Here is a 49,933-nt window from a genome sequence, read left to right on the forward strand (position 1 = left end):
CGGGGAGAACTCGCCCCACTGGTACGAGCGCCACGGCGACGCCGTGGTGTCCGACCGCGGCGAGTTCACCCGCAGCGCCATCATGTACGGTCCGTGCGGCGCCGACGGCGACGCTCAGCTCTACCGCGGCGAACTGGCCGGCCGCCCCTACCGCACAGACCGCAACAGCCGGCGGGACTGGCCGAGCGCCGCGACGTTCATGTGCGCCTGCTGCGCGACCGAACGAGCTCAGGTGTGGGACCACTGCCACACGCACGGGCTCGTGCGGGCACCGCTGTGCAGCCCGTGCAACACGCGGCACTGGCACGGCTGGCAGGCCGCGCATGGGCGGGCGAGCCGCAGCCGGAACGTGGACGAGAGCTATTACAGGTGGTGCGGACGCCACGGCGTCGAGGGGGAGCAGCGGCCGTGTAGCAGGTGAGGTGTGCGGCGGCACGTCCTATCCCCTATGCCCTACCAACGCCCAACCGTCCCTCTGCGCCCGTTTCGATTCTGTCGGTTCAGCACGGCAAGCTATACCCGTGACCTTCACCCCCCTTTTCTGGGAATACGACCTCCTCTCCGTGTTGAGGTCTACCGAGCAGAAGATGCTGAATCGCCTTGAGTCGTGGGACCAAGACGCGCTGCTCAGTGCCTCCGAGCATGACGTCGTAGAGACGTTGACCGACCTGGGAAGTGTGGAATGCCCGCGTCTCCGACGTGACGAGGCGGAGATGGAGAGGCCGAAGGAAACGACCCAGCAGTTCATGGAGTTCGGGCGCCAGATTGAGCGGCGCGTTCCTGCCCTCACCCTGGTCGTCCCCTTCGACGGCGAAAGCGATGTCTTCCGCACGAAGCCGTCCACCGTCTCCAGCAGCCCGCCGCTCGTAGAGCGTCTGGCCCCTGGCCAGCTACATATCACTGTGGAGGGCCAGCTGGTCGACGGCGACCAGGTCCGGGCGAACTTCGACCAGCAGTTGGACCGGATCGAGCAGTGGCTGGGATGGGCACGCGAGGACATCGACCGTCACAACGCCAAGATCAGGGACACGGTGCCCGGCGTGGTTGCGCGCCGGCGCGCCGAACTGCTGACCATCCGTGACGTGCAGGCCGCAGTCGGGTACCCGATTCGCAAACGCGCTGATGCCGCTGCCTACAGCGTTCCCGTCAAGCGGCGTACGCTCCGCCCTGCGTCCAGCGCACCCCCCGCCAAGAGCACGCGGTTCGTTCCTGAACCTGTCCTGACTGAGCAGGACTACGAGGCCGCCCTTGAGGTCCTGCGACACTCCCGGAACGCCTTGGAGCGCACACCGTCCCTGGCGGCCGGGATGGACGAGGAGACGTTCCGGAACCTCCTGCTGGTCTTCCTGAATGCCCAGTTCGAGGGGACGGCCAGCGGTGAGGTGTTCAACTGCGACGGCAAGACCGACATCTTGATCCGCGAGCGCGACGGGAACGTCTTCATCGGCGAGTGCAAGATCTGGGCAGGGCCCAAGACCGTCTCAGGGGCCCTAGACCAGGTGCTGCGCTACATGGCGTGGCGCGACACCAAGGCAGCACTCCTGGTCTTCATCAGGAACAAGGACGTCAGCGCCGCCATCCGCTCTGCTGTCGAGGCGGTCGAGGCACACCCGAACTACAAGCGCCGGGGACGGCACGACAGTGTGGAGCGAGCCGACTTCGTCCTGCACGCCAACGGAGATGTGGACCGGGAGATTCATCTCGCCCTGCTGCCCTTCGCGCTACCCGGCGACGCCACCAGCCGTTTCAGTCGCTAAGGTCAACCAGCACAGCTCCCCGCGCGGCTGCGGCCGTGCCGATAGCGTGACGCGGGTGAAGGCTCGACAAGGCACAGAGACCTGGACGCACCGCCTCTGCTTCGCCTGGGACGACTCCGAGCTGCCTGCCGCGCTGCGTGAGTCGTTGACCACCGGTGGCGGGTTGAAGGATCGAGGGCTCGGCGAGTACGCCTGGACGGTCAGCGTCACCGGCGACGTCGGCGCCGGGACCGCCAAGGAGCGCGCCGACCGCGCGGCCTGGCTGGCTGCGGACACGCTCGCAGCCCACGTCGCCGAGCTCGGCGAGCACGCGGCGCTGGTCCGGCTTCTGGCGACGGAAGCGGTGCGCGGTGACGTCTGACGAGCTGGCCACCCCCGGGCCGGAGCCGCTGAGTGGCCGCCTGGTCGACGGCGAGATGCCGCCGCTGCCCGGCGGCGCGGTCGAGGTGTGGCACTGCGGGCTGCGGATGGCCCACCAGATGAGCGGGATGCGGTGGACGGTGAATCGCGGCTCGGCGCGGCCGGGCGCGGGAACCGGCGGCCAGCTGCTGACGTGCACGCGGTGCGGCGCGCGTGCGCTGGTCCAGCTGGAGGTGCCGGTCGCCGACTGGACACCGCCCCAGCACGCCCCGGGCGCTGGCAAGACCGGCTTGCCGCCGCAGTGGCGCGCGGCGGCACGGCGCGCCGCGGTGGCAGAGGTGCGCCGGCGCGTGGCCGGGCAGGTGGCGGCCACGGCCGACGAGCATGCGGTAGCACTGGCGGACGCGGCGCTCGGCGCACTCGCAGATCTTCCCTGGTAGATCCCTGCCGCATGGGTGCCTCACCGGCCCCCGGCCGAGGGAGCCGCCGAATGTTCCCGAACGTTCCCGAGAGATGTCGAAGGACGTCGAACACTGCCGGAGGGTCCCGGCCGTCTGCGAATGCATGACCTGCCCAGGTGCCGGTGCCTATGCTGGCGAGGCGACTACTTCCCCCGCAGGAATCACCATGGCCGACCAGCCTTCAGAGGCCACCTCTCCGCCGCGTCGCCTCACCGTCGTACCGGCCCCACCCGAAGACGCAATGCCCCCTTCACGCCAGCGAACCCAGGGAACGAGGTCGCCCTCGTGCACGCCGCATACGCCGCCGGCGACCTGACCGCCGAGCAGGCCACCGAGATGCTCGCCGCCCTCCCCGGCCGAGAGGAGACGACGGCCGAACATGGCTGGCGTGCCGACCTGGTCCTGGCGGGGCTGGTGACGTGTGGCGGCTGTGGCGGCGACCTGGCCCCGGACATGACCGCCGGCGTCGTCACCTTCGCGTGCCCGGCGCAGAACTGCGGCCTGGTGCGCATCGCGCTGCCCGGCGACGCCACGAACCGCTTCCACCGCTAAGTCAGCAGAAAGGCCGCAGGGCCCGAGGTCGCATCTCAATCGGGCCCGGCGGCCTCTGTGAACTGCAGCATCAGGTTGGAAGATGGCTCAGTAGTCGGTCAGACCTCTGCACCGGAGGGGTCGATAGTCCGGATTATGTGAGGCTTGGTGGCATCGATTACAACGACCCATCGATCTCGATTTCCGGCCGCGCTTCCGTCTAGCGTCAAACCAATGGCCCATACCGGCGTCCATTCGCCAGCGATCTGTTCGGCCAGAAGTTCGACGGATCCGATCTTGTGCGTTGGAATTTTCGACGATGCGAGCGATTTGGCCTCGTCGATAGACACGGCCACCGAGGGAAGCTTCCCAGTAATCTCGACGGGAGCACCATCAAACCCTTGAATTTCACCAGATGAGCTAATCGTGACGTCCAACCTAAAGGGCAGAAGGATGCCCCTGTCTCGCTTCCTCCAGCTCGCCACAAAATTCCGACTCGAATCGCCGCCAATCACGGCGGGTAGACCTGCTATCGAAGCCCATTTGAGTTTCTTAGCAAAATCCCTGGCACGACTCTCTGCAGTGTTTTTGTCAATCTGAAGGCCACCCGAAACGGGAGCCAAAGACGTGATGGGACGCTGCCCAATGGACGACCCAAACTGCCCATAGAACGGGTTTCCCGCGCTCCACTCGATGTACAGAAGGCCGCCGTCGAATCGGACCGCCGCAATCGGCTTGAGGCCAAGACCCGGGAGGTTATCCTCAGCAAGCTGAATCTGAGTTATCTTTACGTCGTCCCCGAGCAACCCCTTGGCGATACGCTCTCCGCGTTCCTGTTCTTCCTGGCTTGCCGGCCTCCAGGGCGATGTCGAGGAGCCCGATGTCGCTTGCCACTCAAGTCCGATCCCCGCGAGAAGGCTGACAGTACAAGCGACGCCGATCACCATCGACCATATTCTCCACTGAAACCCATCAGGCCGATCAGTTTTGAAGTAGCGCATCACCCCAGCGGCGACGCTTGCGCCAACGATGCCACCGAGGGAATTGGCGATCAGGTCCGAGGTGTCACACTGGCGAGCAAGCACCGAGACTGCCCCCTGGAGGAGTTCTATCGCACCTGAGAGAGCAGCGGCGCTGGCCATGGCGAGGAATGGTCGACGCGAGAGCAATGCAAGAAAAAAACCAAACGGGACAAATAGTCCGATATTGAGCATCCCCGAGACGCCCAGAACGCCTTCAGATATGGGCGTGATCGTACAGAAGCCCGCGGTTTGAGCCGAATCACCTACCGGAGCAAGCGTCACGGAGACGATTGCCGCCACCGAGATGGATAGAAGGACCGCAAGAGGGGCGGGAATAGCCTTCCTCTTCGCCCACGACGCACCTCCAAGCGCGAAAAGTACCCCAAGTAGCAGGCTGCCTACCAAGAGCTCCACATTGCCCCGAAGGACGGCTTGCAGCATTTCTCTTCCTCGCGATGAAACGGCGGTGGCGCCGAGCGGCACATAAGTCGCACGGCGCCACCTTGGTCAATCAGCAGCTTGCCGCTGAGGGTGTCTGGAAGCGACCCTGACCATCAGTGTAGAGGAAGCCGTAGACGGAGGGGCAGCCCGGAAGGTAGTTGTTATTCCAGCTGTCCGACTCGTAATTTCCGGCAGTGAGGTAGAAGTACCCCCCAACAACTTCTGTGCCGCCAGAGTTCCACCCCATGTAGGAGTGGATCTGAGAGCCGCTCGTCTTCTCGTAGGTGACGTTGATGTTCTTGTAGCTCGACCCCGACGATCCCTGCCTTATGGTAATGCAGAGGCCCCCGTTGGAGAGCGATGTGCACTTCTGGGACGGTAGAGACAGGGTGCTGAGGGGTCGCGAAGAGTTCGGCCCTGTCTCGACCTGAGAGGGCTCCTGGTAGCGCGGATTGTCGTCAGCGTACGCCGCCGCGCCCGCTAATCCGGTACCCACGACGGCCATCGAGACGCAGAGCGCGGCCTTTAGGGCCAACTTGGAAATCGAGAACACCAGGTCTCCAACCATGCTCGATTTTGACATCCGGCATATTCCGACTATCGAGGCCGGGCCGGAAAGAACATGATCACCTTGACACTTCTTTAGAACTTGGGTCAATTGTGACATGTATCACATCGTGTACGCTCTAGTGACATAATGCATCGGCACACTCACGGAAATCACATTTCTCGCCTCCGAACTGGCCTCAGGTGTCGTAAAGCAACCCCAACTTGCCGTCCACGCAAAGTGGATGACTGACCCGTAACAGCACATTCGGTCCTCCGAATGACACCAAAGCTGCACAGTCACTGAACTTGCACCACACGGGATATTGACTTTTTGACCAAGCTGGGGTTCCAGCTTGGTCGGCAGGCCCTCTGAAGGGCTGAGGGTTCTCATCGCGTTTCGCAGCCCTGAAGGACGAGAACGGCCTTGACGAGTTGACAGGTGCGAAGAGCGCAGCAACGGAGCTTGCTGAGGAACTTCCATGCCTTCAGTTGTGCGTTGGCCCGCTCGCCGGGCGCGCGGAGCTTGGCGTGCGCCGGAGTTGCCAAATGTTGCCGAGCGATGTCGAAGAACTTTTAACGCCGCCGGACGGTCCCGGCCACTTCCCAACGCGTGACGCGCCCAGGTGCCGGTGCCTACGCTGGGGCGCACTACTTCCCCCAGGAGTCACCATGGCCGACCAGCCCCCAGGCGACGCCACTCCCCCGCGCCGCTTCACCGTCGTACCGGCCCCACCCGAAGACGCACCGCCGCAGCTCGCGCCTGGGGATGCCGGGAACGAGGTCGCTCTCATGCATGCCGCGTACGCCGCTGGCGACGTGACCGCCGAGCAGGCCGTCGAGATGATCGCCGCGCTCCCCGGCCGCGAGGAGACGACGGCCGAGTACGGCTGGCGGGCCGACCTGGTCCTCGCCGGGCTGATGACCTGCGGCGGGTGCGGCGGCGACATGACTCCCGATATGACTGCTGGCGTCGTCACCTTTGCGTGCCCGGCCGACGACTGCGGTCTGGTGCGCGTGGCGGCGCGCGTGCTGGTGCCTGCCGTGGTGCAGCAGGTGCTGGAGCCGTTGCGGACCGGCGCGGCGCCTGATCTGCTGCTGGCGCTCGCGCACCGCCGCGGCGCCGAGTTGGTGCCGCCGGACAAGACGACCGTGGAGAGCTGGTGGGCGAGCGCGGACCCCGATGCGCAGAAGGAGTTGCTTGCTCTGCTTGTTGACCACGTCGTCGTCAAGCCTGCCGATGGACCGGGATTCGACGTCGCGGGTCGGCTGTCGCTGGCGTGGCGTTCGGGCTGACGTGGAGGGGGCCGGGGTTCGCGACGCTTCCCCACGCGCGAACCCCGACTCGAACACAATACCGAGACAGGGCAAAGTGCTACCAGCTCAGGGCCGGTGATCGGTAGCTCGGGTGCCTGGCCCCAGGTGCCACCCCGACTCCCACTACGGGGGGACGCTCAGGGATGGGAGGGTCCAGCCCACCGTGGCGGTAGAGCTGGCGAGCGCCCGCAGCTCAGAGAGCGGGTCCCTGTCTCCCCGGCTTCACAACACACCACGGGTAGACCCGGCGCCCGGCCACGGCGGGCGCCGGCCCCGGTGTTCGCTGAACGGGCCTGTGACGCCCGGGATGTCGACCCAGCCGGATAGCGTGGCCATGTCATCCTCCCCCCCAGGGAGATTCCCATGCCCGATCAGGACCAGGCCGAGTCGAGCTTCGATGCCTATATCAGGCTGGCGCGCGAAGCCCTTGAGCGCCTGGAGCGCGAAGAACAGGCCCAGAGGGGGAAGGTGAGCCGGCAGCGGACGCAGAGGCTGGCGGCCGAGACCGGCCCGGACGATCAACCAGCCTGATCAGATTCCGAGGCCGTGAGAGGCCATGCGCCCGTCCAGCCAGCTCTGCGCCAGCCATTCGTTCAGTTCACGCTGGACGGGCGCATGTGCGTGATCTCCCGCTCGAAGCCGGGGTCGAACGCCCAGAACCCGTGAGGGCGCATCCGCTCGTCGGCCCGCTCCAGCGCGTCGAGGGCGGGCATGGCGATGGGCATCCGTTCCGGCTTCACCAGTCCGGATTCTGCCAGAGCACGGCCGAATCGGCGGCCGGCCCGTTGTTCGTCTCCACCAGGTGCGGCTTATCGCTGCTGTCAAGACTGAACCAGAGGTTGACGTACTGCCAGGCGCCGACGCGGCGGATGCTGAGCACGTTCCGCTCGGCGTCCCTCAGGATCTGGTCGAACTCGCCGGTGCTTCCCGCAAGCGTCTCCAGCGCGTGGCGCACGGCATCACGCTCGCACGCCAGCGGCGGAATTTCGGATGTGGGCCGGACCCAGAGCTGGGCGGCCCGGTCCCACCGGAGGGTGCCAGCTTCTGCCTCGCGGACGACGCGGGCGACGTTCGGTCTGGCGCCGGGGGCGTCCCACGCGCACTCGGCCCACCCCTGGTCGGCGTCCGGGCGGTGCCACCAGCCTTCGCGGCTGGCCTCGATGAGGCCAGGGAACAGGCCGGTCCAGATCGCGGGGCTGGTGGAGGTGTGTTGTGCGCAGTCCAGGCGCTGGCGTCCGCAGTCGGGACATTGGGCTACGTCGCAACCGGCCGCGTGGGGCTGCCCAGGGTTGACGTGGCAGTCCGAACAGATGGTGAAGGCAAGGCCCATAAGAGTCTCCTGGCGCTCGTTGTGCGTCCCTGGCGGTGGAGCGGCCCAGAGCCAGCCTCCACGGCGGGGCGCAGAGCGGCCCGAAGCCAGCCTCTACACAGCGGCCACGCTAGCACGCGGCGGTGTGCTCGTTCAGGGGATCTTGACGGCGGGCATGAGGCCGCCGACTGTAGGGTGCGAGCACACCCAGTCGAGCAGGCTGCTGAACGCCTCGTGTGTGCCTGCGATGGCCGGGATGGGGCCGCCGGCGAACACGTAGACCTGGCGCTCGCGCCTGATGGCGTCGATCCACTCATTCGGCGCCTTGGTACTGGCGACCTCGACCAGGCACTGCCCGCGGCCGGCGACGACCAGGCGGCGTGCCTGCGACAGACCCAGCCGCCAGCCGGGCCGGGCCTGCTGCATCTGGTAGCCGGGGGCGCCGTCATCGCCGGTGTAGGTCTCGGTGCGGGGGACCCCCACCGGTGCATCGCCTCGACGAAGACGTCGACGCGGCGGTCCAGCAACGGCAGCGACACGTACAGCACTGCGGTGGGCCAGCCGGCGGGGGGCGCGGAGAACACGAACGCCCGGGCGTCGACGTCGTCGCGGGCGACCGGCCACAGGGCCGAGTGAGTCAGGGTACTCATGGGGCCAATCGTGCTGCGCTCGGCGCCGTGGCGCCGGGCAATCCGGAGGATCGGCGGTCATGAGGCACGGCGCGAAGTCGTCGGGCGCACCTGCCGGCGGCAGGACGCGTACGTCACGGTGGGGCGGGCGCGGCCCAGCTCGGCGCTGGCGCTCGAGAGCGTGGCGGCTGACGTCCAACACCAGCAGTCTCGCAACCGGACACGATCTCGGCGCTGGTCATTGCCATGAGAGGTCGGCTGGCCGCTGCGGTGGTGAGGTAGCTGTCACCGCACTGAGAGCGCCGTCCCTCTGCCTTGCTGTTACGTTCCGTTAAGACTGGTGACGCAACGTGACAGGAGTGCCGCATGCTTTTCCCCGTCCGCCGCATGCTCCTCACCGCCGCCGCGATGGCCCTGCTTGTCAGCGCGCCGGCCATCCCGGCCTCCGCGCTCCCCCAACGGGCGCAGACGATCCACCTCCACCAGGCCGTGGCCTTGCTGCGGGACGCCCACGAAGGCAGCAGAGCGGGCTACAGCCGCGACCGGTTCCAGCACTGGATCGACGCAAACCACAACGGCTGCGACACCCGAAAGGAAGTACTGATCGAGGAGGCGGTCCAGAAACCGGAGATCGGCTCGCGCTGCCGCCTCGCAGGCGGAGCCTGGTACTCCTACTACGACGATGCCACCGTGACAGACACCAGCCGGCTCGATATCGACCACATGGTTCCCCTCGCCGAGGCGTGGGACAGCGGAGCGTCGGCCTGGACCGACGAGCGCCGCAAGCGCTACGCCAACGACCTGGACGAGCCAGTCGCACTGGTGGCGGTGACCGACGCGACCAACCAGTCCAAGGCCGATCGAGACCCCGCCGAATGGCTCCCGCCCCACCAGGGGGCGCACTGCCGCTACCTGGGCGAATGGCTGACGGTGAAACTCCGGTGGGACCTTGCCGCCGACCTTGCAGAACAGCACACGATCACCGACCTCGCCGCCGACTGCCCGGACGTCGAGTTGACGTTCACCCGCGTAGACGACGTCTAGCCGCTTCTCAGCGGTGGCTGCCGCGGCCTGGCTCTCCGGCGGTGGTGCTGCGGCCATAGCGGGCGGCGGCGGCAGACCTCTTGCCAGGCTGCCGCCCCGCAGCTGGGTTACGGATGCTGGAGGTGGCCAGTCGTTCGGCCCAGAACGCCATCACCACGGCGTCGCCGGCGTCCGGGGAGCGGCCGAGCCGGGCGACGACGTCGTCCTTCGGCTCGACCTGGATCTTCGGCGGCAGGCCGGTCGTGATCCGCCAGGTCGGCGTGGTCAGGTCCGAGACGAGCAGGTCGTCCGGCGGCAGCATGATGGCGCTGTCGAAGGCGGGGTCGAGGAGCTCGCGCAGCTGCCAGTAGGCGGCCGAACGGACGTTGTTGAAGCCGAACTCGCCATCGCGGGTGCGTGCGCGGGTGCCGGCGGCGCCGGTGTAGGCCAGGACGGGGACGCGGAGCTCGCGCAACCGGTCGACCACTCCCCCTCCGACGCCCACGGAGTCGACGACGGGCACGGGCTTGTGCTCGGCGCGGCCGCTGCCGCGGGCGGCCTGGACGCGGGCGGTGACGGCCATGGTGTCCTTGTCGTCGTGCCGGTCGAGCCGCAGGACCGCGGGGCCGTGGCGGTGGGCGAAGGCGGTGGAGTCGCCGCCGGTGCGGGCGACGTCGACGCCCAGCACGCGGCGGCCGGCCAGCTGGGGACGCTCGGCGTCGGGCAGGGCGTGCCAGGCGTGCCAGCGCTCGATGGCGGCCTCGACCCAGGCCAGCGGGATGACGGCGTCCTCGTCGGAGGCGTGGAACTCCCCCAGGACCCGGTTGGCGTACAGGGCGGATTCGGCGCCCCACTGGCGTTTACGCTGCTCGGCCCAGTCCGGGGAAATGCGGCCGGCGGCGATGGCCTCGGCGAGGGTGACGTGGCGGACGTGCCAGTCCTCCAGGCCGGGGGCGCGACGGTGGATGTCGTAGAAGCGGCCCGCGGGCGGGCCGGGGGTGGAGATGGCGAGGGCGAAGGCTTCGGGCAGGCCCTCCATGCGGCCGCCGGAGAACGCGCCTTCGATGGCGTCCCAGGTGGCGTCCGGGACGATCTTCGCTTCGTCGATCAGGTACAGCAGGGAGTCGGCGTGGGCGCCCTCGATCAGCTCCGCCTTGTTCGACGCCACGGCCGAGGCGGCGCCGTGGGCGAGCTTGAGGTTCAGCGCCAGCAGCTCGGTGCGGTCGCTGAACGGCGGGAAGCCGAGCACGTCCCAGCGGATGCGGCGCGCCCACTTGTGGATCTCGGGCCACAGGTAGACCGCCAGGTGCCGCCAGGCGCTCGCGGTGGTGAGGACCTTCCAGTCGATACCGGCAGCTTCACGGGTCGTGGCGAACCACAGCACGACGATCGAGGCCACGGCCGTCTTCCCGAGCCCATGCGGACCCCGAACGGCGACGCGGCGGCGCCGGGGCAGCGCGCCGACCACGTCGTCCTGATACGGCGTCAGCGCCTGCCCGTCGGGCCAGTCGATGCAGTCGCGCGCCCACCCTGCCGGGTCGTACAGGTAGCGGGCGGCCTGGTCGCTGACCCGGCGGCGGGCCAAGCGCTCGGTGAGCTGGTCGCGTAGCGCGCGCAGCCGGCGGACGTCGCCGGCGCGCACCAGTTCATCCAGCTGGCCGCGGATGCGGTCCAGGTCAGGTTCCGGTGTCGTCACGGCGGGTGTGGACGGCCTGGTCGAGTAGGGCGGCGATCTCCTCGCCGAGTTGCTGGGCCTCGACATTGACGCGGGTGGGCGCTTCGGCGCCTTCGATGCGGGCGCGGCCTGCCAGGCACTTCAGGACGACCTCGGCGGCCTTGGTGTCGCCGCCGAGTGCGGCGGGCCAGAACGCGGCCTGCAGGCGGTCGTAGCGCATGACCGTGATCTGGCGGAGCGCCGCGGCCTCGTTGTCCTGCTCTTTGCGGATGGCTTCCAGTGCGCGGCGGACGTCCCTGCAGGCGGTGTGCCGGTCTTTGTAGCCGAGCTGGTCGGTGATGGTCTGCCAGTCGACTCCGGCGAGCTTCATCTTGATGGCCTTGGCGCGGCGTTCGGCTGTGGCGGCCTGCTGGGCCTTGGATGCGGGCACGGTCACCTCCTGTCCGGGACACGTTGTGTGGCGTTCGGGGCCACGTTCTTCATGGGGCCACGTTCACTGGTCATCCGCCTCCGCGGGGGCGGGGTCGGCGGCTACGGCACGGCGGCCCCGTACGTGGCGCGGCGCGAGGTCCGGGCGCGGGCGAGCGCGGGGTCTGCGACGTAGCGCAGTCCCCCGGCCGGGCCCGGCGGCGGGAGCTCGGCGAGCTCGGGGCGGTGCAGCCGCGGCCGCTGCCATGAGGGCTCCCAGGTGGCGCACGCCTCGTCCTGCGGGACGTAGGCCACGGTGCCGGCGTCGATGTCGGCCAGGACGCGGGCCAGCAGGTGCAGGCCGAGCGGGAACAGGTGCTCGCGCCACAGGGTACGCGGGGTGGAGCCGGGCGGCACGAGCACGTAGTCCTGGGCGGCGAGCGGTCCGCCGTCGACGGCGTCGGTGAGGTGGTAGACGCTGCCGCCGGTGACGCGGTCGCCGTCGCGGATGGTCCACCGTACGGCGTCGCGGCCGCGGTGGAGCGGCAGGAGGCTCGGGTGGTAGCCGATGGCGGCCAGGCGGGCGCGGGCGCGGGTGCGGCGGCCGAGGAAGGTGTGGGAGTGGGCGGCCACGATGACGTCGGTGCTGTCGGGGATGTGGGTGGCGTTGAGCCGGGCGGCCTCGGTCCAGGGGGCGTGGTGGCGGTAGGCGGCCTGGCGGAGCAGGTCGTGCCGCATGTCGGGGTGGCCGAAGGCGTCGGCTACGGGGTGGTCGGGTGGGGCGTAGGCGGGTGAAGCTGCGCCGACGAGGTGGTGGCCTTCGTTGATGACGAGGTCGGCGACGGCGGCGCCGAACGCGCGCTGGCCGCTGACGTAGACGTTCAGGCTCACGATGCGGCTCCTTGCTGGAGGCCCACGTATCGGAAGCCCTGGACGGCGCGCAGGTGGCCGCCGTAGCCGGTGGCCTGGGTGACGATGGAGCCGCCGGGCCGGTGCTCGGCGACCCTGATGCTCTTGGCCGACTTGGCCTTGCTGGCGCCGTGGAGGGCTGCTGATACCTGCCGCCAGCGCGGGTCGCGGCGGAGCGCGGCGGCGAGCTGGGGGTGGGAGGTGTGGAAGATGGTCGTCATGCGGCGGCCGGGCAGGCGGCCGCGGCCGGTGCGCTGGAGTTCGCAGACGTGGTTGAGGAAGCGCATGCCGACGCCTGCGCCCTGCCATTCGGGGAGGACGACCAGGCGGCAGGCGCGGGCCTCGACGGCGGTGCCGGCCTTGGTGATGACGCTCTTGGTGCTGACGCCGACGTGGACGATGGGGGCGCCGTCGATGAAGCCTACGTAGCAGCGGGCGGCCACCATGGGGGGTGCGTCTAGATAGTGATGTGGCTTGAAGATCGGCCATAGTTCCCAGCCGCCTTCGCGTATCTCGAGCTGGAGGCGAGGGCGGCGGTGTTGAACCGACCCCCTGGCGAACTGGCCGGTGAGGGTGTCGTAGATCCAGTCGGGTTCGAGCCAGTCGAGCACGTCGTAGTGGCAGGTGAGCAGGACGGCCTGGCCGCTGGTGCGGCGCCAGGCTTTGGCGAACGCTCCGGCGCCGATCTGGGCGATCTGGCGGTCGACCACGCTCGTGAACTCGTCGATCACCACGCGCGGGGGCGCTTCGGCGATGATGCGCGCGAGGTCTGCGCGGAAGCGTTCGCCGTTGGACAGGACCTGGTAGGGGCGTAGCCAGGTGGGGACGTCGCCGAGGCCGACGGCGCCGAGGGCGGCGCAGACGTCGTCGAAGCTGCCGGCGGGGTTGATGCCGTCGACGATGGGGGCGTCGGTGGGCCAGCCGTCGGGGTTGTAGAAGGCGGTGCCGTCCCACAGGGCGCGGCCGATGCTGGTCTTGCCGGACCCTGAGGGGCCGACGATGACGCCGATGCGCCAGTCGTGGTCGTCGATGTCGAGGTCGGCGGTGTGGGTGAAGCGGCTGCCGTCAGCGCAGTTGAACAGGCTCTTGACGCGGGCGGCGCGGTAGCTGGTGGCGTTGATGGTGTGCTGGTCGATGGTGATGCGCATCAGGTCGTCACCACTTTGCAGTCGAAGCCGAGGTCTTGGAGCTGGGCGTAGACGGATCCTTGTTCGCCTTCGCTGCCGCACAGGACCATGACGGCGTACTGCTCGCGGTAGGAGTCGCCGGTGCCTGCAAGGAGGTCTGCGGTGTGCAGCGGTTCGCTGTCGCCGGCGGCCAGGATGGCGTCGAGGTCGGTGTGGGTGTAGCCGGTGCCTTCGAGGTCGCCGTCGAGGGCGGTGAGGAGGTCGGCCAGGGCCTCGGTGTCGTAGCCGCCGAGTTCGGCGGTCTTGTTGTCGGCGAGGTTGATGCGGCGAGCGGTGGCGTCGTCGCAGGTGATGATTTCGACGCGGGCGGCGGGTTCCCAGGGCTGGTTGCGGCAGATGCCGCAGGACTGGCGGCCGCCGTCTGGGGTGGTGGTGGTCTGGCCGCAGTCGCCGGGGCCGTGGGCGGCCAGGGCCTGCATGGTGTGGTTGCCGGCTAGGACGATGAGTGGTCCGTGCTCGAGCTCGCGGACGACGAGGGACCGGTACTGGCTGTTGCGGCGCAGGCTGGCAAGGATGGCGTCCACGTTGCCGCGCTTGGCGTTGCCGGGGTACGGGGTGAGTTCGTCGAGCGGGATGAGGGCGGTGCGCAGATAGCCGACCTCGGCAGTTGTCATGCTTCCCCCTGGTTGCGGATCTTCTGCCAGAAGGATATGGCGACGCTCGGTAATGATTCGGTAACCGTACGGCGCGGGCGGGTGTGGTGCGGGCGACCCGGCTCGGAGGGGTGAGCCGGGGGGAAGGTTATGGCGTGGCGCGGGGCAGGTCGGCGACGAGGGCGGACGCGTTGTCGGCGTAGTCGTCGGTGTGGGCAACAGCGGCGGCGGTGAGGGCGTGGGCGGCGGTGCGGGGGCTGCCGGAGAGGTAGGCGGCCAGGTCGATGCCGGAGTCTTCGAGGGGTTCGTAGGCGCCGTCGGAGACGAGCAGGAGCCGTCCGCTGGGGGCCTGCACGGTGTGGGTGCCGATCTGGGGGGTGGGGCGGCGGCCGAGGCAGGAGGTGACCAGGTTGCGGGCGTCGATGCTGGGCTCCTGTTCCTGGTCGAGGAGGACTTGGCGCATGTTGTGGTCGCGGGTGAGCCGGCGCAGGGGGCCGCCGAAGGGCTGGAGGTAGGCGCGGCAGTCGCCGCACCAGGCGATCTGCAGGGGGCCGCCGGGGGCGGTGACGGCGACGACGGCGCAGGCGAGGGGCAGCACGTCGTCACAGTCGTAGCGGAGGTTTTCGGCGGCGGTGACGGCGGCGGTGGCTCGGAGGCCGTCCTCGGCGCTGGCGCGGATGGCGGCGACGCGGGCGAGGCGGCGGGCGGCGGAGCGGGTCCATGTCTGGACCAGGGCGTTGCTGCCGATGCCGTCGAGCAGGACGTAGGCGCGGGCGCCGGTGGTGGGGTCGGTGTAGGTGGCGGTGGCGTCGCACTGGTGCGTGCGGTCGCCGATGAGCTGGGCTGCGGCCTGGTGGCGCATGGAAGGTTCCCCCGGGTCTGTGCGGTGTTGCCCGTCTGTTGAGTCGTGCTGGGCGGCCCTGGGTGGGGCCGCCGCGCGCGGTCAGCGGTCGTAGAGGTGGTGGAGGACGAGTTCGGCGGCCTGGTTCCTGTCGCCGATGATGGCGGTGACCTGCTCGACGGTGTCGAGGTAGGCGCGCAGGAAGTCGGCGGCGAGTCCGGTGGGCGGCGTGATGACGTTCATGGGGCGGCCTTTCGGCGGCGGTGGGGCGGGACGGTGGAGGGCGGGGCGGCCCGCCTGGGCGGGCCGGGCGTCGGGTCATCGGGGGTGCTGCTGCTCCATGTCGGAGGCCATGCGGGTCAGGATGGTCAGGACGGTGCCGGCGTCGGCGCCTTCGCAGGCGAATGCGGCGGCCGAGGTGATGGCGTGCAGCAGCACGTCGACGGGCTCGGGGGTGGGGCCGAGGTCGGTGTCGCGGCGCTGGCGGACGGCGGCCACGTAGGTGTCGATCAGCTGGGATGCCTGGGGGTTCTCGGCGTCCATGCGGCGGCGGCTTTCGCGGGCGATGTCGAGGATGCGCTGGCGGTCGTAGTGGTGGAGGGCGACGGCGCCGCGGGTGGCGTAGTAGGTGGTGGCCTCGTCGTGGTGGCTCATGGTTGTCCTTCCGGTTGTGGCGGGGCTGTTGGGGCGGGGTGCCCCGGCCGGGTGGCCGGGGCGGCGGAGGGGTCAGTAGCCGCGGCGGCACTCGCGCAGGTCTGCGGCGGTGTCGGTGTGGGTGTGGACGAACTCGGTGTCGCAGTGGTCGCACATGGCCATGAGGAGGATGCCGATGTTCTGGGAGGCGAGCAGGAGGAGGCGGCGGGTGGTGGCGCAGGTGGGGCAGTGGCCGTGGGTGGTGCCGTCGTCGCCGTACATGTGACCCCCTAAAATCATCGCCGTGTTGAACACTACTAAGTATGCTCGACGGGAGGTCGGTAGTCAAGCCGAGCACTACAAAGTTTCGACCTGACGGGCCCTTCCCGGCCGGTCGCCGCCGATCAGGCCTCGTCGCCCCGGATCACGCGCAATACGCGCGCGCGGCCCTCGCCGGTCTCCACCAGCTGCCGCCCCTCTCTCCCGCCCTGCCCGGGGTCGCCGCCCCCCGCGGGGCCGTCCGCCGCGCCGGCGGGACCGTCGGCCTGGCCGCCGTCCGGACAGGTGGCGCGGTGGGCGTGAGCGGTTTTCTCGATGGAGTCCAAGGGGGCGTCCTCGCCGAATCCGAGCCAGAACGTGCAGGTCTGGCCGGTGCAGGACAGCCGGATGTAGGGCTGGCGGGTGATGGGGCTGAGGCCGACGCAGTCCACGATAAGCCGGGGGGCGGGGCCGTGCTTGGCCTTCAGGGTGGCGATCTCCCCCTCGTGGGATGCGGCGAGCAGGCCCAGGACGGCCATGTCGGCGAGCGAGTTGAGCATGTGGTGGCGCCTTTCGCGAGTGCCGCCGGAGCGGCCGTGATCGGGATGGAGGCCGGCAGGCCCCGTGCCGGAGGGGGGAGGGGTGAGGGGCGGGGCCGGGGGGTGAGTCCGGCCCCGGCGTGCGGGCTCTAGCGGGGGGTGAGGGCGACGAGTTCGGCGGCCCATTCGGCGCCGATGCGGGTGATGGTCTCGCCGAGCAGCAGGCACAGGCGGGCGTCGTGTCCGTTGTCGCGGGCCACGCGGGTGAACGTGGCGGCGCACTGGATGGTCGCCTCGCGCAGGGACAGGTCGCGCTTCGTCATCCAGCGGGCGATCTGGTACCTGACCTGGTCGACGTCGAGCTTGGCGTCCATCGCCACCTCCACAATCTTTGTCGTGCCGAACACGTCTAAGTATGACGACCGGACCCGTCTTAGTCAACTTCAATACTACAAGGTTAGGTCGGTTTCCGCCCTGGGGAACCGGTCAGAGCGAGGGGGCCGGGGCGATCAGCGACGCCCGGCGGCCGGACGGGGAAGCGCTAGGAGGCCAGGCACAGGGAGCGGAGTTCGTCCAGCAGGCGGGGCGCGTCCGGGCCGATCGGCAGGCCGTGCGAGCCGCAGGCGTCCACCAGGGCGCGCATCATCCCCCAGGTGATCGCGGGGACGGCCTCACCGTCCCGCACCCCCTGGACCGCGCCGGCCAGCCGCCCGGCCACGTGCTGCGGAGTGAGTTCCGTCCGGCTGCGCACCTCGACGACCCGCTCGTCATCGTGCGTGAGGTAGGAGAAGACGATCAGATTGCTGCTGCTCACAGTGGGCTCCCTATCGGGTCGAAGAGTGGGGCATGGGTGCTGCGGTGCTGGGCAGAGGGGCGGCCGCCGCGCGGGCGGCCGGGCAGGGCGGGTCAGTCCTCGTAGTCGTCGCACTCGTCCCTGTAGGCGGCTTCGCTGGCCAGGTCGAGGGGTTCGCCCTCACGCCAGGGGATGCGGCGCTCGTCGGGGGTGGTGAGGTAGGGCATGATCTGTCTCCGTTTTGGGTGGCGGGGTGGCCTGGGCGGGCGACCCAGGCCGGTCGTGAGGGTCAGGCGGCGCGGCGAGCGGGCGCGGCGGCGGTGAGGATCTCGACGGCGGCACGGTGGTAGCAGCGGCGGCCCCGGACTCCGGCGGGGCAGGTGCAGCCGCAGGAGTGGACGAGGTAGGTGACGGTGCCGTCGGAGCTGACGGCGGTGTAGAGGCCGGGGCGGCGGGTGGGGACGATCGCGGCCTGCTCGATGAGGTCGGCGGCCTTGGCCAGAGCCTCGGGCTTGTAGCCGGGCAGGTCAACGGTGCGGGCGGCGGCGACGACGCGGGCGTGGCAGGTGCGGCCGCGGCCGCGGGCGATGGAGGCGGCGGAGCGGAGGGTGCGGCCGCAGCTGAGGCAGCTGGTGGGGGTGGCGTGCTGGGTGGCGGCGGCCATCTCGGCTCCTAACATTGTAGTGCTGAACACCTCTAAGTATGCTCGCACCGCACCACCCAGTCAAGCTGAGTACTACAAAGTTTTGGGAGGTCTCCCACGCCACACGACGAAGGGCGGGGCGCCGATCACTCGACACCCCGCCCCGGCGGAATCACACTCGCGGGCACCGGCCCGCCCGCACCGGCCCTGCCGTCAGGACCTGGCCCGGCCAACCGGCCTGCCACCGCCGGCCCCCTGCCCCGGGCGCGGCCAGCGGATGATCGTCTGCGGCTTCCACACCGGGGTACGGCCCAGCATCTTGTCCTCCTTGGGCAGGCCCACGGCAAGCTGCTCCTCGGTCAGCTCCTCCCCCGCCTCGGCGCGCTCACGCAGTTGCTGGCCACGCAGCCGATAGGTGTGCACCGTGCGCTGCTTGACGTCCAGATAGGACGCGATGTCCGCCATGGTCCAGTAGTCGGCGTTCATGTCCACGTCAGCCTCAGCCATACAAGGATTATGGCGCGGCGAGATCTCGCCTAACACCTTCTCGGCCGTGAACCCGCTCACGAGGCCCCTCCCTCCGCTACGGCGCCAGGCGCGATCGGGCCGCCCTCGGCCAGACGCTCGGCCAGCAGCCGCAGGGCCAGGCGGGCGTCGCGGACGTGCGCGGCGACGCCGGCGCGCTCGGCAGGGCCGGCGGCCACGGGCGAGGCGATGTGCGTCAGCCGGTCGGCGAGCTCGGCGATCTGCGCGGCGACCGCGACCGGGCCTCCGTCGGGTCCGGCGGCGTCGGCCTGGCGGACCAGGCGGCGCACCGTGGCGGGGATGTCGTGGGGATGGACGTCGGCGGAGGCCAGCAGGCGGCAGCGCTCATCGGCGGCGTACAGGCCAACCTCGGCGCGCTTGGGGGCGACGCGGTCAACGACGAGGCGGTAGCGGCCCCCCGCGAAGGCGGGCAGCTGGTAGCGGGCGAGCATCGAGCGGGCCTTCCTGTCAGCACGGACGGGCGATGGGGGCGGGGCCGGCCGGACCGGGCCCGTGGCGGGCCGGCCTGGCCGGCTGGGGGGTGGCAGGGGAGGTCAGGGCGCAGTGTCGGGGCCGGCCGCCTGTTCGGCGTCGCGGGCGGCGACCATGGTGGCGGTCCAGCTGGCCACCTCCACGCCGGGGGCGAGTGTGCGGGCGAGCTCCAGCGCGGTGTCGTGGGGGAAGTAGTGCTCGGCAGCCCACGCCTTCCGGGCTTCCTCGGCCGCGCGCTCCTCCTCCTCGGTCTCCGGCTCCTTGTCGTCGCCGGGCCAGCTCGGCCCCCAGGAGGGCACTCCGTCGCGGTCGAGGTGGGTGCCGCGGTGGATGAGTGCCCAGCCGTCGTAGTGGGGGACGTACTTGACGACGATGGTGAAGGCGGAGGCCATCTTGTGGGTGTCGGGCAGGCAGCTCACCCAGTACTTGGCGGGGCGGACGCGAGCCTCGGGTGTGGTCATGGTCTTCCTTTCGGGCGTTGGGCGGACAGGAGGGGTCAGTCCTCGTCGGGGCGCATGATGGTGAGTACCAGCTCGCCGTGGTCGCCGGGGCCTGCGACGATGTCGAGCCAGACCTGGCGGGGGGCGCGGGCCGAGCCGGGGCGGGGAACGCGGTAGAGGGAGAAGCGGACGCGGGAGGCGTCGCCGGATGCTCGACGGACGGCCATGCGGGCCATCCACAGGACGTCCCAGAGGCGGCCGGTCTCGTCGTTGCAGATGCCCTTGCGGGCGTTGTCGTCGCAGGTCCAGGCGACGCAGTCCTCCCAGGCGGCGCAGGTGATGGCGACGGGGGCGCGGAAGGCGACCTCGCGGACCAGGTGGGCGGGGACCTCGATGAGGAGGCCGTCGGCGATCATGTCGGCGCGGGTGTAGGCGCTGATGACGGTGAGGCCGGCGAAGGGGTTGCCGTCGGAGGCGACCGGTTGGGGGGCGCAGCGCATGGCGACGGGGCTGACCGTGTCGTCGTGGTCGACGAACCCGCCGATGAGGCTGTCGATCTTGCTGATCAGCTGCTCGCTGTTGCTGGTCATCCAGCCCCCATTTCCTTGACGTATTGAACACTACTAAGTATCGGCATCCATCCTCACGATGTCAACCTGAACACTACGAAGTTTCGGCACGCCTGCAGCAGCCGTTCTCCCCGGCGCCCTCCCCCAGCCGGTGGACACCGGCCGGACAGATGGCGGCCGCGCGGATGGCGGCCAGGCGCGACATCTGCTCGCCGATGCCGCGTGTCCCGGCCAGAGGCAGGCAAGCGTCCGGCCAGACCAGCCGGGCCAGCTCGGCGTAGGCGCGACCGGCGAGCACCACGGCGTGCGCCCCGGTCACGCCGAGCGCGTCGGCCTGGGCGCACAGCGCGACGGCGCCCACGGTCCCCGCCCGGCCGGCGCGCAGGTCGTACGTGGCGACGGGGTGATGCAGCTCCAGCAGGCCGTGGCGGGCCGACAGGATCAGCACGCGTCCGCCAGCCCCGAGGGCTCCGGTGAGGGCGTCGGCGGCGCGGCGGCAGGCCCGGTGATAGGAGCCGGCGTAGAGGTCACCGGCAGGGACGGGGACGGGCGTGTCCCTCTTGCGGCTCCCGCACGGCACGACGACGAGCCGCGAGTGCTGCGGCCGATCCGGCGCCGACAGGTCCTGGGCGCCGCGCCGGCCCTCGGTCACGAGCGGTCCGCCTTGAGGGCGCGCGCGATGTCGCGCAGGGCCTGGCGTGCCACGTCGGCGGCGATCGCCATGGCTTCGCCGTGGAGGGGGTCGGCGGGGCCGGTCGCCTGGCCGGAGAGGGCGTCGGCGGCGGCCAGGCGGTCACGGAGGCTGTCGCTCATGAGATTGCGCTCCTTCGGGGGGCAGCTGAGGGGGGTGGTGGGATCGACATGGCGCCTGTCCGGACACCAGCAATCTTGATGTGTTGAACACTACCAAGTATTGCGAGGCTCGACGCTCGAAGTCAAGTTGAGTACGACAAAGTTTCCGAGCCTCGTCCTGCCGTCCACACGCCAGCCGGCCCCGCCATCGGCGGCCGGGACGCACATGTGAGCGCCCCCGTCGGCGGCGGTCCGGCTGGCGGGGGCGCGAGTCCGATCGAGATGCCGTCCCCTCCATCAGGCATCTCGATCGGATGTACGGGTAGCCCGAGCGCCTAACGCGGTGGGACCTGGGGGTCAGAGGACTCCCCGCACAGCCCATAGAATGGCACAGGTTGCCGTGAAATGCCACAACTATGGGTCCTTAAAGGCTGCCCGAGGCCCCAGCAATGACCCAGAACGGGACAGCCTTCCTGAGTTCTGTCAGACTGGCGCCGTGGAGCCTTTGGCAGCCCTCGCCGACCGCGTGCAGAGCCGCCGCCTCGAGCTGGGCCTGAGCATCGACCGCGCAGCGGAGGCAGCCGGCATGTCCGCGACGACTTGGTCGCGCGTAGAGCAGGCCAAGACCGTGCAGAAACTCACCTACGCAGGTGTCGAGCGAGTACTCGGCTGGGCACCGGGAGGCTGCCGGCTCCTCCTGAGTGGCCAGGAGCCCACCACCACCCCTGCCACCGACGCGCACGCCACCACACCCTCCCCCGCCCGCTACCCGGACGACGCGATAGCGCAGCACTTGTGGGACACGCCGGACCCCGCCCTCACCGACGAGGACCGTGAAGCACTCATCCAGGTCTACCGCGCCCTGAAGCGAACCCGGAGACCGGCCTCAACCCCCGCAAGGCAACTTCCTGCAGCCAACCGCTATACGTAATGTAACCATTTGATTACAGTAGGCTGGCATGACTGTTCAACATTCACATTCCTGGCGAGCCTAGGCGATGCCCCTCCTGACCCCCCGAGGTGCTGTCACCTATGCCAGGCAACGAATCACTCCGCGAGATTTTCAAGGCAGCGATCCAACGGCTCCAGGCCATCCACGCCGACGCCAACACCGTGACCGATCTGACCACGAGGCTGCGCCTTCAACAGCAGATCGAGGCGTTGGAACGTGCGCTTGACGCCGCCATGGCGCTGCGCGAAGCTCCCCAGGAGATCAGCCAGGCCCTGCGCGCGCCCGCTGAGGAGATACAGACGATCCAGGTCGACGTCGACAAGCAAGCCGTTCGCGTAGTTCTGCGACCGCTCGGCCACGCCGACGCCGAGCACGAGCTGCAGGCGTGGAACGACATCTGCGCAGCGGCCACCGAGTGCGACACCCCCGGCCAGACGTTGCGTCCGATGGCCTCCTCCATCGGCGCCGTCCAGGTCGCTTCCACGCTGGTCATCAACAGCCGCCAGACCCGCAGCCAGATGCGCGCCGCCAAGGCCCTCCTGCAGGGGCTGGCAGCCCCGGCCCCTTTGGCCTGGGTATGGCACAAGGCCCGCGAGGCCCCCAAACAGGCGGCCACCGGCGCCGCCGTGGTGGTCATCACCGTGGCGACGGTGGCGTTAGCCCTGACCGGAAGCCTGAGCAACCTCTACGCCAAGCCCGAGGAGCACCCCCGGACCGAAGCTGCCGCGAGCCCTGTCCCGGACCCGCTGGGTTCCAGCCCCACATCTGCGACCGGGCCACCGACACCTGACTCCAGCCCCGATCCGGACGACAAGCCCCCCGACCGGGACGACCGCCATCCGCCGGCCACCACGGAACCGGACAGCGACCAGATGACCTCGGCGGGAAAGCCATCAGCCTCCCGGCCGGTCCGCTCCACAACCCCCTCGGCCGAGCAGGAGCCGCCAGGCCAAGACGACAAGGACGAGCGCAGCCCGTCCGACAGTCCCCGGCCGGGCCGCTCCTCCGCACCGCCCTCCCCCAGCACGCCGCCGTCGAAGGACTCCACCAGCTCGCAGCAGACGGCCCAGCCCTCCACCGCGCCCACGACCCCGCCCGCCTCGCCGACCACTCCACCCGCCCAACCGGCAGGGCAGGACTGCGACGGGCTGTTGAGTGTGGAGCTACCGCCACTGCTGGAGGTCTGCCTCTAACAGGTGACGGTCCACGACGACGGGGGTGCGGCCCCGTAACCCCCCGCCACGGGGCCGCACACAGATGGCCAGCCTGGCCAGGATGGCGTGTCCTGATCGGCTTCGGATCGGCCATCCCGTCTGGCAGCGTAGCGGCTCACACACGACCGGCACCAAACGCCACACGCGGCACCCCGCCGGGCCCCGCACGGTAGACGGGGCCCCTGAGGGGTGCCGGGTTGAGGGGCGGGGGCAACAGGGAGTGATCAGTTCCTAGGCGGCGGCACAACGTTCCTACCGTTCCTTGCCGGCGTCCGCAGCCGAACGCCCGCACCCGTCATCGGCCCAGAGATGGCGGAGTCTGGCGGCGCACCATCGCCCGCTCGATGGCCGAGGCCAGCCTCACAGCGGCCGGCGCAGGCTCCGGCGGCGGGCTCGGGAGCGTCTCTCCCTCACCCCGCCGGCGGTCGCGCAGGACGTGGACCGCTCCAGCGCCGATGCTCTTGACCCGGGCAAGGTCGGCGTCACTGGCCGCGTGCACCGCGGCGGCGGTGGTGTAGCCGCCGCGCACGAGCGCCTTGAAGATCCGCCGCCCCCACGGATCGTCACCGATCATGTCCCGCAGATCGGTATGCGGGGTACACGTCCAGCACAGCTCATCCCGGCAGGGGCCGCGCCGGGGATGCCATGGGGCCATGACCACGATGATGTCGCCCCTCGACCGGCCAGGCCATAGGAAGCAGCGAAATCCCCCCTCCCACGCGCGAGGCCCGGCCGGTGTTCAGCGCGCGGGGGTGGCCATCGCGTGCAGCACGGCGTGGCCGTCCTGGGCATCGCCCAGCGCCCGGTGCGCTCCGCCGAGCGGCAGCCGGTAGCCGATCCTGGCCCATGTCGAGCGGGCCTGCATCAGGCACGCCCACCGGTCCTGCCCGGGCAGATGGGCGCGGTCCAGGCCGGCGTGGGCGTGGGTGGCGGCGATCCGGCCGCGGTCGAACGGCGCGTTGTAGGCCAGGATCTGGCGGCCTTCCACCGCGGCCGCCAGCAGCGGCCACACCTCCTCCCACCGCGGCGCGCCCGCCAGGTCCTCGTCACAGATGCCGTGCACGGCCCGCGCCCCCGGCTCGACCGGCACCCCGGCCGGGTTGACGAGCGTGTGCAGCAGGACCGATCCGTCGTAGGCGTCCACGCAGCCGATCTCGATCACGAGTCCGTCGAGGCCTGTCGTCTCGGTGTCGAGCACCACCGCGGCGCCCGGCTGGAGCATCCGGCGTGCCCAGTTGATGACGTCCCCGACCGCCGTCGACAGCACCACCTGGCCGGCGTGCCGGCGGGCGGCCCGGTGCGCGTGCAGGGCGGTGTGGACCTCGGCCTTGGTCGGGTGGCCGTCGGGCCGTTGCTCCCAGTCGATGTGCCAGACGTCGTCGCGGTTGGCCCAGCGTGGCCACACCTCCACCGACCACGTGCTGCTCAGGTCCCCGCAGAAGGCGCGGACGGCGTCGGCGCGGGCGATCGGCAGCCGGGTGTGCTCCCGCAGCGGCGAGGGCGCACCGGGCTTGACCGCGCGCACCTCCTCCCAGTCCACCCCCGGCGTCGCCAAGGCGTCCTCCAGGTCCCCGACCTGGTAGAGAGGCACGCGGATGGTCTTGAAGGGCCTGGAACGGTCACCGAGCTCCCGTTCGACGAACGTGGACGGCGCCACCCAGCCGGCGGCCACCACGTAGTCGAAGTCCCGCCGGCGGATCTCCATGTGCTGGGCGGCCTGCTCGGGGCCGAGCAGCCGCTCGCGGCGTACGCGTTCGACCAGGTCCTCGTCGTCGGCCAGGGCGGCGACGTCGGTGCGGGCGTAGCGGTCGAACCGGCCCGGCCGGATGTCGCGCTGGGCGGCCACGCGTACGAAGTCCTCCTCGCTCCAGCCCAGGTAATGCGCTGCGTCCCTGGCGGGCATGGATCCGGCGAGCCATGCCTGCCGTTCTGCCACGACGTCGATGACGAGCCGCCGCCCCTCGCCGGTGGAGACGAGCTGGTGGAGGCGGCCGACGTCGTACAGGTTCCACTTCTTGTAGGAGGAGACGGCCTCGGTGTGGCCGGCCTTCACCAGGGTCCGGAAGTCGTCGAGGTCGACCTCGACGCCGACGGCCTCGCTCAGCAGCTGGGCGCAGCGCGCGGCGCCGAGCGGCTGCGGCGGGGTCTGCTCGCGCAGCTCGTCTGCGCGGGCGATCAGTTCGTCGGCGACCGGCCGGGTCCAGAACTCGCCGCGGTCCGGCGCGGGCAGCAGGCCGGCCTCCTCGGCGCGCCGCCATTGCCCGTAGGTCATGCCGAGCGCCTGCATCAGCTGGTCCTGCGACAGGTCGTCCGGGAGAGCGTCGAGGATCTCCTGCCTGCGGGCGACGAGCTGGTCGACGAGCGGACCCGACCAGCGCGGTGTCTTCATGTCGTGGTCGGGGATGAGGCCGGCGGCTTGGGCGCGGGCCAGTTGCTCGGCGGTGATGTCCATGGCCTTTTGCAGCTGGGAGGCGTTGTGCGCCGTCGTGCGGCCCTTACTGGTCGTCATGGGGGATGACACCTTGTCGGTCGGCAGGCGGCGCCGCTTGCGCGCCTGCGGGGGGCAAGGAACGGTGTCCAGCATGACGTGTGACAGTGACAGTTCGTCTGTCTTATAGGTCTTGCGCCCCGTGGTGGTCTGCGTACGGTGTGCTGTGCACCTTCGCCTGCCCCATCCCCGCCGTGGTGGCAGCCTGCCCCCCCATTCACCTTGCAGGAGACCGCAGATGCCGGACTGGGACGCCGAGACCTACATCGCGCTCGGCAGCGCGGCTGTCGCCCTGGCCGGCGTCGTCTACAACGTCGGCATGAAGAAGATCTCCCGCCGGTCCGCGGTCGCCAGCGAGAAGTCGGCCGACGCCGGAGCCACATCGGCGAGCGCGGCGAAGCTGTCCGCGGACGCCGCCGAGCGGGCGGCCGCGGCCGCCGAACGTTCCGCGGACGAGGCGGCGAAGGTCGCCCGGGTGGAGCTGGATCGCTGGCACCAGGAGATGGCGCCACCGCATCCGGGCATCCTGAAGCCCCGGCTGCACAAGCCGGACAACGGCCGCGGGAGGGCCTGGTTCGCCGGGACGATCGACCTTCCCAGGAGCTACCGGGTGCTGGGCGAAGCCCACTTCACCGGCGGCAACGGCTACCAGAGCCTCCCCATCGGGCTGTTCGAGGCAGGCCCGAAGCAGCTGCAGTTCTTCCTGGCAGACGCTCCCCAGAATCCGGAGACTGCGCCGTTCGGCACGGTCGTGCTGCGTTTTTGGCCCCCGCTGCCCGGCGATGAGCCACACCCGTGGTCGTGTACGTGCGGCAGGCCCGACGGTGCGACCGGCGAGGGCGCGGGCCACTGGGAGCTACGCATCCCGATCGACTGGCACCGCCAAGTCAGCAAGGGCTTCTGACAGCCGCGGTCGCGGCTATCGCCCCCAGGAAAAGGCTGTGCCCCGGCTGCGTGCAATGCAGAGGCAAGACCGGGGCTTATGACTCGACGGTATCACCCCGTGTGCTGGCAGGGAACTACAGGAAACCGGGAGGCGGGCCAGGATGGATAACGCCGAGGCCAGGCGGCTGTGCGACCTTCTCTCCCCCTTACGCCTGGCCGACTACGAGTTGCGCTGCGGCGGCGATCCGGTCGCCGCACTGCGGCTGCACTGCTGGAACACCGAGATCAGCGAAGCGTTCTTCGGGCCCCTGCAGTACCTGGAGGTCGCCATGCGCAGCGCCATGACGCGCGAGCTCGTCCACCGGTTCGGCCGCGACGACTGGTGGAACGATCCGCGCCCCCAGCTCACCTACGGCGGCCGCCAGCGGGTCAACGAGGCCGAGCAGCAACTCCTGCGGGTCGGCCTGACCCCCACCCCGCACATGATCACCGAGGAACTGTCGTTCGGCTTCTACGTGTCCCTGCTGGGGCCCGGCAACGGCTATGACCAGCGGCTGTGGCGCACCGCCCTGTTCCGGGCCTTTCCCGGCTTTCGAGGGCGCAGGCAGGCGCTGCACCGGAAGGTCGACCACCTGAGGATCTTCCGCAACAAGATCGCCCACCATGGTGCGATCCACCACCGCCACCTGGTCGCCGACCACGACGCGATCCTCACCTGCCTGGGCTACATCGACCGCGACCTGGCCGCCATGGTGGCGCGTCACAGCCGGGTGCCTCAGGTCCTGGCCGCGCGTCCCTGACCGCTCACGCGGTCTGCAGGCCACCCACGGTGGACGCCTTCCGTCCGGCGGCGCTGCCACGGGGCGTCATGGCGATCATGTCTGCGGCCGCCGGAGGCGGGGCCTGCCAGTGGTGGCCGGTCTGGAGAGAGACGAGGAAGGCGTCGGCGTTCCGGCCGGCGGGAACAGCCGGCCTGCGGCGGGAGACCGGGCGAGCGGGCGCGTGCGAGGCGGCGGTGGTACGCCGCGGCGGCTGGCGGGCACTGGCGGGGGCCACGATCTGCAGCGGCATGGTGGGGCAGGCGTCATCGGCGAGCTGGCTGCGCAGGTGCTCGCAGGCGGCGGCGATCGCGTGCTCGCTCGCCCGGGTGCGCCGCCGTCGCTCGCACAGGCGCACGACGGCGGCGACGAGGCAGGCGGCAGCCGCGATCAGCAGGGGCGTCAGGTCGGCGAGCGTGGCAGTCACGGGCACAGATCGTAGGCCGCGGCCGGCGAGGGGGTTGCCAGGAACTCGCCGCACAGCCCGACCGCCTTTACTTTATAGATCACAATGTCCGGTATTGGTGGTGCTGGCGAGGCCGGCTTCCGGAACCTCGACCGGGACCTCCTGGACGAACAAGCCGTCGGCCGCTTCGACCAGCACCGTCACACCGAGCGGCCCCACCAGCCCCGCGGCAGGCCAGTACTGGCTGCCGTAGACCGGATAGACCCACAGCCGGTCGACCACGCGATACACGCCGCCACCGAGCGCGACCAGGTCCCCGACGGCAGGCGGGTGCGTGGTCGGCAGCGCCCCGCTGCCGTCCAGGCCGTCACCGAGCCCGGTGTAGGTGTAGCCGCCTGACGCGCTCTGGCGCAGGTAGAACCTGCACGAGACGTCGGTGAAGCACCTCATGCGGCACCGCCGGCGTGGTTCATTCCGTCCCCCGGGTAAGCGTGTGGGATACGACGCGACCCCCGGGCGTCCTGCTGCTCCGGGGGTCGTGCGTGGCGCGGTCTGCGGGGCTCAGCCGTGGCCTGGGCCCGCCGTAGACCCTACCGACACCGGCGGGGCCGGGAGAGGCGAAACCGTGATCCGGGCGAGGACTTCAGCCTCGACCTGAGGCAGCAGCGGGTGCAGGCCGAGCGTCCCCCGGTACGGCATCGGCTCGGCCAGCGGCCGCACGTTGGCCAGCTGCCAGTGCACCTTGCCCGCGATCGCCCAGGGCGAGCACAGGCCGCGCTCGCGATCCAGGCAGCGCGGCATGCTCAGCAGGCCGTCCTGGCCGGGATCGCTGTGGTGGCTGTCCACCAGGTCGGCGACCGCGATGATCGCGCCGCGCGCGAGCAACGGCGGGCCCGGCTCGTCGACGCCGGCCCGCCACAGCCGGTCGAGGCCTCCCGCGGCCTCCAGCGCGGCGGCCGCCGCGGGCACGGGGATCCGCGCCATGGTGTCGGCCTTCAGCCCGGCGTGGATCGCAACGGGGCCGCGGTGGTAGGCGTGCTGGCTGCGGTTCTCCACAGGCTTGAGCCCGGCCCCGACGCAGTAGGCCCAGGGCTGCCAGATGGTGACGATCCTCATTCGAGGCATGCGGCCGCCTCCGAAGGGACCGGCGGCGGCCCGGCGGGCTGCTTGGGCGGGAAGACGACGTTGATGCGCGCGTGCGGAGCGCGAGACGACAACCGCACCGCCGGAATCCTCCACGGGTCCACCAACTCCCGCACCGGGTCGCGCGAGCTGCAGTAGGTGGGGCGGTCGTCGTCGTTCTTGCTCGGACGGAGGCGGAAGTAGCTGTCGACGCCGCCGGCGCGCATGACCTCGTGGAGCTGGTCGGCGGCGAGCAGGCCGGAGATCTTCAGCCCTTCGTCCTCGGCGACGGCCTGCAGGACTTGACCGATTTCCCGGCCTTGCTCGTCCAGCAGCGGCGCCGGCAGCGTCTCGGGCGGCGGCTGGTCGCGCCACGGTCGCCGGATCCGGCCGATCGGTTGTGCTGGGTCGTCCCAGCGCAGCAGCATGGCGTCCCAGGGGATCATGTCGTCGCCGGGCTTCCACAGCACCCGCCAGGCGGGCATGGCGTCGTCGGGCTGGTTGCCGGGCCGGTCCAGGTGCAGGGTGAACCACGTCTCGACCCGGTCGGCGCGGGTGGGGCGGTCCTCGCTGCGCGTGGCGAGGTTGATGCCGCGGGAGACGAGCAGGTCGATGGTCGTCTCGATGTCGCGGGGCCGCCCCTCCAGCCGCACCTGCACGTACTCGGGCACGTATGGCGCCGGGCGGACCAGTGTGAGGCCCAGCTCGGCCGCCTCGGCGATCAGCGCGGCCCGGCGGCGCTCCTCCTCCTGTTGCCGGTCGTCGTTCACCGGGGGCTCCCTGCGGCCGCTCCTGGAGCTTGTCCGTCGCCGGACGGGGCCGCTGCCGGCGGGCGGGGCCGGACGAGGTCACCCCACCGCACGCCGCCAGCGGGGGCGCTCGCCTTGACCTCGTCCTGTCCGGCGCCCGCCTGGACCCGCTCGGCGACGTCCGGGTGGTGTGCCAGGACGTAGGCGCGCCACTCGCTGATGTCGAGGTCACCGGCGACGTCGGTCCCCGCCGCCCCCGGCCACTCCTGCTGGTGGTCGAGGTGGATGTGCTTGCCGGACAGCAGGGCGACCGCGTCCTTGACGTCCTCGGGGTGGCCGCCGAGACGGACGCTGACGATCCCCCGGGGGTTCGCGGGCGTACTGAGGCGCCCGGGAGGCTGGAGGGAGCGCAGGGCGGTCACGGCGGCGAAGTGCGCAGACGCGAGCTGGGCGAGCATGGCGCCCTTGCCCCACGGCTGGGCTGTGGCGGCTTCGGCCAGCAGTTGGTGGGCGCGGTCCATGTGCTGCTCGGGAGTCATGTTGGACTTCACGGACATGCCTTTCTCTTCGGGCGGTGGAGGGTAGGCGGGGTGGGCGCCGGCGCGCTGAGCGGCCTCGAGGCGAGGCCGCTCAGCCGCGCGTCCCGTGCTGGTGGGCAGCCGCTGCTCAGACGCAGCTTTCCGGCTGGCCGCGCAGGGTGTTGTCGGGGTGCAGCAGGTTGAGGGTGGCGTAGACGAGGACGCCGCCGCGCGACTCGCGCTTGGCCTGGGGGGCGGACTGGTCCTGCAGGTGGACCTCGCGCTGGGTGAGCAGGCCGATGGCCTCGTTGATGTCGTCGAGCGCGCCGTCGAAGCGGAGCCGGACGGTGCCGGGGGTTCGCCGGTTCGGGTCGATGATCTGCAGGCCGAGCTTGGCCGCCTGGTCGTAGAGGGAGGCGCGCATCTCGTCCAGGCCGGGCCCGCCGGTGGGCTGGGAGCACGTGCCGGCGCGGAGCTGGCCCGGCGTGCTGTCTCCAGGCCGGTCCGTGCGGACTCTGGAGGGGTTGGCCGTTGTGGCCCGGTCGTCGTGCATGGTGTCCCTTCTTCGGTTGATCTTGTGGGGGTTGTGGACAGGAGCGGGGGCAGGGGCCGGCTACCGCCAGTGCCAGGTGACCCGTTCCAGGTCTGCGGTGTCGGGCCCTGCCGCGGGAGCCACCGTGAGGTGGTCGAGGATGGTCATCACGAGCTCGCGCCGCTCGGTGGTGGTGGTGGCCTCATTGGTCCACCAGCCGGCCAGGTCGCTCACCCACTGGTCGGGGTCCAGGTCGGGCGGTGCGCCGTGACGGCGCTGCATGGCGCTCCACAGCCGGTCGCGGATGGGCGGCTGGGCGAAGCGGCCCAGGACCCGGGCGGCGACGTGGTTGTCCAGGAGGTCAGCGTCGATGGTGACGCCGCCGCAGCCGGTGCCGGCGGCGAAGCACACGTAGACACGGCCGCTCTCGCGCAGGTGCTCGTGCAGGTTGCGGCCGTCGACGCCGCAGCGCAGCAGGCCGTCAGCGAGCAGGGAGCGCGCTGACATCATCATCGGCCTCCGTGGTGAGTGGTCGCGTCCCGGTGCGCCGGGCGCGCGTGCGGGGTGGGGACTCTCATAAGGGTCAGATTGGCCTTTCTTCGGCGCGAAGGTGACGGATTCGAGTCATTCGGATACGGAGCAGAGTTGCCGGTAGCCGGCGGCCGGCAGTGCCGGCTGCTGAATCCGAGGTCAGCCGGGCTGCTGCTCGGGTGCTGCCGGTTCGAGGTCGCGCAGACGGGCGTGCGGGATCCCGGTGCACGCGGTCAGCTGGCGGGCCAGCTCGTCGTCGAGGCACACGCCGATGCGCTTCAGCGTCCGGAGCCCGGCGGCGATCGCGTCGAGCGCGGCGTCGGCGTCGAGGGTGTCGGAGGTGGAGAGCTGTCCGTCCAGCCCTTCACCGGCCAGCGCTTCCACCAGGCGGCGCGTCTGCCGCTCGCGCACGGCCATCTCCCCCAGCAGCGTGTGCAGCTCCCGCACGGCCCGGTAGTTGGTGGTCATCTCCGCGATGTAGTCGCGTTCCATGGAGCAGGGGCAGGTGCACAGGTTGCAGTAGTGGCACAGGGGCTCGCCGTGAATGACCCATCCGGCCTCACTGGCGGCCTCGACGGCGGCAGCGCGGCTGGTGAAGTGGCTGTCGGCGGCGTCGCTGCAGCCCTGCGCTTCCATGGGATCGCTGCCGCGCCTTATGAGGCGGTCGAATGGTTGCCGGCAGCAGGAGCAGACGATCAGCACACACGGCTCGGGCAGCTGGCCGGCCGTCACGCGGTGGCGGGCGTCAGAGAAGTACGTGGCCAGCGCCTTGTCGGCCTCGGCGCTGGTGCGGTAGTGGTGGGCCTGGGCGAAGCCGGACACGTGGTCGCCGTTGGTGGGGTTCATGACCCAGCAGCGGTACGGCAGGGGGCCGTCCGCGGGCGGGCCAGCAGGGGCGGGCTGGCTGCGCTGCAGCAGGTCCTCGCAGGCCAGCGCGGTCTGGCCGGTGATCTGGCCGGAGTCGAGCGCCTGGGCGAGCAGCGCGGCGAGGGTGTCGGGCAGGCCGGGGCTGCCGGTGACGGGGGTGTTCACGGGATGCCTCCAGGGGGCTGTGGTTCAGGGTGCGGGGGGCGCGGAGCGGGTGGGCCGCAGGGCGGCGGTGATCCGGCCGAGCGCCGAGGGCACGCGGCCGCGGCCGTTGTCGAGCACGCGCCGCGTGGGTTCCTGTCCGCGGAACCGCTGGACGTGGTAGGTGTACGCGTTGATGTCGACGGCGGTGACACAGCGGATCTCCGCCCGGTCCGGATGGTTCAGGGCGACCCGTTCGCCGGCGCGGGCCCGGTCCATCTCCTGCGCGGTCAGGTGCTCTTGGTCGACGCCGTAGCCTTCGGTCATCATGGCCAGGCCGCAGAATCCGCCGGGGCTGTCGGCGAAGTCCACCACCGGCAGCCCGTCGCGTGGGCGCGGCATGCGGGCGGCGTAGGTGAGGAGGTCGTCGACCGGGTGGCCGCGCGGGTTCCAGAGCCTGCGTGGGATGACGTACAGGTCGATGCGGGCCTGGCCGAGGTGGGGCAGGTGGAGCGTCCACAGCCGGGGCGGCTGGTTCCAGCCCCGGCGCTCGCCGAGCCGGGCCTCGACCGAGACCAGCGCGGCAAGCAGGGTGTCACGTTCCAGGTGGCCGGTGACCGGCTCGACGTCGCGCACCTGGACCTGGTGGCGGTCCCAGCCGGGCCAGGGGTGTGTCATGACGGCCGCCTGGTGAGGGCGTAGGTCATGGCCTGCAGCACCTGCTCGCGGTGGCGCTGGTCGAGCGTGCACAGGTTGAGGTCGTCGCGGCCCAGCATGACGGCCAGGCGCAAGATGGCCAACTCGGAGGTGGTGGCCGGGAAGGCGCGGTCGTCGATCGCCTGCTGGACGCGGTCCCAGTCGATGTAGGAGAGAAGGCCGGTGGTGCTGTGCTGGATGGCGACCGCCACAAACGTGGGGTCGTTCAGCCAGTGGCCATGGTCGACGAGGAGCTGGACGGCGGCCTGGACGTGCGCGTCGTGGCGGTGCAGCCATGCGGCCAGGCCGGTGGGCAGGGTGTAGTCCATCTAGTAGCCCTCCGGGAGGATGAGGGGGTTGCCCTGCTCGCGCAGGTGCCGCGCTACGAGCAGTTCTCGGTCGAGCTGTTGCTGGTAGGCGGCGGCGTAGACGTCGCCGTGGGGGGCCAGGCGGGCCATCTTCTGGGTGGTGGCGACGATGTCGGCGTAGACGCTGAAGGCTTGGTGCTCCGTCAGCTCGCCGGTGTTGGAGAACTGCTTGAGCTGGGCGCGGGCGGCGCGGAGCTCGCACCCGGCCTTCGCCACGCGGGCGTACAAGATGTCTGTCATCGCCTGCCGGGCGTGGGCCCGCTCGTCTTCGGTGAGGGCAGCCGGCTGCCTGTCGCGGCCGCTCATGCGGAATCGGCCCTGGTCGGGCTGGGCGTGCCGGTGGGGTCGTCCAGCAGCTCGACCGTCCAGCTCTCCCAGGCGCGCACGGGCCAGGCGTGGCCGACGCACGCCAGGCGGGTGCCGCCCATGGGGTCTGTGACGCGGTAGGCGCGCGGCTGGTCGCAGGGGAAGCTGACGCGGTCGTAATCCCACTGCTGGCGGCAGCCCCCGACGAAACACCAGAAGCTGCGACCGACGGAGGTGACCGTGTGCCCGTGCTCAGGACATCCGGCGAACTCCGACTGACAGGAGTCGGCCGGGATGTTGCGGTGCCGGGCGATGTCGTCGGCGGTCCTGTTCAGGTCTCGCGCGACCCGTTCGAGCAGGCCCGCGACGTCGCCGAGGCGGAACCCGTGGCCGCGGACGTCCTGGGCGAGCAGGCCGTGGAAGCGGCGTACTCGGCCGGCCAGGGCGTCGGCGTCGGCGGCCAGGGCGACGGCTGTGACGGCGTCGGCGTCGGCGTGGCCGCAGGGCGGCCGGTGCGGGCCGTGGCCGCAGCGTTCGCACATGTCGGTCATGAGGTCTGGTTCTCCTTGGGAGGCTCGGGGAGCAGGTGCTCGGTCAGGTCCACCAGGTGGCTGGAGATGTCCTGCGCGGCCTGGTCGACGGTGGAGGCCGCCGACAGGATGCGCAGGGCGCGCGGGGTCAGGCGCTCGGGCAGCTCCTGGTGGTAGCGGCGCAGCTCGGCGGCCAGCGTCTCGGCGCGGTCGTGGAGCGTCATCGCGGCGTTGAACTGCGGCGCGAGGGCGGGGCTGGTCGGGGCGGGGGCGGCGACGACGCCGCACCTGGTGCAGCCGAAGGACGTCACTGCTCCGGGCTCCTGCCCGGATTGGGCGGGTCGGGGTGATGAGCGTGCAGCGCATCGGCGACCCAGTGGGGCGTCTGGTCCACGTCCCAGTCGCTCACGTACGCGCCGATGTGCTCGGACCACTCCCCCCTCTTGAGGAGCTTGCGGCCCCGGACGCCCCACCTGGCTTTCCAGTGCGGCCTGCCGGGGCTGCGGCTGTAGGTGAGGGTCAGTTCCGTGGGGAACACCCAGCCGCACCGGTAGTGGTGGCCGGCCTTCAGTTCGATGGCGGGCTGGCAGGTGACCATGAGGGTTACCTTCAGCTCGGCCTGCTTGGTGACCAGGCCGTCGAGCACAGGCAGTGTCATCGGTCCTCCCCCCGGCCCTCCTGGCCGCCTGCGGCGCGTCGTTCAAGCTCGGCTTGGAAGGCTTCGTCCTTCATGACCCACTCGGTGCCGGTCCACCGGGCGAAGGTGGTGAGGGCCTTCCAGTGGGACTGGTGGCCCTGCTGCCGCCACATCTCGGGCGTGACGGTGAGCAGCCATCGGCGGATGATCTCCCGGCCGATGTGCTCCGTGACCTGGCCCACGGCGTCGTGCTCGAAGTCGGGCGGGGTGGCTTGGATGGCGTGCCAGAGCATGGCCAGGTAGCTGTCCGTGGTGCGGCCCAGCCCAGACGTGGTGATGCGGATGGAGATCTCCACACCTGTCTCCAGCGGGGAGCCGCCGGAGGCGGGGCGGATGGTGATGGGCGGTTCGGCTTTGGACACCGTGGCGCTCCTGTCCTGGGGGGAGGTCGTCACGCCGAGGCCCTTCGCAGGGCGGCAGGGCGCGGGTGGTGGCGGTGGATGGCTTCCGTGATCCAGCCGGGGACGTCGTCGACGTGCCAGTTCGTCAGCGATGCCTCGGCGCGGGTGGAGAAGGCGCCCGAGCGGATGAGCCGGCGGCGGCCGATGGCCACCCAGCTGGTGCGCCACGCGCCTGTGCGGGGCTCGTAGGTGTAGGAGATGTCGAGCCGGACGGGCAGCATCACGATCTGCTTCTTGCGCCGCTCGGCGGTCTGCATCGGTGGCATGCCGTGCAGGATGAGGCGGACGCGGCTGGTCGCTTCGGCGACGGCCATCTGAGGGCCTTCGGGGGCGGTCTCAGCCATGGGCGCGCCCGCTGCCGGCTGCGGGGGCGGTGGTGCCGGTGGTGCCGGTGGGGGCGTGCTCGCTGCTGGGGTCGTTCGCGGCCAGGGCGGCCGTCAGGACGAGGAGTGCGCCGACCAGAAGTGTGGCGAGCGCCAGCAGGGCCAGGTCCCGTGAGCGGGACGGCCGACGCCGTCGGCGGCTACCCATATCGGCCGCCGAGCGCGATCAGGGGGTGGGTCTGCTGCCAGGTCTGGATGAAGGTGGCGGGGTCGTGAAGCAGGCTGGCGGTGGCGAAGACAGCACCGCCGATCAGCACCGTCACCAGGCTGATCGTCACCGGCTGCAACCGGGCTAGGGGCCGGTGGTGGGTGGGGTGCCGCATGGCGTCCTTTCGTTGCGGTGGTAGGGAGGCGAGGGGGTCCCGGCTGGTGCGGCAGGGCGCGCACAGACGGCCCCTTCAGTCGCGCCTGAAGAAGATGCCGGCGCGCACTTGGGTGAGGATCACCATGGCCACGGACAGCAACATGACGACCAGCACCTTCAGGCCGGACGTGCCCGTCATCGGCTCGTTGGCGGGATAGTTGCCGAGCGCGGTCACGATGGTGATGACCATGAGCATCATTCGCACCGCGAAGGCCACGCCGCTGTCGTTCCGGTAGAGACAGACGGCGCAGAGGATCCCGCTCCACAGGACGGTCTGGAAGAGGTTGCCGGTGGCGTAGAAGCCAGTGACCAAGATCAACGCCATGGTGATCGTGGTCATGGCCAGGGTGTAGCGGGCGTGGACAACGTTCATGTGATCCTTCTCCGGAGGCGTTGGCCGTCAGGCGGGGCGGGATGGCGCGCTGTCAGGAATGGCGGCGGCGGTGCGCGGCTGTCACAGCAGGAGCAGCAGCGCGGGGATGGCCAGCAGAAGCAGGCCGGCGATCAGCAGGGCGACCGGGTCGCGAGGGCGCCGGCGGCGGCCGTGCCTGCACCGGCGGTGCCGGTTCACGCGGTCGGCCTGTGGCGGGCGGCGCTGACCTGCCGCCCGCGCTCGGTCGCGATCACGGAAGTGGGGCCGAGCATCGGCGTGCGGGTGATGGCGATGAGCTCCAGGGCCTCCAGTCCGTGCCAGGTGCACAGGCGGGCTCTGTGGCCGCCGTGTCCGACCTCGTAGAAGCCGCGGGCGGGCCGGCGGATGGGGACGGGCACACCGTGGGCGGCGATCGCGCGCAGGAGCTGCTTCTCGCAGGCGTTGAGCGGCCGCGGGAGGGGCTCGGGGTACCTGGCGAGATGGCTGCGGCCCCGGCTGCTGGGGGCGACGTACAGGGTGAGGCGCGTGCCGCGCTGGTCTCGGGCGAGGTGCGGCGTGACGTCGATCAGGCCGTGTTCGTCCAGGTGCTTGAAGGAGAGCCAGTCGGCGGTGGCGCCCGAGTCGGTGAGAGCGAGGCTGCCGGGTCCGGTCCTGCGCAGGAGGGTGCGGGCGGGCAGCTGGTTGATGGCGCGCAGAAGGCGGAGTTCCGCGGCGGTGAGGGTGGGCGGGAGGGCCTGGGCGGCGGTGAGCGTCACGGTCGCTCCTGTCGTCAGGGGTGGGTGGGTGGGGTGGTGGGGGGGCGAGGTGGAGGTCTCCGCCCCCGCACGGGTGCTGCATGACGAACACTACGCCTAGCGGGTTTGACACACAACACTTTCACGCCACCTCTGGCGTCGTGTCGCGCCGGATGGGTGCGGGCCGGGGCCGGGAGTCAGGCGGCGGCGGGGGTGCGTGAGGGGCGGGCCAGGGAACGCAGTCCGCGGCGGACCTGCGCTGCCGTGCCGGGTGCGGTGGCGAAGTGGCTGGCCACCTCTGGCCTGCAGGTGTTGCAGGGCATGGTCTTGTCGTTGCCGGCCGCGTCGGTGAAGTCGATCCAGCCGGCGACGCAGCCCAGATGCGGGCAGACGCAGTGCGGGAACGGGCACCGTAGGCGCATCATCTCTCCTCCCACCTGTATGGGATTGACAGTGCAAAGTTCCTGTTATCGCCAGGGTAGGAGGTGGGAGGGACAAACCGCTGGCCAATTTCGGTGAGCGGTGCGCGGCGCGCCGGTGGGGCGGCCATGCTGGCCAGCCATGAGCAGCACCCCTGAGGACGCCGGCTCCGACGAGGTCGACGTCGACACGCGCAGCTTCTACCTCGGCGACCGCGGTTCGCCTGCGCTGTACGTGGCGATCAGGCCGGGAGAGGATCCGGGGCTGGCCGAGGTGGCGCGGGTTCTGGTGCGGTTCGCCCAGGCGTTCGGGCTGCCGCCGCTGGAAGTTTCCGGGTCCGGCCGGCTGAGGATCGCTCCTGCCTTGGAGGGCTGGCGCCTGGTGTTGGCGGAGCTGGACCATGAGGCCGGGCCGTTGGTCAGCATCGACTGGCCGGCAGTGCCTTCGCCGCTGGTGTACGGGGTGCGCAGGACGAGCCTGGCCGGATGGCCCTTGGATGCGGTGGGGGCCGGGCGGGTGGTGCTGATGATCGGGCCGCCTCTGGATTGGGATGCGATGGTCATCCGGCTGGAGGCGCGCGACGATTCGGGGATCATGGACGTCGGGCGGCTGATGCAGGCCCTAGGCGGTCGTGAGGCAGCGTGTGGGGTGGTCCCTGCTGTTGCCCTCGCGGCGTGACAGCTGGCGCCATCGCATGGGCGGGCGGCCCGTGCACGTGCCGGGATGCCGTGCCGGGCATCCGGCCTCAACATCGGCACCGTGGCCACGGCGACCGTGAACCTCCTGCGCCTGGCCCCCGAAGTGCGGGCGGATGACGCGGCGCGCACCGCCGAGACGCTGCGTCAGGCTCCGGAACTGCTGTTCCTCTGACCGCGCCGGCAGACGAGGGAAGGCGCGCCGCCCGGGCGGGCGGCGCGCCTTCGGTGTTTCACACCAGGACGGCGACCGACAGGCGGGCCTCGATCACGCCAGGGTCGTCGGTGTAGCCGATGGCCGCGCCGAGGCCGGTCATGAGGCGGCGCATGCGGGCGTTGTCGGCCAGCATGGTGGCGCGGATCTCGGCGAAGCCCTGATCGCGCGCGGTGGTGATGAGCGCGCGAGCGAGCTGGCCGCCCAGGCCCCGGCCCTGCCAGCCGTCCTCGACGAGCAGGGCGATCTCGGCGGCGCCGGGGTCGGCGCAGTACATGAGGCTGCCCAGGGCGACGGCCTGGCCGTCGTGGCAGGCGACGAGAGACTCGCCGCGGCCTCGGTCACACAGCCGGTCGAACATGCGCGGGGGCAGGGACGGCATGGAGGTGAAGTAGCGGAAGCGGCGCGATTCAGGCGAGCAGCGGTCGTGCAGATCGCGTACGGCCTCGCGGAAGGCGGGGGTCAGGGCTCGGAGGTGGACCTCGGTGTTGTCGGCCAGGCGCAGGGAGCGGTCGCCGCCGGCGGGTTCGGTGGGGGGCTGGGCGAGCCGTACGAAGGCGGCGGCGCGAGCGGCCTCGGTGAGGGTGAAGGGCAGCTCGTGGCGGCGCATCTGGATGACGCGCTTGGGGGCGACGGGGATGACGAGCTGGTGGGGGTCGGGCAGTTCGCTCACCTGCTCACCGTAGGCCCAGCGGGCGGAGTCGGCGCGCAGCAGGTCGGCCAGGATCGCGGGCAGGCGCCATGGCTGGGCGTGCAGGCGGGCGGCGAGGAGGAGGGCGCGGGTGGTCTCGTCGGCGAGCTCGTGCGCGGCCGCGGGGACGACGTGGACGCGGCGGCCGCCGGCGGCTGTCAGGGCGGCGGCGATGTCCTCGGCGGGGGCGGGGACTTCGGCGACGAATTCGTCGACGGTGCCGGTGGTGTCCGGCTGGACGGACAGGCCGAGGATGTTGCCGCCGCGCTCGGCCAGGGCGGTGGCGAGGGATGCGAGGCGTCCGGGTCGCTCGTCGACGGTGGCGCGGATGCGCATGTAGGCCATGGGGTCCCCTTCCGTTGTGGTTCCAGCGTGGAAGAGGTGTGTTACGGGGTTGCTACACAGTGGTGGCCCCGCCGTTTCATTTGCCCATATTGGCAATACATGGGCAGGTTTGCGTCTTTTGGTGGTTCTTCGCTGGAGGAGAACCGCGGCCAGGAGCACGCCAAGATCCAGGTGCAGACGCGCTCCCGGCCGCTGTGATCCAGAGGGTGGATCAAACCGCAGCACCTTCACGGCGGCAAAATATTCACCTGCTCATGAATTACTGTCGTGGCGGTCAGCATAGCGATGACGGCGACATGACGGGCCGACGGCCACGCCGCCGGACAACCTCCAGTGACACCCGCACGACAGCACATTGCCCGGCGTCAGATAGACCGCCACCCACAGGCGCGCCTTCTGCCACCACGTCACGACTGCCCACCAACGCCGAGCGACCGGCACGCCCGGACCAGGCCCTCCCCCTCGATGGCCATGCGCATCACCCAGCCGGTCACGATACGGCCTGCAGCCGCCAGCGCCAGGTCCCCGGCGCATGCTCGTCCTCGTCCTGCCACACCGAGTGCAAGGGATAGACGCCTCCACCAGGCGGGAACGCCGTCAGACTCACGGTGCCGCGGCGTGGCGCCGTCATGGTCTGGCCAGTGCCAGGTGCCGCCGCGGCGTTCCACCTCGTCCTGCACGACCGCCCGGGCGAAGTACAGGCCGTCGGGATTGAGCACACACAGGCCGACGTGACCAGTGTGCAGGCCGCCCCCGGGGCTGTCCTGGCGGGTGTCCACGGCGGTCACGATCGCCGCGCGGCACACGCTCGGGAACGCCTGGCTGCCGTCCGGCCTCGCGGGCGTGCCGTGGGAGACGTAGTGCACCATGGCGCAGACGGTGGGCGCGGCAGCATCGCAGGGCTGGTTCATCAGGTGCTCCCTTGTTCGAGGCTCGGGCTGGTGGGGGCGGCATGCCGGGAGCGTGCCGGCTTGATCCGGGCCCAGGCCGCACGCAGCCCGCGACGGCGCGGCTGCCAGGCCGGCCAGGCGGGAGTCTGGGACCAGAACGCGTCCAGGAGGAGTCTCACAGCGCCTCCCGAGGTCCGGCGGCGTTCCGTCCCGCCATACCGGAGACCGGGGCTGGGGCTGGGCCGGTTCCGGCGCACACGCCCTCGCCGACCGCGGCGAACAGCAGGTTGGCCCACGCCCGCCACGCCTGCAGCTCCTCCTGGTCGGTCCCCTCCGGGCACTGAGCGCACCAGCCATGCGCGTAGTGCGCGCTGGAGCAGTGCATCCGGGCGGGCGCCGCCTGGCCGATGGCAGGCGCGGCCACGATGCGGTAGCCGGGATGACCGCAGCGCCGCGCGCACTGCATGCTGATCGGAACCTCCTGGGCGCAGGCGTGCAGCCGCGCGCAGATGATGTCCCAGTCGTGGCCGTCGGCCTCGCACTCCCGGCGGGCCAGCTCACGGCGAGCCTCGGCCAGGGTGTAGCGCCCGTTCCCGGCATCACGGGCTCCGGGGCCGGGCGGGGTGTAGCGGTCCAGGTCGATGCCGGTGGCCAGCAGCGTCTGCCGGCACAGGCCGCATACCCCCGGGCCGCCGCAGGCGGCGATCATCGTGGGGGCGCCGCGGGCGGCATGGACGACCAGCAGCCGCTCCACCTCGCAGACGTGGCAGGACTGGGGGCCACCGCAGTCTGCTGCCAAGCCGTCAGGCAGTGGGATGACGTGCCCGTGGGTGCCGAGCGGAGCGTGCGCCAGCACACCGGCCGGGGCGGACGCGTTGAGCATGGGCGGCTCCTAGTGCAGGTCGTCGTCGAGATTGATCGCGGCCAGCCCGACCAGGTAGGAGGCGGCGGCCGCCGCCGCGGTGATGACGAAGGCCGGGCTGTCGCCGGCGTGATGGGCCCACGCCAGCACGGGCGGCGCGACCAGCAGGCCGCTGGTCCACGGACAGCCGAGCAGGTAGGCGCGCAGGGAGTGCGGGCCGTACCTGTCGTCGAGCCAGTCGCGAGCACGCCGCAGGACGGGATCGCTGGTGAACAGGCGCACCAGCCGGGCCACCAGCCCGAGCGCCAGCAGGAAGGCCGTCAGCGTCATGTGTGCCCCGGTCAGCTCTGGACCGCGTAGGCGGCCGGTTCTGCGACACCGAGCGCCATCACGAGCAGCAGCACGACGAGCTGGGCGGCCATGAGTTCGAGCAGCAGCCACAACTGCCAGAAGATCCAGACGACGAGCACGGCGATGGCGGTCATGCCGACCGCGGGCAGGACGAAGCGGCGCAGGACAGACACGGGGTTTCCTGGGAGCAGGGGCGCAGATTGGTGGTGCGACAACCCTACAAGGCCATGAGGGATATCAGTCGAGTGTCAGGGTGCATCTACGGATGCGCGTCGCGCGTGGCCGGCCACTGTCGAGGACCGGGTGTGGCCGGATGTGGAAGGATGCGCCAGGCCGGGCGGGACGCAGACGTGTCGGCGGTACGTCAGCGGCCCGCCCAGGACCACACACGCTCCCGAGTCTCACAGGCGGATGAGACGCCAAGCGTCGGGCTCGTCGAGGTCGTGCACACGCAGCGCGTGCCCGAGGCACATCTCGACGCTGTCCCCCGTGGGGGCGATGACCCGATGGGTGCACGGTTCGGTGCAGGGCTGGGCCAGCCGGTCGTAATGCCAGCGGCGCTGGCAGCGGTCGTCGGTGCACCAGCTGCAACCGTCGGCGGAGGCCAGGCGCGCGCCGTGATCAGGGCAGAGCCCCCACCCGACCGGGCACCTGCTCACCACGGGGAGGCTGTTCAGCGCGCCGGCGGCAGCGAGCAACTGCCGGGCGGCCTGCTCGCACAACCGGCCTGCGGCGCGCAGCCGGCCTCGCGGGCCGGCCGGGACCGACAACACCCTGATCTGGGCGGTCACGTCGCGGAGTTGCCCGGCCAGCCGGTCGACCGCCTCTGCAGCGGTGACAGGCCGACGGCGGGCGAACTCCCGTATAGCGTCACTCATGGCCCATGCCGTCCCGTGTGGAACGGCGCCCACCGCCCCGCTCGTGGCGGTGGGCGTGTAGATGCGTCTCCAGCTCGGCGGCAGCCCGTTTCAGGTTGTGGGCGAGCACGCCGGCATCGGTGTGGGCGTCGGCCAGCCGCCACCAGGCGCGCGCACGCTCGGGCAGGCGCGCGGTCAGGGCGGCCACGTCACGCGCGATCGCCTCAGCGCGGTCGCTGAGCCGCTGCAGCGCCGCGGCCTGAACGTCGATCGGGTTCAGGGCGGTGCGGTCACCGGGCGTCGTTGGGGCGGTCACGTCGGGAAGTCCTCTCCATTGAGCAGGCCCAAGGCGCGGCTGAGAGCGGCGGCCAGGTCGTCACGGTGAGCGGCGGAAGGTTCGAGCGCGTGGATGAGCAGTGTGGCGTCATGGACGCTGAGGGCGGCTATCTCGACGCTGCCCGTCGCGGCCTTGCGGGCCGGCAGGCTCATGGTGATGCGTGGCTCGCCGGGGCCGTGGTTGGTGTCGGTGCGGACGATGTTGACCCGCAGGGCGGGGCGGAGGTGTTCCGGCCAGGGAACCAGGGCCGAGTGTGTGACGGCCTCCAGGCTCGGCGCGCCGGTGGTGCAGGTGAGGCCGTGGCACCAGGCGGGACATGGCACCGGCTCCGGGCCCGGCTGCGCGTGGGCGACGCACGTCAGCGCCTGCGCCAGGTCGTCGACCAGCCGGGCGGGCTGCAGGCGGCCGTCGGGTGCGACGGTGGTGGCAGGCACGCGGAACGCCGCCCGGCCTCTGTCAGGGTCGAAGACGGCCGCGACGCGCGCGATGACCGCGCCCTGCTCGTAGACGTCGTAGCAGACGCGGCCGGGGGCTTGGCTGAGGCATGCCTCCAGCGCGCGGCCACACGCTCGAAGGGGCAGCCGGGGGCCGGTGGTGAGCAGCAGCTCGGTGACGGCCGGGTGCACGTCCGTGTGTGTCACGTGGCGCCGCCGGCAGTGCCGGGGACGGCGGGGGGCGTCAGCAGGTGCAGGCGTCCTTCCGAGGCGTGGGCCGCGGCCGCGGTGACGAGCCCGGCCAGGCTGCCGCACAGCTCGGCCGCGTCGGCGGTGGCCTCGGCCATCCGGCCGAAGGCGGGGATGTCACGGTCGGCCGCGCGGGCCATGGCGCGGGCGTGGGTACGGTCCAGGACTGCGCCGACGTTCCACAGCAGGGTGTTCATCCACGTGAGCAGGACGGTCTCGTCGTCGAAGTCGCCCAGCAGCAACGCCAGCTGCAGCACGTCCAGGAGCCGGTCGGCGCGTGCCGTCAGCTCGGCGGCCTCGAGGGCGCCGCCGTCCAGGACGCGGGCGGCCGGAGGATCGGGCAGCAGCAGGAGGACCTGAGCGAGCGCGGCGTCGCGGGTGGGCCACACGGTTGCCGCCAGGTGCTCGTTCATGGCGGGCCGCGGGCCGGTCAGGTCGACCCAACCGGCGGGAGACCATGCCTGGCTGCCGTCCCGCCGGGTGATGATCCATCCGCCCGAGCGGGGGCGGCCCTGCAGGGTCAGCGGCCCGATCCGGAAGGTGGTGGCGTAGGCGAGCAGTTCGTCGGGCAGCTCGTGCGTTGCGGTGGCGTGGGCTGGCGGGTTGGTGGTGTCCATCCTGGCGGCCCCTTCCTCCCCCGGCCGGTGCGGGGGATGTCGTGAGTGGATCAGCGGGTTCCGGCGCGGGTGCGCCGGCGTGTCATACGGCGGTCGTGGTGAGGCCCTGCTCGGCCATGAGCTGGGCGTGCAGGCGGGGGTAGCGGGAGGCGTCGCAGGTCCAGCCGTAGGCGGTGCGGCCGTCGGGCAGTTGGATGGGGCCCCAGTGCTTGCCGCCGGTGACCCGGCTGTTGTGCTCGGCGTGGCGGGCGGTCCAGCCGAGCCTGCGCAGGACCTCGCCGCCCCAGTCGATGACGTCCTTGGCGCGGGCGGCCTCGTCTTTGATGTAGTGCCAGGGGTCGTCGGGGGCTTCGGGGGTGACGTGCTCGGTGGCGGCCTCGATCAGCGGCTCCAGGGCCGGCGCCAGGTCGTTGACGGCCTCCCCGATGCGCAGCAGCCACGTGCCGACCTGCGTGCCGTCCCGCTCGTCGCCGAGCTGGCCGGTGGTTGCCATGCGGCGGACTGCGGCCGCGGCGGCCTTGAGCGTTTGCAGCAGCGCCCAGGCGTCCGTCGGCATGACGGGCACGAGGAGTTCCTGTTCCAGCGCATCGATCATGATGGAGTCGTTGGGGCCCGGCAGCTTGTGTGCGCGCAGCTCGGCGATCGCCATGGCGGTGACGGCCTGGTCGCGGCTGTAGACGCCGGGACGGCCGGAGACCGTCCAGCGGCCGGGGCCGATGAGGGTGGCGGTGGTGTCGCTCATGTCGCTGGTCATTCGGTCGTCGCTGATGGTGGTGGCCATCGGTCCTCCTGTCAGTCGAGCAGCTGGAGCAGGGTGTGTGCGGCGGGGTCGAGGGCGAGCATGGTGCCGGCGGCGAGAACGGCGATGAGCAGCACGGCGAGGACGGCAGCGTTGAAGGGCAGGCACGGCGTGGAGCGCTGTGGTGGGGTGCCCTGCCGTTGGGCGTGCGTCAGGAGCTGCAGCGTGAGCGACCAGGTGAGCGCGATCGTCGTCAGCGCGAGCACGGGCCGGCTCCGGCGGGCGCGTCGGTGATGTCACCGGTCGGCGAGAGGTGCAGGGTGCCGCTGTTGAGGCCGCTGGCCACGGCTCGGGCCTCTCGGCGGCTGGTGAGGGTGGCGACGTCACGGTCTTCGTGGCCGTCGTAGATCCGGGTGTGGCCGGGGCCGTAGTGGTGCACGGTGTAGCGCGGTTCGCGGGGGTTGTGCTGGGTCACTGTGGGGCGCCCTTCCTGTGCCGGTCCGGTGATTCCGCCACCTGCCCGCCCCCTGCTTCGCGGGGTGGGTGCCGTACGCGCCGCCGGGCCAGGAGGGGGACCCGAGTCCGAGTGCCGGTGGTGTCCAGCAGTTCGGTGGAGCGGTCAGCGGCGACCACTGCTTGCATAATGAACACTACGCTCGGGGGGTAGTGTCACGCAATACATGTCACCTATGACATGGCGTGCTGCTGTTATGTCACTTCGTGATCGGCCGGGCGCGGCCTCGGGGTGAGGGGCAGCGTCGGCGGCGAGAAGCGCCGGGCCGGTCAGGCCGACGCGGCCGGGGTGTCGCTGCGGTCACTTGGGACGTCGATGACGTGCCACGGGTCGTCTTCGCTGCTGCGGGGCAGGCGGCCGACGAGGACGACGTCGGCGGCCAGGCCGTAGCCGCGCTGGCTGTAGGCCATGCCGTCCATGTTGTGCAGGGCGTGGGCCAGGCCCAGCTGGTCGACGACGACGACGCGGCCGCGGCGGGTGGTGTAGCGCAGTGCGAGTTCCACCGGTTCGGTGTGCGCCATGTCCTCGGCGGCCAGGGCGCGCTCGATGCTGACGCGCTGGGGCGTGAAGGGTTCGGCGGCGGGGCCGGCGTGGCGGTCGCATCGGGGCTCGGCTGTGTAGATCTCGCTGCCGGGAGTGCGTTCAAGGTGGGTGCCGACGGCGCCACAGCGCGGGCATCTGAGCTGGCGGGCGAGTGGCGCCTGTGACCGGCTCAGCTGGCGGGTGCGGATGGCTGCCAGCGCCAGGCTGGTGCCGCAGGAGGGAAGGTGGCGGCACGGCTGGAGGGTGGCGGAGAAGGGCTGCTCGCTGACGAGGTGCACGTGCTGGTGCGCCACGAGCGGCAGGAGCCCTGCCGCGACGGCCGGCGGCGCTGTCTGGGCCGGCTGGGCCGGCCGGGCCGGCTGTGAGGTGCCGGCCTCCGGTACTGGGGGCGGCGCCGGGATCTGGCCGGCGGCGCGGGCGCATCCCCGGCACAGGGCGTTGGTCTTGTCCGGTTTCGTGTCCCAGTTGGCGGTGTTGCCGCACAGGCTCCGTTTGGGGTTGTCGGGCTGCGCGATGTGCCGGAAGGTGCCGTTGGCGAAGGTCAGGTAGCGATGCGGGCGTCCGCCGGCGGCTTTGGCCTTGCGCGGGGCGGCCTTGCGCGGGACGGCGGGAGGGTCCATGGCCGGCATCGGTGCCTCCTTGGCTGCCGTGAGGTGGGGGCGGGGGCTGGGGTGCCCGCCCAGCGGCGCGCATGGGCGGGGAGTGTGGGCGTCCCACCCGCCGCGGACGGGTGGGACGCCGGGGCCCCTGCTCGCGGGTCGTCCCCCGCCCCTCAGCTGGGAGTACGACCTGCACACGCGGCCGGGGCCGGGGCGCCACCTCCTGGGCCAGGGGCCGGTCTGCGCTCCGGCGCGGGCAACCAGGAGGTGGCGGGCTTGTGGAGGTCCGTCAGACGGACATCTCGAACCACACGGACTTGCGGCCGGTTTCCAGGCTCCAGCCGACGCCCCAGGCATCTGCGAGCTGGTCGACCAGGTTGAGGCCGCGGCCGCGGGTGTGAAGGATGCTGGCCTGGTGAGGGACCACGAGGCCGAGCGGGCCGTGGTCGGTCACCTCTCCGCGCACCTTGCCCTCCAGCCGCTCCAGCCCGAAGGCGACGGGCGGAAGGGCGTGGACGAGAGCGTTGGTGACCAGCTCGCTGACGACGATCAGCGCATCGTCGATCTTTTCGGCGGTCGCGCCCCATTCAGTCAGCGTCTGCCGGGCCAGCCGTCTGGCCAGGCCCGCGGACTGCCGCTGGGTGGGCAGCGGCCAGTGGGTGGGGGTGGGGTGGTTGACCATGACAGCTCCGGATGGCTAGCCGGGCAGGGACGTGGGGGCTCTGACGGCAGTGGTTGGCCTGGGAGGCGAAACCGGCTTCAGGTTGGGAGGTGTCGAGCAGGGCCGCCAAGGCATCGGGGCTACCGGCTCGAGCGCTGAGAGGTGACCACTTGGCCTTGGCCCACCAGTGGTCACCGACCCGCCAGATGAGCCACTGGGGAAAGTCGGCACGCAACTGGGCAAGCCGCTTCCATATCGCCACAGTCACTGACCTTCACTCCCTGTAGTGGGAACTCTGTGGGCCATCCTGCTGGCGAGTAACCGAATTTGCAAGACCTAAATCAGAAGAGGCAGAATTTTGGTGTCTGGCAGGAGTTGCGTGAAACGGCGGTGTAGCCTCGCTGCACCCTGATAGGAGATCTGCGTGTCCTACAGCCCCACCGTGCGGCGCCGCCGACTGTCGGCCGCGCTGCGCCAGTTCCGCATCGCGGCCGGCCTTCACGCTGACCAGGTGGCGCGCCGCCTGGAGTGGACGCCGTCCAAGGTGACCAGAATCGAACGCAACGAGTGGAAGCTGCCGTCCGTCCGCGACGTACGGGATCTGCTGGACGTGTACGGCGTGACCGACGAGGCCCAGCGAGAGGCCATCTTGGCCCTGACGCGGCAGGCGCGGCAACGCGGATGGTGGGAGGAGTACAAGGACGTGCTCGGCGGCGCGATGCCTGGCTTCGAGGCTGAGGCGTCGGCCATTCTCACCTACGAGTCACTGCTGGTGCCGGGCCTGCTGCAGACCGCCAGCTACGCGGCGGCAGTGTTTCGAGGCGGTCAGGTCGTCATGGACGATCTGATTGATCGCAGAGTCGAGGCCCGCCTGGCACGCCAGCAGATCCTCGACCGGGTAGATCCGCCCACTCTGTGGGCGGTCATCGACGAGGCGGCCTTGGCCAAACACGTGGGCGGTGTGGAGGTCATGCGCGAGCAGATCGACCACATCATCACCATGGCGCGGCGGCCGAACATCGCCGTGCAGGTGTTGCCTAACGCAGTAGGGGCGCACGCGGCCATGGAGAACGCGTTCCGGATTCTCAAGTTCCCCACGCCTGAGGATCCCACCTTGGTCCACGTAGAGACGATCACTGGCGACCTGTTTATGGAGGAGACTGACCAAGTGTCCAGCTATACGCTGGTGTATGACCATGTGCGCGCATCGGCGCTCAGTGCCGACGCGTCGGCCGCGTACCTGGAGGATCTGTTCCGACAAATGCACTGAGGCAGGAGTCATGGACCGTACCCAAGCGTCCGAACTCATTTGGCACAAGTCCTCGTACAGCTCAGGAGCCAACGGCTCCTGCGTCGAGGTAGCGAAGGTGCCTGGCGGTGGCCGCGCCGTGCGCCACAGCAAGAAGCCCGACGAAGCCATCATCGAATACACCGCCGAAGAGTGGACTGCGTTCCTGGCAGGTGTCCGAGACGGCGAGTTCGACTGATCAACAGCCATGAGATGATGCGGGCCCCCAGGAGCATCTGGGGGCCCGTTCATGTTCCGTACCCGCGTCTACGATAGGTGCGCGGCCCCCGAAGCGGGAAGGGCCTCCCCACCAGGGCGCCATGACCCTCAGCAGGGCGCTAGACGACACGCTCTTCTCGGCGGGGGCGTGACTGGTTGCGTTCGCGCCGCTTCTGGTCCTGGTAGTTGTCAACCCATTGCACGAACGAGTACGTCACCTGCAGGCGCCTGACGATCTCATCTCGCTCAGCGCCCTTGGCGCGGAGCCGCCGCACCTGCTCGTACAGGTGGTCCTTGGCCTTGGTGGCCGCCTTGCGGGTCTTGTCACGCCGCCGCTTGGCCGCCGCCGCGTTGGCCCAGTCCTGCTCACTCGGCCTGGACGGCGGCGCGGCCGTGTTGTCTTCGCTCAGCGCGGGGATCACCGGGCGATTGTAGAGGTCCGGCACGGCGACGGCCCCCTTCACCGCGCGATACCCGTCCGCCGGGTGCCGGCCTCCGGGGGCGGCGGGGTGGAGGTCACTGCGCGGCCTCCTGCCACTGGCCGGCATCCTGGTCGTCCTCGCCGCCCCCTTCCCGTATCTCGTCCTGTTCGTCGTGCTCGTCGCCGTCCTTGGCGACGTGTCCGGGCAAGGCGAACAGCGGCCGGGATTCCTCCTTCACGCGGTATTGGCCCCAGCGCGGCTGCATGGCGTAGGCGCGGGCCAGCTCGGCGCCGCGGCCGCGCAGGTCCATGCCCTGCTCGCGCGCCAGGAACACCGTGATGCGGGCGCGGGTCAGCTTCTGCCGGTCGTCCATGGCCGGCAGTTCCGCCGGGTCGGGCAGCGCGGGCAGCTCCGGCAGCTTGTCCTCGTCGTCCTCATCGTCCTCGTCTCGGGGATCGTCGTCGCCGTCGTGCGGGTCATGCGGGTCGTGCGGGTCATGCGGGTCGGCGTGCGGGCCCTCCAGCGGGCGTGCGCTTGGGGGTGGCCCGAGCAGCGCGGTGGCGATCATGTCGGCGGTAGCCACGTGGCCGTAGGTGCGCATGAGGTCGTGCCGCACTCCGTCGATGAGCGCACGCGTGCGCTCGCCCTCCTCGTTCATGCGCATCTGCTCAGCGATCATGCGCCTGTGGTCGATCTCTGCCTGGGCGGCCATGCGCACGCGCTCGGCCTCGGCCAGCTCGGCCGTGCGCCTGTGGTCCTGCTCGGCCTTCCAGCCCTCCACGCACGTGCGCCAGTCGCTGACTCCCTCGCGCACGCCCCACCGGTAGGCGGCGAGGGTTTCGCCTGGCCACATCAGCCATCGCAGGGGCGGGAAGTCCGGTGCGCGCTGCGGGGTCACGCCCGCATCATCCAGTTTGTCCGCGTGGACGTGGCGGGAGTACATGCCCCACAGCCACGGGGACATCAGGCTGCACAGCGCCACCCCTGCGGCCTGGGGCGTTGGCCTCCAGTCGTGGGCGAACGCCGAGTAGTTGACCACGGCCATGTAGAGGCCGATGCCGTAGCTGGCCAGGCGCTTGCCGCGGGCCGGACGGCCGTTGACGAGCGCCTGGTGGCCGATCCACCCCACGGCCAGGGCGATGCACTCCAGCACGCCGGCCTTGAACCAGGCGTCCCACGTTCCGCCGTACGCCTTGCCCTGGCCCCAGATGGCGACCC

General features: G+C 70.9%; 78 protein-coding genes and 1 pseudogene (2 of these 79 only partly in view). 15 read left to right on the top strand and 64 right to left on the bottom strand.

The annotated features are described in order from the left end of the window. The 5 genes from ACIBQ8_RS35715 to ACIBQ8_RS35735 form a co-directional block, all read left to right on the top strand. On the top strand, window positions 1–421 hold the 3' portion of the coding sequence (locus ACIBQ8_RS35715; protein ID WP_397194217.1) for an endonuclease domain-containing protein. The gene continues 350 nt to the left of window position 1, outside the view; 421 of the gene's 771 nt are visible here — the last part of the coding sequence; its start codon lies beyond the left edge, outside the window; its stop codon occupies window positions 419–421. Window positions 422–521: 100 nt separating this feature from the next. Further along, window positions 522–1,757 (top strand): hypothetical protein, encoded by a 1,236-nt coding sequence (locus tag ACIBQ8_RS35720; protein WP_397194218.1) that lies wholly within the window; start codon window positions 522–524, stop codon window positions 1,755–1,757. Window positions 1,758–1,812: 55 nt separating this feature from the next. Continuing rightward, on the top strand, window positions 1,813–2,118 hold the full coding sequence (locus ACIBQ8_RS35725; protein WP_397194219.1) for a hypothetical protein: 306 nt from the start codon (window positions 1,813–1,815) through the stop codon (window positions 2,116–2,118). Next, entirely contained in the window at window positions 2,108–2,557 is a 450-nt protein-coding gene (locus ACIBQ8_RS35730; RefSeq protein ID WP_397194220.1) for a hypothetical protein, read from the top strand. Before ACIBQ8_RS35725 ends, ACIBQ8_RS35730 begins: the two co-directional genes overlap by 11 nt. A 306-nt stretch (window positions 2,558–2,863) precedes the next feature. Then, window positions 2,864–3,130 carry a hypothetical protein gene (locus ACIBQ8_RS35735; RefSeq protein WP_397194221.1) on the top strand — a complete coding sequence of 89 codons (267 nt, stop codon included), beginning with the start codon at window positions 2,864–2,866 and terminating at the stop codon, window positions 3,128–3,130. Between the two features lie 98 nt (window positions 3,131–3,228). On the opposite strand, the gene ACIBQ8_RS35740 is transcribed toward ACIBQ8_RS35735, so the two are convergent. The 3 genes and pseudogenes from ACIBQ8_RS35740 to ACIBQ8_RS35750 all read right to left on the bottom strand — a co-directional run. Continuing rightward, complete coding sequence (locus tag ACIBQ8_RS35740; RefSeq protein WP_397194222.1) at window positions 3,229–4,572, bottom strand: VanZ family protein; 1,344 nt, start codon at window positions 4,570–4,572, stop codon at window positions 3,229–3,231. Window positions 4,573–4,642: 70 nt separating this feature from the next. Further along, window positions 4,643–5,239, bottom strand: a complete 597-nt coding sequence (locus ACIBQ8_RS35745) for a hypothetical protein (protein WP_397194223.1) — start codon at window positions 5,237–5,239, stop codon at window positions 4,643–4,645. 269 nt (window positions 5,240–5,508) lie between these two features. Further along, a pseudogene (locus tag ACIBQ8_RS35750) lies at window positions 5,509–5,664 on the bottom strand (IS5/IS1182 family transposase); the annotation flags it as partial. Window positions 5,665–5,790: 126 nt separating this feature from the next. Here ACIBQ8_RS35750 and ACIBQ8_RS35755 point away from each other — a divergent pair. Continuing rightward, window positions 5,791–6,414 (top strand): hypothetical protein, encoded by a 624-nt coding sequence (locus ACIBQ8_RS35755; protein ID WP_397194224.1) that lies wholly within the window; start codon window positions 5,791–5,793, stop codon window positions 6,412–6,414. Window positions 6,415–6,798: 384 nt separating this feature from the next. After that, complete coding sequence (locus ACIBQ8_RS35760; RefSeq protein WP_397194225.1) at window positions 6,799–6,966, top strand: hypothetical protein; 168 nt, start codon at window positions 6,799–6,801, stop codon at window positions 6,964–6,966. Between the two features lie 62 nt (window positions 6,967–7,028). Here the strand turns inward: ACIBQ8_RS35760 and ACIBQ8_RS35765 are convergent, their stop codons facing one another. The 3 genes from ACIBQ8_RS35765 to ACIBQ8_RS35775 form a co-directional block, all read right to left on the bottom strand. Further along, window positions 7,029–7,175 carry a hypothetical protein gene (locus ACIBQ8_RS35765; protein WP_397194226.1) on the bottom strand — a complete coding sequence of 49 codons (147 nt, stop codon included), beginning with the start codon at window positions 7,173–7,175 and terminating at the stop codon, window positions 7,029–7,031. Further along, complete coding sequence (locus ACIBQ8_RS35770) at window positions 7,172–7,765, bottom strand: hypothetical protein (protein ID WP_397194227.1); 594 nt, start codon at window positions 7,763–7,765, stop codon at window positions 7,172–7,174. The genes ACIBQ8_RS35765 and ACIBQ8_RS35770 overlap by 4 nt, the downstream gene beginning before the upstream one ends. Before the next feature lie 132 nt (window positions 7,766–7,897). Next, window positions 7,898–8,227 (bottom strand): hypothetical protein, encoded by a 330-nt coding sequence (locus ACIBQ8_RS35775; RefSeq protein WP_397194228.1) that lies wholly within the window; start codon window positions 8,225–8,227, stop codon window positions 7,898–7,900. Between the two features lie 512 nt (window positions 8,228–8,739). Here ACIBQ8_RS35775 and ACIBQ8_RS35780 point away from each other — a divergent pair. After that, on the top strand, window positions 8,740–9,417 hold the full coding sequence (locus ACIBQ8_RS35780) for an HNH endonuclease family protein (protein WP_397194229.1): 678 nt from the start codon (window positions 8,740–8,742) through the stop codon (window positions 9,415–9,417). Between the two features lie 7 nt (window positions 9,418–9,424). On the opposite strand, the gene ACIBQ8_RS35785 is transcribed toward ACIBQ8_RS35780, so the two are convergent. From ACIBQ8_RS35785 to ACIBQ8_RS35875, 19 genes are all read right to left on the bottom strand, one after another. Next, window positions 9,425–11,092, bottom strand: a complete 1,668-nt coding sequence (locus tag ACIBQ8_RS35785; protein WP_397194230.1) for a hypothetical protein — start codon at window positions 11,090–11,092, stop codon at window positions 9,425–9,427. Next, complete coding sequence (locus tag ACIBQ8_RS35790) at window positions 11,073–11,507, bottom strand: hypothetical protein (protein WP_397194231.1); 435 nt, start codon at window positions 11,505–11,507, stop codon at window positions 11,073–11,075. The genes ACIBQ8_RS35785 and ACIBQ8_RS35790 overlap by 20 nt, the downstream gene beginning before the upstream one ends. Window positions 11,508–11,602: 95 nt before the next feature. Further along, complete coding sequence (locus ACIBQ8_RS35795; protein ID WP_397194232.1) at window positions 11,603–12,370, bottom strand: formyltransferase family protein; 768 nt, start codon at window positions 12,368–12,370, stop codon at window positions 11,603–11,605. Beyond that, window positions 12,367–13,536 (bottom strand): hypothetical protein, encoded by a 1,170-nt coding sequence (locus ACIBQ8_RS35800; RefSeq protein WP_397194233.1) that lies wholly within the window; start codon window positions 13,534–13,536, stop codon window positions 12,367–12,369. Before ACIBQ8_RS35800 ends, ACIBQ8_RS35795 begins: the two co-directional genes overlap by 4 nt. After that, the gene (locus ACIBQ8_RS35805; RefSeq protein WP_397194234.1) at window positions 13,536–14,189 is read right to left on the bottom strand and encodes a hypothetical protein; all 654 of its coding nucleotides are present in this window, start codon (window positions 14,187–14,189) and stop codon (window positions 13,536–13,538) included. The genes ACIBQ8_RS35800 and ACIBQ8_RS35805 overlap by 1 nt, the downstream gene beginning before the upstream one ends. A 127-nt stretch (window positions 14,190–14,316) precedes the next feature. Further along, the gene (locus ACIBQ8_RS35810; protein WP_397194235.1) at window positions 14,317–15,030 is read right to left on the bottom strand and encodes a PP2C family protein-serine/threonine phosphatase; all 714 of its coding nucleotides are present in this window, start codon (window positions 15,028–15,030) and stop codon (window positions 14,317–14,319) included. Window positions 15,031–15,111: 81 nt separating this feature from the next. Beyond that, a complete protein-coding gene (locus ACIBQ8_RS35815; RefSeq protein WP_397194236.1) occupies window positions 15,112–15,252 on the bottom strand; it encodes a hypothetical protein in 141 nt (46 codons plus the stop codon). Between the two features lie 75 nt (window positions 15,253–15,327). After that, window positions 15,328–15,663: a hypothetical protein gene (locus ACIBQ8_RS35820; protein ID WP_397194237.1), complete on the bottom strand. Its 336-nt coding sequence runs from the start codon at window positions 15,661–15,663 to the stop codon at window positions 15,328–15,330. A 72-nt stretch (window positions 15,664–15,735) separates the two neighbouring features. After that, on the bottom strand, window positions 15,736–15,924 hold the full coding sequence (locus ACIBQ8_RS35825) for a hypothetical protein (RefSeq protein ID WP_397194238.1): 189 nt from the start codon (window positions 15,922–15,924) through the stop codon (window positions 15,736–15,738). A 122-nt stretch (window positions 15,925–16,046) separates the two neighbouring features. Beyond that, window positions 16,047–16,460, bottom strand: a complete 414-nt coding sequence (locus ACIBQ8_RS35830) for a hypothetical protein (RefSeq protein WP_397194240.1) — start codon at window positions 16,458–16,460, stop codon at window positions 16,047–16,049. A gap of 128 nt (window positions 16,461–16,588) precedes the next feature. Next, on the bottom strand, window positions 16,589–16,813 hold the full coding sequence (locus ACIBQ8_RS35835; RefSeq protein ID WP_397194241.1) for a hypothetical protein: 225 nt from the start codon (window positions 16,811–16,813) through the stop codon (window positions 16,589–16,591). A gap of 167 nt (window positions 16,814–16,980) precedes the next feature. Continuing rightward, complete coding sequence (locus ACIBQ8_RS35840) at window positions 16,981–17,253, bottom strand: hypothetical protein (RefSeq protein WP_397194242.1); 273 nt, start codon at window positions 17,251–17,253, stop codon at window positions 16,981–16,983. Between the two features lie 268 nt (window positions 17,254–17,521). After that, the gene (locus tag ACIBQ8_RS35845; RefSeq protein ID WP_397194243.1) at window positions 17,522–17,896 is read right to left on the bottom strand and encodes a DUF6011 domain-containing protein; all 375 of its coding nucleotides are present in this window, start codon (window positions 17,894–17,896) and stop codon (window positions 17,522–17,524) included. Between the two features lie 192 nt (window positions 17,897–18,088). Continuing rightward, complete coding sequence (locus ACIBQ8_RS35850) at window positions 18,089–18,382, bottom strand: hypothetical protein (protein WP_397194244.1); 294 nt, start codon at window positions 18,380–18,382, stop codon at window positions 18,089–18,091. Between the two features lie 56 nt (window positions 18,383–18,438). Beyond that, window positions 18,439–18,852 carry a hypothetical protein gene (locus ACIBQ8_RS35855; RefSeq protein WP_397194245.1) on the bottom strand — a complete coding sequence of 138 codons (414 nt, stop codon included), beginning with the start codon at window positions 18,850–18,852 and terminating at the stop codon, window positions 18,439–18,441. Between the two features lie 102 nt (window positions 18,853–18,954). Then, window positions 18,955–19,353 (bottom strand): hypothetical protein, encoded by a 399-nt coding sequence (locus ACIBQ8_RS35860; protein WP_397194246.1) that lies wholly within the window; start codon window positions 19,351–19,353, stop codon window positions 18,955–18,957. A gap of 35 nt (window positions 19,354–19,388) precedes the next feature. Further along, window positions 19,389–19,922: a DUF6573 family protein gene (locus ACIBQ8_RS35865; RefSeq protein ID WP_397194247.1), complete on the bottom strand. Its 534-nt coding sequence runs from the start codon at window positions 19,920–19,922 to the stop codon at window positions 19,389–19,391. A 73-nt stretch (window positions 19,923–19,995) separates the two neighbouring features. Continuing rightward, complete coding sequence (locus ACIBQ8_RS35870) at window positions 19,996–20,553, bottom strand: DUF6884 domain-containing protein (RefSeq protein ID WP_397194248.1); 558 nt, start codon at window positions 20,551–20,553, stop codon at window positions 19,996–19,998. Then, window positions 20,550–20,714, bottom strand: coding sequence for a hypothetical protein (locus ACIBQ8_RS35875; RefSeq protein WP_397194249.1), 165 nt, complete (start codon window positions 20,712–20,714; stop codon window positions 20,550–20,552). Before ACIBQ8_RS35875 ends, ACIBQ8_RS35870 begins: the two co-directional genes overlap by 4 nt. 475 nt (window positions 20,715–21,189) lie before the next feature. Here ACIBQ8_RS35875 and ACIBQ8_RS35880 point away from each other — a divergent pair, with 475 nt between their 5' ends. Further along, entirely contained in the window at window positions 21,190–21,624 is a 435-nt protein-coding gene (locus tag ACIBQ8_RS35880) for a helix-turn-helix domain-containing protein (RefSeq protein WP_397194250.1), read from the top strand. 101 nt (window positions 21,625–21,725) lie between these two features. Further along, window positions 21,726–22,838, top strand: coding sequence for a hypothetical protein (locus ACIBQ8_RS35885; RefSeq protein ID WP_397194251.1), 1,113 nt, complete (start codon window positions 21,726–21,728; stop codon window positions 22,836–22,838). A gap of 316 nt (window positions 22,839–23,154) precedes the next feature. Here ACIBQ8_RS35885 and ACIBQ8_RS35890 read toward each other — a convergent pair whose 3' ends face one another. Together ACIBQ8_RS35890 and ACIBQ8_RS35895 are read right to left on the bottom strand one after the other, a co-directional pair. Continuing rightward, window positions 23,155–23,433 (bottom strand): hypothetical protein, encoded by a 279-nt coding sequence (locus tag ACIBQ8_RS35890; protein WP_397194252.1) that lies wholly within the window; start codon window positions 23,431–23,433, stop codon window positions 23,155–23,157. Window positions 23,434–23,598: 165 nt separating this feature from the next. Then, a complete protein-coding gene (locus tag ACIBQ8_RS35895) occupies window positions 23,599–25,368 on the bottom strand; it encodes an exonuclease domain-containing protein (protein ID WP_397194253.1) in 1,770 nt (589 codons plus the stop codon). A gap of 217 nt (window positions 25,369–25,585) precedes the next feature. Here ACIBQ8_RS35895 and ACIBQ8_RS35900 point away from each other — a divergent pair, with 217 nt between their 5' ends. Both ACIBQ8_RS35900 and ACIBQ8_RS35905 read left to right on the top strand, forming a co-directional pair. Then, window positions 25,586–26,251: a hypothetical protein gene (locus ACIBQ8_RS35900; protein ID WP_397194254.1), complete on the top strand. Its 666-nt coding sequence runs from the start codon at window positions 25,586–25,588 to the stop codon at window positions 26,249–26,251. A gap of 142 nt (window positions 26,252–26,393) precedes the next feature. Next, complete coding sequence (locus ACIBQ8_RS35905) at window positions 26,394–27,032, top strand: hypothetical protein (RefSeq protein WP_397194255.1); 639 nt, start codon at window positions 26,394–26,396, stop codon at window positions 27,030–27,032. A 4-nt stretch (window positions 27,033–27,036) separates the two neighbouring features. Here ACIBQ8_RS35905 and ACIBQ8_RS35910 read toward each other — a convergent pair whose 3' ends face one another. The 21 genes from ACIBQ8_RS35910 to ACIBQ8_RS36010 all read right to left on the bottom strand — a co-directional run bounded on the left by ACIBQ8_RS35910 (window position 27,037) and on the right by ACIBQ8_RS36010 (window position 37,193). Next, window positions 27,037–27,477: a hypothetical protein gene (locus tag ACIBQ8_RS35910; protein WP_397194256.1), complete on the bottom strand. Its 441-nt coding sequence runs from the start codon at window positions 27,475–27,477 to the stop codon at window positions 27,037–27,039. Window positions 27,478–27,549: 72 nt separating this feature from the next. Next, window positions 27,550–27,906, bottom strand: a complete 357-nt coding sequence (locus ACIBQ8_RS35915) for a hypothetical protein (protein ID WP_397194257.1) — start codon at window positions 27,904–27,906, stop codon at window positions 27,550–27,552. A 111-nt stretch (window positions 27,907–28,017) separates the two neighbouring features. After that, window positions 28,018–28,581, bottom strand: coding sequence for a hypothetical protein (locus ACIBQ8_RS35920; protein ID WP_397194258.1), 564 nt, complete (start codon window positions 28,579–28,581; stop codon window positions 28,018–28,020). Continuing rightward, the gene (locus tag ACIBQ8_RS35925; RefSeq protein ID WP_397194259.1) at window positions 28,569–29,348 is read right to left on the bottom strand and encodes a hypothetical protein; all 780 of its coding nucleotides are present in this window, start codon (window positions 29,346–29,348) and stop codon (window positions 28,569–28,571) included. Before ACIBQ8_RS35925 ends, ACIBQ8_RS35920 begins: the two co-directional genes overlap by 13 nt. After that, the gene (locus ACIBQ8_RS35930) at window positions 29,345–29,884 is read right to left on the bottom strand and encodes a hypothetical protein (protein ID WP_397194260.1); all 540 of its coding nucleotides are present in this window, start codon (window positions 29,882–29,884) and stop codon (window positions 29,345–29,347) included. The genes ACIBQ8_RS35925 and ACIBQ8_RS35930 overlap by 4 nt, the downstream gene beginning before the upstream one ends. 109 nt (window positions 29,885–29,993) lie before the next feature. After that, on the bottom strand, window positions 29,994–30,398 hold the full coding sequence (locus ACIBQ8_RS35935; protein ID WP_397194261.1) for a hypothetical protein: 405 nt from the start codon (window positions 30,396–30,398) through the stop codon (window positions 29,994–29,996). 60 nt (window positions 30,399–30,458) lie between these two features. Beyond that, complete coding sequence (locus ACIBQ8_RS35940; RefSeq protein ID WP_397194262.1) at window positions 30,459–30,890, bottom strand: zinc ribbon domain-containing protein; 432 nt, start codon at window positions 30,888–30,890, stop codon at window positions 30,459–30,461. Between the two features lie 177 nt (window positions 30,891–31,067). Further along, window positions 31,068–31,940: a hypothetical protein gene (locus tag ACIBQ8_RS35945; protein ID WP_397194263.1), complete on the bottom strand. Its 873-nt coding sequence runs from the start codon at window positions 31,938–31,940 to the stop codon at window positions 31,068–31,070. 24 nt (window positions 31,941–31,964) lie between these two features. After that, the gene (locus ACIBQ8_RS35950) at window positions 31,965–32,594 is read right to left on the bottom strand and encodes a hypothetical protein (RefSeq protein WP_397194264.1); all 630 of its coding nucleotides are present in this window, start codon (window positions 32,592–32,594) and stop codon (window positions 31,965–31,967) included. Further along, on the bottom strand, window positions 32,591–32,941 hold the full coding sequence (locus ACIBQ8_RS35955) for a hypothetical protein (protein WP_397194265.1): 351 nt from the start codon (window positions 32,939–32,941) through the stop codon (window positions 32,591–32,593). Before ACIBQ8_RS35955 ends, ACIBQ8_RS35950 begins: the two co-directional genes overlap by 4 nt. Beyond that, window positions 32,942–33,220, bottom strand: coding sequence for a hypothetical protein (locus ACIBQ8_RS35960; protein ID WP_397194266.1), 279 nt, complete (start codon window positions 33,218–33,220; stop codon window positions 32,942–32,944). A gap of 62 nt (window positions 33,221–33,282) precedes the next feature. After that, window positions 33,283–33,837 carry a hypothetical protein gene (locus ACIBQ8_RS35965; protein ID WP_397194267.1) on the bottom strand — a complete coding sequence of 185 codons (555 nt, stop codon included), beginning with the start codon at window positions 33,835–33,837 and terminating at the stop codon, window positions 33,283–33,285. Then, a complete protein-coding gene (locus ACIBQ8_RS35970) occupies window positions 33,834–34,127 on the bottom strand; it encodes a hypothetical protein (protein WP_397194268.1) in 294 nt (97 codons plus the stop codon). Before ACIBQ8_RS35970 ends, ACIBQ8_RS35965 begins: the two co-directional genes overlap by 4 nt. Then, window positions 34,124–34,474: a hypothetical protein gene (locus ACIBQ8_RS35975; protein WP_397194269.1), complete on the bottom strand. Its 351-nt coding sequence runs from the start codon at window positions 34,472–34,474 to the stop codon at window positions 34,124–34,126. The genes ACIBQ8_RS35970 and ACIBQ8_RS35975 overlap by 4 nt, the downstream gene beginning before the upstream one ends. After that, window positions 34,471–34,875 (bottom strand): hypothetical protein, encoded by a 405-nt coding sequence (locus ACIBQ8_RS35980; protein ID WP_397194270.1) that lies wholly within the window; start codon window positions 34,873–34,875, stop codon window positions 34,471–34,473. The genes ACIBQ8_RS35975 and ACIBQ8_RS35980 overlap by 4 nt, the downstream gene beginning before the upstream one ends. A gap of 29 nt (window positions 34,876–34,904) precedes the next feature. Continuing rightward, the gene (locus ACIBQ8_RS35985) at window positions 34,905–35,228 is read right to left on the bottom strand and encodes a hypothetical protein (protein WP_397194271.1); all 324 of its coding nucleotides are present in this window, start codon (window positions 35,226–35,228) and stop codon (window positions 34,905–34,907) included. Window positions 35,229–35,250: 22 nt separating this feature from the next. Continuing rightward, entirely contained in the window at window positions 35,251–35,445 is a 195-nt protein-coding gene (locus ACIBQ8_RS35990; protein WP_397194272.1) for a hypothetical protein, read from the bottom strand. Beyond that, entirely contained in the window at window positions 35,438–35,560 is a 123-nt protein-coding gene (locus ACIBQ8_RS35995; RefSeq protein ID WP_397194273.1) for a hypothetical protein, read from the bottom strand. The genes ACIBQ8_RS35990 and ACIBQ8_RS35995 overlap by 8 nt, the downstream gene beginning before the upstream one ends. A 135-nt stretch (window positions 35,561–35,695) precedes the next feature. After that, complete coding sequence (locus ACIBQ8_RS36000) at window positions 35,696–36,034, bottom strand: hypothetical protein (RefSeq protein ID WP_397194274.1); 339 nt, start codon at window positions 36,032–36,034, stop codon at window positions 35,696–35,698. A 194-nt stretch (window positions 36,035–36,228) separates the two neighbouring features. Further along, on the bottom strand, window positions 36,229–36,789 hold the full coding sequence (locus ACIBQ8_RS36005) for a hypothetical protein (protein ID WP_397194275.1): 561 nt from the start codon (window positions 36,787–36,789) through the stop codon (window positions 36,229–36,231). 176 nt (window positions 36,790–36,965) lie between these two features. Beyond that, window positions 36,966–37,193, bottom strand: coding sequence for a hypothetical protein (locus ACIBQ8_RS36010; RefSeq protein WP_397194276.1), 228 nt, complete (start codon window positions 37,191–37,193; stop codon window positions 36,966–36,968). Between the two features lie 136 nt (window positions 37,194–37,329). Between ACIBQ8_RS36010 and ACIBQ8_RS36015 the strand changes: the two genes are divergently transcribed. Next, window positions 37,330–37,866 (top strand): hypothetical protein, encoded by a 537-nt coding sequence (locus ACIBQ8_RS36015; RefSeq protein ID WP_397194277.1) that lies wholly within the window; start codon window positions 37,330–37,332, stop codon window positions 37,864–37,866. A gap of 250 nt (window positions 37,867–38,116) precedes the next feature. Here the strand turns inward: ACIBQ8_RS36015 and ACIBQ8_RS36020 are convergent, their stop codons facing one another. From ACIBQ8_RS36020 to ACIBQ8_RS36085, 14 genes are all read right to left on the bottom strand, one after another. Further along, the gene (locus tag ACIBQ8_RS36020; protein WP_397194278.1) at window positions 38,117–39,133 is read right to left on the bottom strand and encodes a GNAT family N-acetyltransferase; all 1,017 of its coding nucleotides are present in this window, start codon (window positions 39,131–39,133) and stop codon (window positions 38,117–38,119) included. A gap of 407 nt (window positions 39,134–39,540) precedes the next feature. Further along, window positions 39,541–40,044 carry a hypothetical protein gene (locus tag ACIBQ8_RS36025; protein ID WP_397194279.1) on the bottom strand — a complete coding sequence of 168 codons (504 nt, stop codon included), beginning with the start codon at window positions 40,042–40,044 and terminating at the stop codon, window positions 39,541–39,543. Between the two features lie 154 nt (window positions 40,045–40,198). Next, window positions 40,199–40,906 carry a hypothetical protein gene (locus ACIBQ8_RS36030; protein ID WP_397194280.1) on the bottom strand — a complete coding sequence of 236 codons (708 nt, stop codon included), beginning with the start codon at window positions 40,904–40,906 and terminating at the stop codon, window positions 40,199–40,201. Between the two features lie 9 nt (window positions 40,907–40,915). Then, a complete protein-coding gene (locus ACIBQ8_RS36035; RefSeq protein ID WP_397194281.1) occupies window positions 40,916–41,215 on the bottom strand; it encodes a hypothetical protein in 300 nt (99 codons plus the stop codon). An 11-nt stretch (window positions 41,216–41,226) separates the two neighbouring features. Continuing rightward, window positions 41,227–41,409 (bottom strand): hypothetical protein, encoded by a 183-nt coding sequence (locus ACIBQ8_RS36040; protein ID WP_397194282.1) that lies wholly within the window; start codon window positions 41,407–41,409, stop codon window positions 41,227–41,229. A gap of 228 nt (window positions 41,410–41,637) precedes the next feature. After that, window positions 41,638–42,114, bottom strand: coding sequence for a hypothetical protein (locus ACIBQ8_RS36045; RefSeq protein WP_397194283.1), 477 nt, complete (start codon window positions 42,112–42,114; stop codon window positions 41,638–41,640). Then, window positions 42,107–42,409 carry a hypothetical protein gene (locus tag ACIBQ8_RS36050; protein WP_397194284.1) on the bottom strand — a complete coding sequence of 101 codons (303 nt, stop codon included), beginning with the start codon at window positions 42,407–42,409 and terminating at the stop codon, window positions 42,107–42,109. Before ACIBQ8_RS36050 ends, ACIBQ8_RS36045 begins: the two co-directional genes overlap by 8 nt. Then, entirely contained in the window at window positions 42,406–43,071 is a 666-nt protein-coding gene (locus ACIBQ8_RS36055; RefSeq protein ID WP_397194285.1) for a hypothetical protein, read from the bottom strand. The genes ACIBQ8_RS36050 and ACIBQ8_RS36055 overlap by 4 nt, the downstream gene beginning before the upstream one ends. Further along, window positions 43,068–43,730 carry a hypothetical protein gene (locus ACIBQ8_RS36060; RefSeq protein ID WP_397194286.1) on the bottom strand — a complete coding sequence of 221 codons (663 nt, stop codon included), beginning with the start codon at window positions 43,728–43,730 and terminating at the stop codon, window positions 43,068–43,070. The genes ACIBQ8_RS36055 and ACIBQ8_RS36060 overlap by 4 nt, the downstream gene beginning before the upstream one ends. Window positions 43,731–43,812: 82 nt before the next feature. Further along, on the bottom strand, window positions 43,813–44,511 hold the full coding sequence (locus ACIBQ8_RS36065) for a hypothetical protein (RefSeq protein WP_397194287.1): 699 nt from the start codon (window positions 44,509–44,511) through the stop codon (window positions 43,813–43,815). Between the two features lie 11 nt (window positions 44,512–44,522). Then, on the bottom strand, window positions 44,523–44,735 hold the full coding sequence (locus tag ACIBQ8_RS36070) for a hypothetical protein (RefSeq protein WP_397194288.1): 213 nt from the start codon (window positions 44,733–44,735) through the stop codon (window positions 44,523–44,525). After that, on the bottom strand, window positions 44,723–44,944 hold the full coding sequence (locus tag ACIBQ8_RS36075) for a hypothetical protein (protein WP_397194289.1): 222 nt from the start codon (window positions 44,942–44,944) through the stop codon (window positions 44,723–44,725). The genes ACIBQ8_RS36070 and ACIBQ8_RS36075 overlap by 13 nt, the downstream gene beginning before the upstream one ends. 308 nt (window positions 44,945–45,252) lie before the next feature. After that, entirely contained in the window at window positions 45,253–46,155 is a 903-nt protein-coding gene (locus ACIBQ8_RS36080; RefSeq protein WP_397194290.1) for a hypothetical protein, read from the bottom strand. A 259-nt stretch (window positions 46,156–46,414) separates the two neighbouring features. Continuing rightward, entirely contained in the window at window positions 46,415–46,807 is a 393-nt protein-coding gene (locus tag ACIBQ8_RS36085; RefSeq protein ID WP_397194291.1) for an ATP-binding protein, read from the bottom strand. Window positions 46,808–47,210: 403 nt separating this feature from the next. Between ACIBQ8_RS36085 and ACIBQ8_RS36090 the strand changes: the two genes are divergently transcribed. Both ACIBQ8_RS36090 and ACIBQ8_RS36095 read left to right on the top strand, forming a co-directional pair. Then, entirely contained in the window at window positions 47,211–48,056 is an 846-nt protein-coding gene (locus ACIBQ8_RS36090; protein WP_397194292.1) for a helix-turn-helix domain-containing protein, read from the top strand. Between the two features lie 10 nt (window positions 48,057–48,066). Further along, entirely contained in the window at window positions 48,067–48,273 is a 207-nt protein-coding gene (locus tag ACIBQ8_RS36095; RefSeq protein ID WP_397194293.1) for a DUF397 domain-containing protein, read from the top strand. Window positions 48,274–48,412: 139 nt separating this feature from the next. Here ACIBQ8_RS36095 and ACIBQ8_RS36100 read toward each other — a convergent pair whose 3' ends face one another. Continuing rightward, window positions 48,413–48,715 carry a hypothetical protein gene (locus ACIBQ8_RS36100; protein WP_397194294.1) on the bottom strand — a complete coding sequence of 101 codons (303 nt, stop codon included), beginning with the start codon at window positions 48,713–48,715 and terminating at the stop codon, window positions 48,413–48,415. Window positions 48,716–48,809: 94 nt separating this feature from the next. After that, window positions 48,810–49,933 carry the 3' portion of a hypothetical protein gene (locus tag ACIBQ8_RS36105; RefSeq protein ID WP_397194295.1) on the bottom strand. The gene runs 379 nt beyond the window's last position, so only the last 1,124 of its 1,503 coding nucleotides appear in the window; its start codon lies off the right edge, out of view; it ends in the stop codon at window positions 48,810–48,812.

It is taken from the genome of Nonomuraea sp. NPDC049646 (assembly GCF_044465525.1).
GTDB lineage: Bacteria > Actinomycetota > Actinomycetes > Streptosporangiales > Streptosporangiaceae > Nonomuraea.

Coding starts and splice junctions, on each gene's coding strand:
- ACIBQ8_RS35965 (WP_397194267.1), bottom strand. CDS start 33,837: ATGACCGACATGTGCGAACGCTGCGGCCACGGCCCGCACCGGCCGCCC.
- ACIBQ8_RS35820 (WP_397194237.1), bottom strand. CDS start 15,663: ATGAGCCACCACGACGAGGCCACCACCTACTACGCCACCCGCGGCGCC.
- ACIBQ8_RS35835 (WP_397194241.1), bottom strand. CDS start 16,813: ATGGACGCCAAGCTCGACGTCGACCAGGTCAGGTACCAGATCGCCCGC.
- ACIBQ8_RS35760 (WP_397194225.1), top strand. CDS start 6,799: ATGCCCGATCAGGACCAGGCCGAGTCGAGCTTCGATGCCTATATCAGG.
- ACIBQ8_RS35850 (WP_397194244.1), bottom strand. CDS start 18,382: ATGGCTGAGGCTGACGTGGACATGAACGCCGACTACTGGACCATGGCG.
- ACIBQ8_RS35815 (WP_397194236.1), bottom strand. CDS start 15,252: ATGAACGTCATCACGCCGCCCACCGGACTCGCCGCCGACTTCCTGCGC.
- ACIBQ8_RS35900 (WP_397194254.1), top strand. CDS start 25,586: ATGCCGGACTGGGACGCCGAGACCTACATCGCGCTCGGCAGCGCGGCT.
- ACIBQ8_RS35915 (WP_397194257.1), bottom strand. CDS start 27,906: ATGAGGTGCTTCACCGACGTCTCGTGCAGGTTCTACCTGCGCCAGAGC.
- ACIBQ8_RS36080 (WP_397194290.1), bottom strand. CDS start 46,155: ATGCCGGCCATGGACCCTCCCGCCGTCCCGCGCAAGGCCGCCCCGCGC.
- ACIBQ8_RS35875 (WP_397194249.1), bottom strand. CDS start 20,714: ATGAGCGACAGCCTCCGTGACCGCCTGGCCGCCGCCGACGCCCTCTCC.
- ACIBQ8_RS35810 (WP_397194235.1), bottom strand. CDS start 15,030: ATGCGCCACCAGGCCGCAGCCCAGCTCATCGGCGACCGCACGCACCAG.
- ACIBQ8_RS35845 (WP_397194243.1), bottom strand. CDS start 17,896: ATGGCCGCCGCCACCCAGCACGCCACCCCCACCAGCTGCCTCAGCTGC.
- ACIBQ8_RS36060 (WP_397194286.1), bottom strand. CDS start 43,730: ATGGACACCACCAACCCGCCAGCCCACGCCACCGCAACGCACGAGCTG.
- ACIBQ8_RS36095 (WP_397194293.1), top strand. CDS start 48,067: ATGGACCGTACCCAAGCGTCCGAACTCATTTGGCACAAGTCCTCGTAC.
- ACIBQ8_RS35990 (WP_397194272.1), bottom strand. CDS start 35,445: ATGGGTAGCCGCCGACGGCGTCGGCCGTCCCGCTCACGGGACCTGGCC.
- ACIBQ8_RS35830 (WP_397194240.1), bottom strand. CDS start 16,460: ATGCTCAACTCGCTCGCCGACATGGCCGTCCTGGGCCTGCTCGCCGCA.
- ACIBQ8_RS36015 (WP_397194277.1), top strand. CDS start 37,330: ATGAGCAGCACCCCTGAGGACGCCGGCTCCGACGAGGTCGACGTCGAC.
- ACIBQ8_RS36025 (WP_397194279.1), bottom strand. CDS start 40,044: ATGAACCAGCCCTGCGATGCTGCCGCGCCCACCGTCTGCGCCATGGTG.
- ACIBQ8_RS35825 (WP_397194238.1), bottom strand. CDS start 15,924: ATGTACGGCGACGACGGCACCACCCACGGCCACTGCCCCACCTGCGCC.
- ACIBQ8_RS35855 (WP_397194245.1), bottom strand. CDS start 18,852: ATGCTCGCCCGCTACCAGCTGCCCGCCTTCGCGGGGGGCCGCTACCGC.
- ACIBQ8_RS35940 (WP_397194262.1), bottom strand. CDS start 30,890: ATGATGATGTCAGCGCGCTCCCTGCTCGCTGACGGCCTGCTGCGCTGC.
- ACIBQ8_RS35930 (WP_397194260.1), bottom strand. CDS start 29,884: ATGTCCGTGAAGTCCAACATGACTCCCGAGCAGCACATGGACCGCGCC.
- ACIBQ8_RS35905 (WP_397194255.1), top strand. CDS start 26,394: ATGGATAACGCCGAGGCCAGGCGGCTGTGCGACCTTCTCTCCCCCTTA.
- ACIBQ8_RS35960 (WP_397194266.1), bottom strand. CDS start 33,220: ATGACAGACATCTTGTACGCCCGCGTGGCGAAGGCCGGGTGCGAGCTC.
- ACIBQ8_RS36000 (WP_397194274.1), bottom strand. CDS start 36,034: ATGAACGTTGTCCACGCCCGCTACACCCTGGCCATGACCACGATCACC.
- ACIBQ8_RS35885 (WP_397194251.1), top strand. CDS start 21,726: ATGCCAGGCAACGAATCACTCCGCGAGATTTTCAAGGCAGCGATCCAA.
- ACIBQ8_RS36035 (WP_397194281.1), bottom strand. CDS start 41,215: ATGACGCTGACGGCCTTCCTGCTGGCGCTCGGGCTGGTGGCCCGGCTG.
- ACIBQ8_RS35860 (WP_397194246.1), bottom strand. CDS start 19,353: ATGACCACACCCGAGGCTCGCGTCCGCCCCGCCAAGTACTGGGTGAGC.
- ACIBQ8_RS35745 (WP_397194223.1), bottom strand. CDS start 5,239: ATGTCACAATTGACCCAAGTTCTAAAGAAGTGTCAAGGTGATCATGTT.
- ACIBQ8_RS36085 (WP_397194291.1), bottom strand. CDS start 46,807: ATGGTCAACCACCCCACCCCCACCCACTGGCCGCTGCCCACCCAGCGG.
- ACIBQ8_RS35780 (WP_397194229.1), top strand. CDS start 8,740: ATGCTTTTCCCCGTCCGCCGCATGCTCCTCACCGCCGCCGCGATGGCC.
- ACIBQ8_RS35770 (WP_397194227.1), bottom strand. CDS start 7,765: ATGGGCCTTGCCTTCACCATCTGTTCGGACTGCCACGTCAACCCTGGG.
- ACIBQ8_RS35890 (WP_397194252.1), bottom strand. CDS start 23,433: ATGATCGGTGACGATCCGTGGGGGCGGCGGATCTTCAAGGCGCTCGTG.
- ACIBQ8_RS36065 (WP_397194287.1), bottom strand. CDS start 44,511: ATGGCCACCACCATCAGCGACGACCGAATGACCAGCGACATGAGCGAC.
- ACIBQ8_RS36030 (WP_397194280.1), bottom strand. CDS start 40,906: ATGCTCAACGCGTCCGCCCCGGCCGGTGTGCTGGCGCACGCTCCGCTC.
- ACIBQ8_RS35740 (WP_397194222.1), bottom strand. CDS start 4,572: ATGCTGCAAGCCGTCCTTCGGGGCAATGTGGAGCTCTTGGTAGGCAGC.
- ACIBQ8_RS35935 (WP_397194261.1), bottom strand. CDS start 30,398: ATGCACGACGACCGGGCCACAACGGCCAACCCCTCCAGAGTCCGCACG.
- ACIBQ8_RS35950 (WP_397194264.1), bottom strand. CDS start 32,594: ATGACACACCCCTGGCCCGGCTGGGACCGCCACCAGGTCCAGGTGCGC.
- ACIBQ8_RS35865 (WP_397194247.1), bottom strand. CDS start 19,922: ATGACCAGCAACAGCGAGCAGCTGATCAGCAAGATCGACAGCCTCATC.
- ACIBQ8_RS36045 (WP_397194283.1), bottom strand. CDS start 42,114: ATGAGTGACGCTATACGGGAGTTCGCCCGCCGTCGGCCTGTCACCGCT.
- ACIBQ8_RS36010 (WP_397194276.1), bottom strand. CDS start 37,193: ATGATGCGCCTACGGTGCCCGTTCCCGCACTGCGTCTGCCCGCATCTG.
- ACIBQ8_RS35955 (WP_397194265.1), bottom strand. CDS start 32,941: ATGGACTACACCCTGCCCACCGGCCTGGCCGCATGGCTGCACCGCCAC.
- ACIBQ8_RS35975 (WP_397194269.1), bottom strand. CDS start 34,474: ATGACACTGCCTGTGCTCGACGGCCTGGTCACCAAGCAGGCCGAGCTG.
- ACIBQ8_RS36020 (WP_397194278.1), bottom strand. CDS start 39,133: ATGGCCTACATGCGCATCCGCGCCACCGTCGACGAGCGACCCGGACGC.
- ACIBQ8_RS35800 (WP_397194233.1), bottom strand. CDS start 13,536: ATGCGCATCACCATCGACCAGCACACCATCAACGCCACCAGCTACCGC.
- ACIBQ8_RS35755 (WP_397194224.1), top strand. CDS start 5,791: ATGGCCGACCAGCCCCCAGGCGACGCCACTCCCCCGCGCCGCTTCACC.
- ACIBQ8_RS35985 (WP_397194271.1), bottom strand. CDS start 35,228: ATGGCCGTCGCCGAAGCGACCAGCCGCGTCCGCCTCATCCTGCACGGC.
- ACIBQ8_RS35895 (WP_397194253.1), bottom strand. CDS start 25,368: ATGACGACCAGTAAGGGCCGCACGACGGCGCACAACGCCTCCCAGCTG.
- ACIBQ8_RS35920 (WP_397194258.1), bottom strand. CDS start 28,581: ATGCCTCGAATGAGGATCGTCACCATCTGGCAGCCCTGGGCCTACTGC.
- ACIBQ8_RS35805 (WP_397194234.1), bottom strand. CDS start 14,189: ATGACAACTGCCGAGGTCGGCTATCTGCGCACCGCCCTCATCCCGCTC.